Consider the following 56,544-nt stretch of genomic DNA (forward strand, 5'->3'; position numbering starts at 1 on the left):
TCGGGCAGCGCCGCCGCTCTGCCAAGCCTGCTCGCGTTCGCCAAGCCGGGGCACGTCCTGTTCGGCAGCGACTGGCCCTTCGCCCCGCCGCCGGCAGTGCAGTACTTCACCGCGGGTCTCGACGACTACCCAGGCATCACGGACCACGCTGCGATCAACCGCGACAACGCCACCGCGCTGTTCTCCCGCCTGGGCACCCCGTAGTAGGCAACACGAACAGCGAGATCCGACTTTTGCGGAGAAGGTGCGAGGAGAGGTCTACAAAGAGCGGATATCGCGGCCAAGCTGACGCTCACCCCGTCGGCAGCCAACGCCGACGACAAGCCGTGCGCTAGCTGCCGGTCCGCTCGCGGTGCTTGCATCCCGGCCAGCAGCAGGGCCGTCGCATGCCCTCCTCCAGCTCCTCCTGGGTCCGGCGAATGCGCCGCTCCCGGGTCGCCGCCTGCTTGGCGTCCTCAACCCAACAGATGAACTCGTTACGTGCGAGCGGCGTGATGTCGTTCCAGGCAGCCAGTGCCGTGTCATTGCCCCTCAACGCGTCACGCAGATCCGCGGGCAGCTCGTGCACCACCCCGCCGGGCACTTGCGGGTTGCTCATGGAGGCCACGATAACCCCGCGAACGAAGTTCCCTTCACTCCGCGAGTGTCTGTCACCGATCAAGAAGGTCCAGTTGCTGGACACCGGGAGCCTCGCGGTCGCACAGTGGTACGTGAGCGAGGAGGCACCATGTCGATGACAGCCGATCGACGTATCGCGGCCACCCAGCGCATCGCTGTGCGGTGCGTCGACTCCGATGTCCATCCCATGCCACGAAGCGGCGAGCTGGCGCAGTACATCCCGGAGCCGTGGCGAAGCAAGTACTACGGCACTCATGCGTTCGGGGACCTGATCTACTACGACGCGCCCGACTACGCGCACTCCTATGCGATGCGAGTCGATACCTTTCCTGCCGATGGCGAGTTCGCCGGCAGCGATCCTGACCTGGCGTTCCGGCAACTGATCATGGAGGCGGGCTCCGATATCGCGATTCTCGAACCCGGCGCCTATCCCGCCCGGTTGGCCGGGGCGGACCACGCCATGAGTTGTGCGTTGAACGCGTGGCAGGCCAATCACTGGCTGGACAGCCACAACAACTGGCACGAACGGTGGCGTGGTTCGATCTGCGTCTCGATAGAGGCTCCCGATGAGGCCGCCGCCGAGATCGAGAAGTGGGCTGGCCACCCGTACATGGCACAGATCCTGATCAAGGCCGAGCGGCGCCCGTCCTGGGGCGACCCGATCTACGATCCGGTCTGGAGTGCCGCGACGAAACACGACATCACGGTGAGCTGCCATCTGTCCCGCAGCCACTTCGAGGAATTACCCACCCCGCCAGTGGGATTCCCGAGTTACAACCACGACTTCATGACCACCTACTCGCTGCTGGCGGCCAATCAGGTGATGAGCCTGATCTTCGACGGCGTCTTCGACCGCTTCCCGACGCTGCGCATCGTGTTCGTCGAGCACGCGTTCACCTGGATCCTGCCGCTGATGTGGCGGATGGACGCCATCTACGAGAAGCGCAAGTCCTGGATGGACATCAAGCGCAAGCCCAGCGAGTACGTCAAGGACCACATCAAGTTCACCACCCAGCCGCTGGACTATCCGCAGGACAAGACCGAACTCTCACGCACCTTCGAGTGGATGGAGTGCGAGAAGATCCTGCTCTACAGCAGTGACTACCCGCACTGGACGTTCGACGACCCACGCTGGCTGGTCAAACACCTGCCCGAGCACGCGCGCGAGGCCATCATGTTCCGCAACGGCATCCAGACCTACAAGCTGCCCGAGACCGTGCCGGTGCTCGAGGGCCAGACCCGAGTCTTCTAGGTCGCATATGGCAACCACGTCTCTGACCGCCGACGTCATCGCCTTCCTGTCCGAGGGCACCCGCACCGGCAAGCTCGGATACCTCGCCGCGGACGGCCGGCCGCTGGTGGCCCCCATCTGGTTCCTCGTCGAGGACGGCCAGCTGGTCTTCAACACCGGGAGTGCGACTGCGAAGGGGCGTGCGCTTCTTCGCGACCCCCGTGCCGTGCTCGTTGTCGACGACGACAAACCGCCGTTCTCGTTCGTGCAGGTTCAGGGCATCGCCTCGATCAGTGCGAACGACACCGATCTTCTAGAAACCGCCACACGGATCGCCGCGCGGTACATGGGCCAGGACCGTGCTGAGGAGTTCGGCCGGCGCAACGGGGTTCCCGGCGAACTGGTCGTCCGAATCACGCCGACCAAGGTCATCGCGGCGTTCGATGTGGCCGACTGACTGGGCCGTGTGACGCAGACCTTGCACTGCTGGGCCGTGGCGGACACCACCGCGGTCGCCGTGATGGTGCTCAGCGGAACTTCAACAGGAGTGTGCACCGCGCAGCGCCTAGCCATCCGCTGACGACCGCCGTCGAAAGTGAAGTAGATGGCGAGAAGTTCGCGAAACGTCGCCATCTTCTTCACGCTCGGCGGGTGCAACCACCGGACTGGACACTCAAGTGCTCGGACACCCGGATAGCAGAAATGGCAGATCAGTTACCTGACCTGCCATTTGACTGTGGAGCTAGGGAGAATCGAACTCCCGACCTTCTCGATGCGAACGAGACGCGCTACCAACTGCGCTATAGCCCCTTGCGGAGAGCAAGGTTACCAGCCGTGGTCCGTCGGCCGAAATTACTCCCCGGCCGCACGCTGTAGGTGGTATTCGCCAAAGGTCGCGTAGTCGAGGTGCTCGAAGACCGGATCCTCGTCATCGATCTCCAACACCACCGCACCGGGACGCCGCAGCCGTGACGGCACGACATCGAACTCCTGGTCTTTGGTGTTCTCCACGCCCAGCCTGGACCGCGCCATACGCTGCGCGCGACGGCGTCGCAGCTGCTCCTCGATGCGAGTCTGCCGACGCAGATAGCCGAGGTAGAGCACTGTCACCGCGCCGACCGTGCCGCACACCCACCACAGCGCCGAGCCCAGGAAGACGGCCGCAACACCGGAAACGAGCAGCAGCGCCGCCATCGACATCAGCATCCGCTTGCGGAACGCGAACTTGCGCGCGCTCACCGCGGCGGCGGTCTTGGTCTGGTAGCGGTCACGTCGCGGCTGCGACATCGAGTCGTCCAGATCACTCTCCGAGACGGCCTCAAGACCCGACGAGTCGTCGACGGTCTCGTAGTCGTGGTCGGTGCCCTCGGCCCGATACTCGAGTTCCTCGTCGATCTCGTCGGCGGGCTCGTCCTCGACGGTGTCGTCGAACGCCTCGTCCTCCACTACTTCGTCGACGGGCTCCTCCTCGAGAACGTCGTCCTCGATCACCTCGTCGATGGGTTCCGCAACGCGCTCGTCGATCTCGAACTCCGCATCGGCGGGCGTGCGGATGGCAGCAGTCGGCGGGCCGGCCTCGTAGACCGCTTCAGCGGGCTCCTCCGCTTCGTCGGGCTCCTCTGCTTCGGCGGGCGCAGCGCCGATGTCCTCGGCGGTGGTGAAGTCCAGTGGCAGAACGGGATCCTCGAGGCGCTGGCGGGCGGTGGCGCCCAGCGGCAGAGCGCCGGAGTCCTCCTCCACGACGTCGACATCGAGGTACTCCGACTCGGACTCGACCTCCACAGGCTTGGCGGCGGCCAGCACGATGACCTTGCGCGGGGCGGTTTTCGCTTCGTCCCCGTCGAAGTCCTCGTGCTCATCGCGGTCGTCGTGCATCGGGCGCCAGTCGGGATCGCTTCGGTGCCCGGCCGCGGGGCCGCGCCGCTTGATCAAGCGGGCGCTGCGGCCGGTGTTGAGCACCCGCGTCGCCAGAGCGACGTCACTGGTTCGGCGCACGGTGTCGCGCTTGCTGATCAACATCGGAACGAGCACGAAGAGCCAGAGCACGACGAGGGAGATCCACAGAAGGGATTGGGGGATGCTTGGCATGGCGCCGGGCTCCTTTCCCCATAAGACTAGGTCGATTGACCAGCGCGTCCGGGGTTACACGCCGAGGACAATTACACACCTGTAATTCTCCGCTTACAAGCACATTCGTCACAGATGTCACATCTGTAACAAGATTCAGGCCCAGTTCGCTCGACCGGACCGCACGAGCGCCGACGTCGCGGACACCGAGAGCTCCTCGACGGTAATCGCGACCAAGAGGTGGTCCCGCCATGCGCCGTCGACTTCGAGGTAGCGCTCGAGCAGGCCCTCCTGCCGGAACCCGGCCTTGGCCAGCACGCGGCGACTCGCTGTGTTCTCGGGTCGCACCGTCGCCTCGATGCGGTGCAACCGCACCGCGCCGAAGCCGTGGTCGACCCCCATCGCCAGGGCGGCGGTCGCGACTCCGCCACCGGTGACCTCGCTGGCCACCCAGTAGCCGATCCACGCCGATCGCAGGGCGCCGTGCGTGACATTGCCCAGGGTGAGCTGGCCGCAGAACTGGCCGTCGAGCTCGATTACATAGGGCAGCATCCGTCCGCGTCGGGCCTCCCCCCGGAGTCCCGAGCAGATCGCCGGCCACGACGAGACCGCATGGCGCACTTCCCAGCTCACCTCGGCGACCGGCTCCCACGGCTCGAGGTGCGCCTGATCAGCCAGCCGGATCCGGCTCCACACCGCGCCGTCACGCAGGCGCACCGGCCGAAGCCGAACCAGTCCCGCCGGCACCCGGAGCGGCCCAATCGGCCTCGGCCAGCCCGGATGTAACGACGGCGAGCGCCAGAGGTTCACGTGCCCGACCCGTTCGCTCAGCCGCGCTGGGCGAGGAAGGCGACGTCGACGATCTCGCCGGTTCGGACCTCTTCGGCCTCACCGGGAACCATCACCAGGCAGTTCGCCTCGGCCAGGGTGGCAAGCAGGTGCGACGACGCGCCGGGAGCACCGCCCAGCGCCTGCACCAGGTACTCGCCGGTGTCCTGGTCACGCATCAGCTGGCCGCGCAGATAGCCCTTCCGCCCGGCGACCGATGTGATCGGCGACAACGTCCGCGCCTGCACCACCCGGCGCAGCGGTTGCCGCTTGCCCAACGACATCCGGATCAGTGGCCGGACCATCACCTCGAACACCACCAGCGCGCTGACCGGGTTGGCGGGAAGCAGAAACACCGGCACGCCATCGCGTCCCAGTTGCCCGAAACCTTGCACCGAGCCGGGATGCATCGCGATGCGGGCCACCTCGATCTCGCCCAACTCGGCGAGCACCGCACGCACACTCTCGGCGGCCTCACCGCCGACGCCGCCGGCGATCACCACCACCTCGGCACGGTTGATCTGCCCCTCGACCACGTCGCGCAGTTCCTTGGCCTGGGTGTCGACGATGCCCACCCGATTCACCTCGGCGCCCGCGTCGCGGCCGGCCGCGGCGAGCGCATACGAGTTGACGTCGTAAACCTGCCCATTGCCCGGCGTGCGGGAGATGTCGACGAGTTCCCCGCCGACGCACATGACCGACAGTCGCGGCCGCGGATGCACCAGCACGCGTTCGCGACCCACCGCCGCAAGCAACCCGACCTGTGCGGCACCGATGATCGTTCCGGCCCGCACCGCAACGTCTCCGGGCTGGACGTCGTCACCGGTGCGTCGCACATACGCCCCGGACCGCACGCTGCGCAGCACTCGCACACGAGACTCGCCGCCGTCCGTCCAGCGCAACGGTAGGACCGCGTCGGCCAGCGTCGGCATCGGGGCACCCGTCTGGACACGTGCCGCCTGACGGGGCTGCAGCCGGCTCGGCGTGCGGGCGCCGGCCTCGATGACGCCCATCACGGGCAGGCTGATCTCCTCGACGCGGCCCACATTGGAACCGTCATCGACCTCGCCGATGGGTTCTGCACCCAGGACGTCGACGCTGCGCACCGCGTATCCGTCTATAGCGGCCTGGTCGAAACCCGGTAGGGGCCGCTCGGTGACGACCTCCTCAGCGCACATCAACCCCTGCGCCTCGGCAATGGCCACGCGCACCGGGCGAGGTGCCACCGCGGCGGCGGCTACCCGAGCCTGCTGCTCCTCCACCGAACGCAATGTGCGCCTTTCTACAGTCTCGTCACCCGCCGCGCGCCATCCCGCGTCCTTCTCGGCGCCGCGTTCAGCGTTCGACCAGATTCAATCGCTCGACCAACCAGCGCCTCAGCTCCGGTCCGTAGTCATCGCGCTCCAACGCAAAGTCAACCGCAGCCTTGAGGTAGCCGCCGGGATTTCCCAAGTCGTGTCGGCGGCCCCGATGAACGACGACGTGAACCGGGTGCCCCTCGTCAATGAGAAGCGCGATCGCGTCGGTCAGCTGGATCTCACCGCCGACGCCGCGCTTCACCCGCCGCAAGGCGTCGAAGATGGCCCGGTCGAGCACGTAACGGCCTGCTGCCGCGTACAGCGACGGCGCATCCTCGGCCTTCGGCTTCTCGACCATGCCGAGGACCTTCAAGACATTCGGGTTGTCGGCGTCGGGCAGCACCTCGACGTCGAAAACGCCGTAGGCGCTGATCTCCTCGCGCGGCACCTCGATGGCGCACAGCACAGAGCCGCCGCGCTTGGCGCGCACCTTCGACATCGTCTCCAGCACGCCCGTCGGCAACACCAGGTCGTCGGGCAGCAGCACCGCGATGGCGTCCTCGTCGGGCAGCAGCTTCTCCTCGACGCACCCGACGGCGTGGCCCAGTCCCAGCGGTTCGGCCTGTACGACGGACTCGACCTTGATCAGTCCGGGCGCCCGGCGCACCTTCTCCAGCATCACGTGCTTGCCGCGAGCCTCGAGCGTGCCCTCCAGGATGAGGTCCTGCACGAAGTGGGCGACAACACCGTCCTTGCCCTCGGACGTGACGATGATCAGCCGCTCGCCACCAGCCTGCGCCGCCTCGGCGGCGACGAGTTCGATTCCCGGCGTGTCAACGACGGGTAGCAACTCCTTGGGCACGGTCTTTGTGGCCGGGAGGAATCGCGTTCCCAACCCGGCGGCGGGAACCACCGCGGTACGCGGTATCCGCACCTGAGCCTGTGTCGTCATCGTTGACACCATATCGCCATACCCTGCTGGCAGCGCCGTCTAGTCCGCGAGGTCAGCGCCCCGACACGCCGTTGGATGACAAGGTGTAGCCGTGAATGCGGACACGACCAAGGCCGAACTGCGCAGGTCGATCCTGCGCGCGCGTCGCGAGATCTCCGCCGAGCAACGTCGGTCGGAGGCCGAGGCTCTGCTTCGTCATCTGGTCGCGCACGTGCCAGCGAACGCGACGGTCTGCGCGTATGTGCCCGTCGGATCGGAGCCTGGCTCGCGCGAGATGCTGGACGCGTTGGTCGCAGCGGGCGTGCGGGTCCTGCTACCCGTAGCCCGCGAGGTCGACGGGCATCCGCGGCCCCTCGCGTGGGGCGAGTACGACGCCGACGGGCTTGTCGAGGCCCCGTTCGGGCTGCGCGAGCCCGCGCCGCCGTGGCTGCCACCCGAGGCCATCGCGCAGGCCGCGCTGGTATGCGTACCCGCGCTGGCCGTGGACCGGTCGGGCGTGCGACTCGGACGGGGCGCCGGCTTCTATGACCGCTCGCTGCACCTGGCCTCGCCGACGACAACACTGGTCGCCGTCGTCCGCGACGAGGAGTTGGTTGAGCACCTGCCCGGTGAGGCCCACGACGTCCCGATGACGCACGCGCTGACGCCGAACCTGGGTCTCGTCCGACTCGGCATCGCCTCCTGAGGGGAACGGCCTAGCAGTCGCGCAGCACATCGGCCATGGCGTCCTTCTCCTTGCCCGACACCCACAGGCCGTACGCCGACTTCACCTCGACCTGCCTGGCGACGAACTCGCAACGGAAGGCCACGTTGGGCGGCAGCCAGCTGGCTGCATCGCGAAAAGCCTTGTCGAAGTTGGCGTTCCCCGCCACGGCGAGCAGGTTGCGCGGATCGTTGGCGAAGTCACGACGACGTTGATCGTCCCAGTTCCGCGCCCCCTTGTACCAAGCGTCCGACAGCGACACGACGTGATCGATCTGAACTGCGTCGGACGTCGACGGGCCCCGGACGAAGTCGATGACCTGGCCGCTGTAGGGGTCGCGCAGGGTGCCACGCTGGGCGAAGCACGTGCCCGACCGCAGCACCAGATTCACGAGGTCGCGGCGCAGCACGTCGTCGCGGGTATTGCAGCCGTTGTGGCCGAACTCGACGTTGACTTCGTCACTCCAGGCCCTGCCGAACCGGTGTCGCGAGTAGTCGCTGCGGCGGTCCCAGGCCTTGACCGGCAGCCGGCCGAGATCGGCCCTGGCCTGGTCGAATGCGATCGTGCCCGCCGACGGTGACGCCGCCTCGTCCGCGCCGGGCCTGGAGTCGGAACGCACCGCGACCCACACCAGGACGGCGATTCCGAGCACCACGAGCACCAGCAGTACGGGAATGCGCCGACCCATTTAGCGGTTCTAGCACTTGCACCGGTAGAGTGCTAACAAGTTTGACCATTCCCGGAGGGTTAAAGTGCCTACCTATTCCTACGCCTGCACCGAGTGCGACAACCGCTTCGATGCGGTTCAGGCGTTCACCGATGATGCGTTGACCTCGTGCGAGAAGTGCACCGGACGGCTCCGCAAGCTCTACGGGTCGGTCGGCGTGGTGTTCAAGGGCAGCGGCTTCTATCGCAATGACAGCCGCGACTCGTCCAAGACGACGGCCTCAAGCTCGTCGAACGGTTCGAAGAGCGGCGACTCCTCGTCATCGACGTCGTCCTCGTCGGACTCCTCGAGTTCCAGCTCGACTTCGGGTTCGAGTTCTAGCAACTCAGGCAGCTCCGGCTCCGGCTCCGGCAGCTCCAGCTCGTCGAGTTCCAGCAACTCAGCTCCCGCCGCGGCATCCAGCTAGGCGCGTCGAGCTAGTTATCCACAGGCCGGCCCTCGCGGTCTGGCCCGCTCTCCCCCCGCTGCCTACCGTGGCCACGTGGGGAATTCCATCGATGCGTCGCCGCTCAGTCGGCTCCTGGTCGCGCTGCGGCCCGACTGGACGCGAACCATCGCCGCACGCCGCACCCTCGCCGGGCTCCTGGTGTTGCTGGCCGCCGTTGCCGCACTACGCCCCGACCCGGCCGATGGCCGCGCCGACGTGGTGGTGGCCACGCGCGATCTGACCCCGGGCGTCGCCCTGAGCGCCACCGATCTGCGCGTCGAATCCCATTCGGCGACCACGATTCCCGACGGAGCCCAATCCAATCCGGTTGAGCTCGTCGGTATGACGCTCGCCGGTCCGACACGACGCGGCGAGGTACTCACCGACATACGCGTGCTGAGCCCGCGTCTCGCCGAGGCCACTGCCGGACCCGACGCCCGCGTGGTTCCGCTTGCGCTGGCCGATCTCGCGCTGCTGGACCTGCTGCGCCCCGGAGACGTGGTGGACATCCTGGCCGCGAGTTCGGTTGCCCCCGGCGGCAGTACCGACGCGCCACCACGGGTGGTCGCGACCAACGCCGTCGTCGTCCTGGTGTCGGAGCGCTCGTCGTCCCCGGCGAGCGGGGACCACCGCGTGGTGCTGGTGGCTTTGCCATCACATGCGGCCGCCGACGTCGCGGGCGCCTCGCTCACTCAGGCCGTGACGCTGACGCTGCGCTGAGATCAGCTCGGCGGCAGGGGAAGTGGAGCAGTGGACGGGCTGGACGGGCCTCCCTCAAGCGCGTCCATCACCATGTCGGTGAGTTCATCCGTCGATGACGTCGGGGCGGGGGCGATGCTTGGCGGCGGCGCCGGGGTGGTCGGTTCCGCCCCCGCGGCCCCCGCGGACAGAATCGAGAACCCGGCCAGGACTGCCACTGCAACGAACGACTTCAACCGCATCGACACCTGCTGAAGCTAGCACCGTACTGCCGTCGCCGCAGTCGCAGCGGGGCTACCGTTAGCTGTCTGAAAAGCACACCACAGGACGGAGCACGCTCGTGTTGAAGGGCTTCAAGGAATTTCTCTCACGCGGCAACATCGTCGATCTCGCAGTCGCGGTCGTCATCGGTACCGCTTTCACCGCGTTGGTCACCAAGTTCACCGAGAGCATCATCCAGCCACTCATCGATCGCATCGGTGCCGGCGGTGATAGCGAGTACGGCATCTTGAAGATCGGCATCGGCGGCGGCCAGACCATCGACCTGAACATCCTGTTGTCCGCGGCCATCAACTTCGTCCTGGTGGCGGCGGTGGTGTACTTCCTGGTCATGATGCCCTACGAGCGACTCCGCAAGCGGGGTGAAGTCGAGCAGGCCCAGGACACCGAGCTGAGCCTGCTGACCGAGATCCGCGATCTGCTGGCTGGCGAGACCGACGGCAGGCACGTCACCGGTCCCGGCACCGGCCCCAGCCCCGACACCGCGAAGATGACGAGCGCCGACAGGGACTAACCACCTCCCGCCGAACGTGAAGACGATGGCGAGTTGCGGGCGGTTTCTCGCACACTTCTTCACGTTGGACGCCGACGAGAACAGCCCCCGACCAAATGGCCGGGGGCTGTTCTCGTTCTGGCGAGGCTTAGCTCAGTTCATGTTCCAGGGCTCGCCGTAGGTGGTGACGCTGTCGCCGGTGCTCGAGATCAGACGAGCGAACGGACGCAGCAGCACACCGCCGGCAGCACCGGTGACGGTGCCGTGAGCGTTGGAGACCGCGACGGCACCCTCAGGGCCGGCGACGTCCACGGAGAAGGTCGCGACCTCCTGGATGCCCGGGCCGTTGCCCAGGTCAGCACTGATCGACACACCGGGGAACAGGTTCGGGGTGATGACCGAGTTCAGGCCGAAGGGAGGACCGGTGATGTCGCCATCGTCGATCAGGATGTTGGGGGTCGTGTAGGAGAAGTTGATACCGACGCCCAGCGACCAGGGGAAGCCGATCTGGTAGCCCAGCTCCAGGGTGCCCTCGAACTCATCGGCACCGGGGCCGGCCACGATGTACTTGGCCTTGCCGGAGTGGAACCACTCACGAGTCAGGCGGTTGCGGTCGAGCGGGAACACACCGTTGAGGAAGGTGTCCCACTGCTGGACCGTCAACGTGCGGTCCTTGCCATCGACCAGGCTCAGCTCATTATCCAGACCTGCGTGAGAGGTGCCCGTGGTCGCGAACAACGCCGCGATGGACGCGACCAGCGCGACCAACACCCGAGTGATTGCCTTCATGTCATCCTTTGTTGGTTGATTGGTGCAAGACCCCCACCCCCACCAAGCTGCACGTGCCGACCGGACCAGGCCCGGTCGGCACGTGGCGCTTGATTCAGTTAATCGCCGCAGAGGCGTGAAACGTTAGTTCATGTTCCAGGGCTCGCCGTAGGTGGTGACGCTGTCGCCGGTGCTCGAGATCAGACGAGCGAACGGACGCAGCAGCACACCGCCGGCAGCACCGGTGACGGTGCCGTGAGCGTTGGAGACCGCGACGGCACCCTCAGGGCCGGCGACGTCCACGGAGAAGGTCGCGACCTCCTGGATGCCCGGGCCGTTGCCCAGGTCAGCACTGATCGACACACCCGGGAACAGGTTCGGGGTGATGACCGACTCGAGGCCGAAGGGAGGACCGGTGATGTCACCATCGTCGATCAGGATGTTGGGGGTCGTGTAGGAGAAGTTGATACCGACGCCCAGCGACCAGGGGAAGCCGATCTGGTAGCCCAGCTCCAGGGTGCCCTCGAACTCATCGGCACCGGGGCCGGCCACGATGTACTTGGCCTTGCCGGAGTGGAACCACTCACGAGTCAGGCGGTTGCGGTCGAGCGGGAACACACCGTTGAGGAAGGTGTCCCACTGCTGGACCGTCAACGTGCGGTCCTTGCCATCGACCAGGCTCAGCTCATTATCCAGACCTGCGTGAGAGGTGCCCGTGGTCGCGAACAACGCCGCGATGGACGCGACCAGCGCGACCAACACCCGACTGATTGCCTTCATGTTCTCCCTAGCTACGTCGAAGGTGATCCGGCACGGCTCACCGCTGTCTGTCAGATGTGCGGTGTTACTGCTTAACCACACACCGTGCAAGAGCTACGTGTGAATGGAATTAGAAACCTCACATGTTGCTCTTACGAAATGCTCATCGTTGACAGCAGAAACATAACGGGGGGGCATCCACCCGGCAACGCAAGCGCAGAAGTTCGGTTACGGCCGAAATAGAACGTGTTCCGATTTGCTGGGGTACTCCAGCGGGGTTCCACGCACCGCGCGCACGGCACTACGGATTACCTAGCAGTCAGCGCGATCTGAAGGTCACGGCGGCGGCACGAGAGGCCGCGACCAGGAGCGACAACCTTCGCTCAATACGAAACGCCAGGTCAGGAGTGGTGCGGCGGCACGTTGTCACGCAGCCACCGTTCGCGGTCCAAATCGTCGCCGGGGTGGCCGTCGTCACGTTCGTCGCTAGTGGTATCGGGAATCTCGTCCCCGAAAATTTTGTTAACTGAATGATGCGAGTGGCGTCCGGAGTTGCTCATTGCCAGTCCTCAGTGTGATGAAGGTCACATTTGAAAGATCATGCCTGTTCACCCGTCGTTAACACAACGGGGTCCGCACAGCGACAGTTCACATCATTGTGAATATTGACGTCGATATGCATATATGCAAGCGCGGGCATATCGCGGCTGACCCGGGCGTGCGGACCTATATCTCTAGGCTGGAGAGCTGCCCGATCACCTGACTGGCGAGTGGGCCAAGGGTGGCCATGCCGTCGCGTACCGCGCCGCGTGAACCGGAGATGTTCACAACCAGCGTGCTACCCGAGATGCCGGCCAAACCGCGGGACACGCCCGCGTCCACAATCCCGGCGGACAGCCCCGAGGCGCGCAGCGCCTCGGCGATGCCGAGAAGCTCGCGGTCCAGGATGGTCCGGGTGGCCTCCGGTGTGACATCCCTGGGGGTGACACCGGTACCACCCACCGAGATGACCAAATCGACGCCGCCGATGACGGCAGTGTTCAGCGCATTGCGGATCTCCACCTCATCAGCGGACACCACGACGACACCGTCTACGACGAAACCCGCCTCACCGAGCAGCTCGGTGACCACCGGTCCGCTGTGGTCCTCCTCGTCACCGTGCGCGGTGCGATCGTCCACGACGACGACAAGCGCGCGCCCCACCAACTCTGCCGGCTGTTCCATATGCCCAACCGTATATGCCTGAACCGACGGGAGCGTGACCATTTTCAGCCGTGGCCGCTCTGGTGCCGTGGTCACTGTGCCGCCTTTCCGAGGGTGACGTCGACCGAACGTGGCTGGCCGGACTGGTCAAGGTAGGTCAACGTGACCTTGGTACCCGGTGCCTTCGACCTGACGGCCGCCACGAGAGCGTCGGCGCTGCCGATCGGACGGTCGTCGACCTTGGTCACGATGACACCGCTGGGCAGACCCGCTGCCGCCGCGGCACCGTTGTCGGTGACCTCGACGATCTTGGCCCCGTCGACGGTCGCGTCATTGCCCACCTGCACACCCAACGAGGCATGCGAGGCCGTACCGCTCTGAATCAGTTCGTCGGCGATGCGCTTGGCCTGATCGACCGGAATCGCGAAGCCAAGCCCGATCGAACCGCTCTGTGCCTGCGCCGAGTCGCCACCCAGGGTCGCGATGGCCGAGTTCACGCCGACCAGTTCGCCGCTCATATTGACCAGCGCACCACCCGAGTTACCCGGGTTGATGGCCGCATCGGTCTGGATGGCATCGAGCACGGTGTTCTGGTTTCTCGCATCGCCGCCTGCGGCGACCGGACGGTTCAGCGCGCTGACGATACCGGTGGTGACGGTGCCCTCGAGGCCGAGCGGCGATCCGATGGCCACCACGTCCTGGCCCACGCGCAGATTCGCCGACGAGCCGAGCGCTATGGGAGTGAGTCCACTCACTCCTTCGGCGCGGACCACCGCGATGTCGCTACTGGGATCGGTGCCCACCACGGAGAACGACGTCGTGCTGCCGTCAGCGAAGGTGACCTTGGTCTGCACGGAGCCCGCGTTCGGGGCGCCGTCCTTGGCCGCCGACACGACGTGGTTGTTCGTCATGATGAGACCGTCGGAGGAGAGGATGATGCCCGACCCCTCCTCGGACTGCTTACCCATGTCGGTCTCCAGCTTCACCACGCTGGGCACCACCTTGGCCGCGACCTGCTCGACAGACCCGGCGGGCAGGTTCGCGGCAGGCTCACCCGGCGTTGCATCCGAGAACACGGAGGTGATCGACCCGCGGTCCGGCTGGGCCAGCGTGGCCACACCGCCACCGATACCGGCGGACACCACGGCGATCGCCAGTGCTCCGATGGTCAAAGCGCCTGCGCGGGAACGCTTCCGCGGCGGCACCGCCCCGGGTCCGCCGGGCATGTTGCGCGGCTGAGGTGCACCTGGGTAGGGATCGTGCGGTCCGCGGTACGCCTGCTGCTGCGTCACGTAGCGCCAGTCGTAGTTCGGCTGGCCAGGCCCCGGTCGCGGGGGACCCCCGGGATAACCCGGCGCCACGGAGTCATACGGCCCTGGCCGGTTTCCCGGCGGTGGCGGCGGCGTGTACCTCGGGTGGTTGGTCATTTTGCGGTCGGCGCTCTTCCTTCGAGTTGCTGCTCGGTCCTACACGGGTCACCACTACAACGAAAGGCTGAGCCTGACAATGCCCCATCGGGCTGAGAATCCACTTAGAGAACGCTCGGCACGCCCGAAGACTTCCCCGAGAACCAGCTTGTTAACCATTGTCGGCGGTCAGGCTGGCGCCGTCCACCGCTCCGCCCGCGCGTGTCGCGACGGGGCGGCCGGGCAGGACCAGGTGAATCGAGGTGCCGGGCGGGATGCCGCCGGGCACGGTCTCCTCGATCCGAAGCGCCCCACCGTGTTTGAGCACCACCTGCTTGACGATCGCCAAGCCGAGACCCGATCCGGGCATCGCACGCGCCGCGGTGGACCGGTAGAAGCGCTCGAAGACCAGGCCCCGCTCCTCGGCAGGGATGCCCGGGCCGTGGTCGGACACGACGAGTTCGGCATTGAACGGGTCAAGTTGTGTCAGCCGCACGGCGACGCGCCCGTTCGGCGGGCTCCACTTGGCCGCATTGTCGAGAAGGTTCAGGACTGCCCGCGACAAGCCCGCGTCGTCACCGTGCACCTCCCAGCCCACAACACGGACGTCGAACTCGATGTCGTTGCGGCGCCGCCGAACTCGTTCGAGGCTGCGCTCGACGACCTCCGCCAGGTCTACCGCCTCGTACACGGCCACGCCCTCGTCGTCGCGTGTCAGGTCGACCAGATCGCCCACCAATGTGGACAGCTCCTCGATCTGCGCGATGACGTCGGTCCGCAGCCCGGCCATCTCCTCGTCGGGAAGCCGCGGAGCGCCCGGCTCCATCGACGCCATCAGCAACTCGACGTTGGTGCGCAACGACGTCAGCGGGGTGCGCAGTTCGTGGCCGGCGTCGGACACCAGGCGAGCCTGGCGCTCCCGCGACTCGGCCAGCGCGTTGAGCATCATGTTGAACGCCTCGGTCAGCCTGGCCAACTCGTCGTTGCCGTGCACCGGAATCGGCCGCAGGTCATCGGTGCGGGCCACCCGCTCGGCAGCCTGTGTCAGGCGGGCCACGGGTCTGAGCCCCGTTCGGGCCACCGTTCCTCCCGCGATCGCCGCGATGGCCATGCCCAGGCCGCCGACGATCAGCAGGATGGTGCCGAGTCGATTGAGCACCATGCCGGTGGGCTCGATGCTCTTGGAGATCAGCAGCGAGCTGCCGTTGGACAGTCGGTACGCCAGGACCCGCTGGTGGTCCACCGTGCGCAGCGACATGTGCAGCTTGCCGAGGATGACGTCCTTCTCCGGCTGCCCGAGCGGCAACGTCTCACCAGCCTGGTTGGCGGTGTAGATCGACCGGCCGGGGTTCACCAGCATGGCGTTGACGTCGGAGTACGCGGTGCCCTCGATTGCCTTACCGGGGTCGGCCGCCAACGATCCGCTCTCGATCAGGAGTCGGGCGCGGCTCTGCAGTTGGTTGTCGACGTCCTGATAGAGCGCCCTGGAGACGACGACGTAGACGGCGACGGCCATCAGCACCACGACCATCGCCACCATCGACATCGCCAGCAGCATCACCCGCCAGCGCAGGGACACCGAACTGGCGGTGTGCAGGGGGTCCTGGGCCGCGGTCCGGAGTCGCGGGAACCTCGACGTGGCCATCAGGGTGGCGTCTCACGCAGCACGTAACCCACCCCTCGCACGGTGTGGATTAGGCGCGACTCCCCCTCGGCTTCTGTCTTGCGACGCAGATATCCGACGTACACCTCAAGGGCGTTGCCCGACGTGGGGAAGTCGAAGCCCCACACCTCCTCGAGAATCCGGCTGCGTGTCAGCACCCGGCGCGGGTTGGCGATCAGCATCTCCAGCAGGGAGAACTCTGTGCGGGTGAGGCTGATGTGGCGGTCCCCGCGGGTGACGTCACGGGTCACCGGGTCGAGGCTCAGGTCGGAGAACGTCATCGGGACCGACTCGGCCCGGTCGTCGATCGTGGTGCGGCGAAGCAGCGCCCGCATACGGGCGAGCAGCTCCTCGAGCGCGAAGGGCTTTGGCAGGTAGTCGTCGGCGCCGGCGTCGAGACCAGCGACGCGCTCGGAGACCGAGTCACGGGCTGTCAGCACCAGGATCGGCATGTCATCCCCGGTGCTGCGCAACTGGCGGCACACCTCGAGGCCGTCCAGACGCGGCATCATCACGTCCAGCACGAGGGCATCGGGTCGATCGCTGGCAATGCGCTGAAGGGCTTCGAGGCCATCCTGCGCCAGTTCCACTGAGTATCCGTTGAAGGAAAGGGAACGGCGCAGGGATTCGCGCACAGCGCGATCGTCGTCTACGACAAGAATCCGCACAGGCACAGTTTCAACCCACTATCTGAGAGTGGACTGAGAGGCGCGCCACGCGGCGGCGAGGAACGTGAAACTTATCGGCGGTCGAGATTGATGAGGCCGAGTCGCGCGGCCTTGAGCAGGCGACGCGGCACCTTGTGCTGCTGACCAGCAACGGTGACGCCCACGAGTTCGGGCTTTTCGGCCTTCCACTGCGCGCGCCGGCTACGGGTGTTCGAACGCGACATCCTCCGCTTGGGCACAGCCATGACGTACATCTCCTCGCTCAGGGTCGCCGCGCACACGAGGGCAGCGGCAATTGGCTCCAAGGATAGCCCGTGGGCTGCGTTGCCTCCAAAACGGCGCAGAGCCCGGGTGCCGCGGCTAGGCGTTCACGGTGCACAGCACGACGGAGTCGCGGGTGTGGAACACGCGGTTGGTGTCCGGCCCGCACAACGGCTCGTTGGCGACGTGCTGCGTGACCCGGTAGTTGCGGTCCGGGTCCGAGCACGGCACTGGCGCGACGTTGATGAGGTTCAAGTAGTCGATGGTGAGGTCGTCCCCGACGTCGATGCACATCCCGACCGGAAAGTCGGCGGCCATTCCCGACGAGCGGGGGGCGGGGTAGGCGTTCGCGGGGATGCCTGCGGTCAGCAGCGCGGCGACGATGGCCGCGGCCGCGGCGCAAATGCGGAGCATGCAGGGACTATAGGACCGTGGACAGCAGCGAGTGGTCCATTGCGAGGCATTGTCGCGATCTGGCCGTGACCGGCGAGGTCGATCCTTGACTTGGGACCGGTGGTACCGACTAACCTACCGGTTGGTCGAGGCGTCTGGTTGATGGGAGTTTGGGTTGAGCGGTGCTGAGGGCAGGACCCGGGAGCCTGTGCGGATCGGCAACTGTTCGGGCTTCTACGGCGACCGGCACGCCGCAATGCGCGAGATGATCACCGGCGGCGATCTCGACTACGTCACCGGTGACTATCTCGCGGAACTGACGATGCTGATCCTGGCCCGCGACCGCGCCAAGGCCCCCGACCGCGGTTACGCCAAGACATTTCTGACACAGCTCGAGGAGTCCCTCGGCTTGGCGCTCGAACGCGGCGTCAAGATCGTCGCCAACGCGGGCGGGCTCAATCCTGCCGGTCTGGCCGCGGCGGTCCGCGCGCTGGCGCAGCGACTCGGGCTCAGCGTGAACGTCGGGCACGTCGAGGGTGACGACCTGATCGCCCGCGCCGATGAGTTCGGCTTCGACAACCCGCTCTCAGCCAACGCCTATCTCGGCGCGTGGGGCATCGTCGACTGTCTCAACGCGGGCGCCGATGTCGTCGTCACGGGCCGGGTCACCGACGCCTCGGTCATCGTCGGGCCTGCCGCAGCGCACTTCGGCTGGACTCGTACCGACTACGACGCTCTCGCCGGCGCGGTGGCGGCCGGCCACGTCATCGAGTGCGGCACCCAGGCCACCGGCGGCAACTTCGCCTTCTTCGCTGAACTGATGCGCGGCGGTGTCGACCTCCTCCATCCCGGCTTTCCGCTGGCCGAGATCAGCGCGGACGGGTCATCGGTCATCACCAAGCATCGCGGTACGGGTGGACGGGTCAGCACCGACACCGTGACCGCACAACTCCTCTACGAGATCGGTGGCGCGCGCTACGCGAACCCCGACGTGACACTGCGGGTCGACAGCGTGACGCTCACCGCCGACGGACCCGACCGCGTCCGAATCAGCGGGGTGAAGGGCGAGCCTCCCCCGCCGACGCTCAAGGTGTCACTCAACAGCGTGGGCGGCTTCCGCAACGCCATGACATTCGTGCTGACGGGCCTCGACATCGAGGCCAAGGCCGATCTGGTGCGCAGGCAACTGGAGTCGAGCCTGAGGGTCAAACCCGCTGAACTGGAGTGGACGCTGGCCCGCACCGACCATCCCGACGCCGACACCGAGGAGTCGGCCAGCGCGCTGCTGCGGTGCGTCGTCCGCGACCCGGATCCGGCGAACGTGGGCCGTCACTTCTCCTCGGCCGCAGTCGAACTCGCGCTGGCCAGCTATCCGGGCTTCACCACCACCGCCCCGCCAGGCGATGGACAGGTCTACGGCGTGTTCACCCCCGGCTACGTCGACGCGACGCTGGTGCCCCACGTCGCCGTGCACGCCGACGGCACCCGCACCGATATCGCCGTCGCCACCCAGACCCAGGCGCTGGAACCGGTGCCCGCTCCGGCGCCGCCCGAACCGCCGGCGCTCGGCGAGACCCGCCGCGTCCCACTCGGCACCATCGCGGGCGCCCGCAGCGGAGACAAGGGCGGTGACGCCAACGTCGGCGTCTGGGTTCGCGCCGGGGCGAGCGAAGCGACGGAAGGGATGGCAGACGCGCAGTGGCAGTGGCTGGCCAACGCGCTGACGGTCGAGAAGCTGCGCGAACTGCTTCCCGAGACGGCCGGCCTGTCCGTCACCCGACACCTGCTGCCCAACCTGCGCGCGATGAACTTCGTCATCGAGGGCATTCTCGGCAAGGGCGTCGCCCACCAGGCCCGCTTCGACCCTCAAGCCAAGGGACTCGGCGAATGGCTGCGCAGTCGTCACATCGAGATACCGAAAGGCCTCCTACCGTGAATACCTGGACCACGCCGGAACGCGAGGCGCTTCGAAAGACGGTGCGCGACTTCGTTGAACGCGAAATCCTGCCGAACGCCGAGGAGTGGGAACGCACCGGCGATCTGCCACGCGAACTGCACCGCAAGGCCGGCGACGCGGGGCTGCTCGGCGCGGCGTATCCCGAGGCGGTCGGCGGCGGGGGCGGCGATGGCATCGACGCGGTGATCATCTGCGAGGAGATGCACCAGGCGGGCGCCCCCGGCGGCGTGTTCGCCTCGCTGTTCACGTGTGGCATCGCGGTGCCGCACATGATCGCGTCAGGTGACCAGCGACTGATCGACACGTACGTGCGGCCGACGTTGGCGGGCGAGAGGATCGGCGCACTGGCCATCACCGAGCCCGGCGGAGGTTCGGACGTCGGGCACCTGACCACCAGGGCCATCAAGGACGGCGATCACTACATCATCAACGGCGCCAAGACCTACATCACCTCCGGCGTGCGCGCCGACTTCGTGGTGACCGCGGCACGTACCGGAGGGCCGGGCGCCGGCGGTGTCTCGTTGATCGTGGTCGACAAGGCCACACCGGGTTTCGAGGTCACCCGCAAGCTCGAGAAGATGGGCTGGCGCTCCTCGGATACCGCGGAGCTGTCCTACACCGACGTTCGCGTTCCGGTCGCCAACCTGATCGGCCCGGAGAACACCGGCTTCCTGCAGATCGCCGCGGCGTTCGTGTCCGAGCGGGTCGGCCTCGCCGCACAGGCGTATGCCAGCGCGCAGCGCTGCCTCGACCTCACCGTGAAGTGGTGCCGCGACAGGGAAACCTTTGGCCGGCCGCTGATCTCACGCCAGTCCGTGCAGAACACACTGGCCGAGATGGCCCGCCGCGTCGACGTCGCTCGCGTGTACACCCACCATCTGGTGGACCGACAGCTAGCCGGTGACACGAACCTCATCACCGAGGTCTGCTTCGCCAAGAACACCGCGGTCGAGTCCGGCGAGTGGGTGGCTCACCAGGCCGTGCAGCTGTTCGGCGGTATGGGCTACATGGCCGAGTCCGAGGTCGAGCGCCAGTTCCGTGATATGCGCATCATCGGTATCGGTGGCGGCACCACGGAGATCCTGACCGGCCTGGCCGCCAAGACCCTGGGGTATCAGTCGTGACCGCCCTCAAGTCGACGCTCGACGTGCGGTCGAAGGTCTTCGCCGACGCGGCCGAGACCATGACCACCAAGCTCGCCGAACTCGACACCGAGCACGCCAAGGCGCTGGCCGGCGGCGGCGCCAAGTACGTCGACCGGCACCACGCGCGCGGCAAGCTCACCGCCCGCGAGCGCCTCGAACTGCTGCTGGACCCCGACTCCCCGTTCCTGGAGCTGAGCACGCTGGCCGCGTGGGGCACCGACTTCACCGTCGGCGCCAGCGTCGCGACGGGTATCGGCGTGATCGAGGGCGTCGAGTGCGTGATCGTCGCCAACGACCCGACGGTCAAGGGCGGCACCAGCAATCCGTGGACCCTGAAGAAGATCCTGCGCGCCAACCAGATCGCCCTCGAGAACCGGTTGCCAGTGATCTCGCTGGTGGAGTCGGGCGGCGCCGACCTGCCGACGCAGAAGGAGATCTTCATCCCCGGCGGACGGATGTTCCGGGACCTGACCCGGTTGTCGGCGGCCGGTATCCCGACCGTCGCGCTGGTGTTCGGCAACTCGACCGCGGGTGGGGCCTACGTCCCCGGCATGTCCGATCACGTCGTGATGATCAAGGAACGCTCGAAGGTGTTCCTCGCCGGGCCGCCGCTGGTGAAGATGGCCACGGGCGAGGAATCCGACGACGAGTCCCTCGGCGGCGCCGAGATGCACTCGCGGACATCGGGGCTCGGTGACTACCTCGCCATCGACGAACTCGACGCGATCCGGATCGGACGCCGCATCGTGGCGCGGTTGAACTGGCGCAAACAGGGGCCGGCACCGGCGCCTGTCACCGAACCACTGTTCGACCCCGAGCAGCTCATCGGCATCGTGCCCGCCGATCTGCGTATCCCGTTCGACCCGCGCGAGGTCATCGCCCGCGTCGTCGACGGCTCCGACTTCGACGAGTTCAAGCCGCTCTACGGCGGGTCGCTGGTCACCGGGTGGGCGACCCTGCACGGCTACCCGATCGGCATCCTCGCCAACGCCCGCGGCGTGCTGTTCTCCGAGGAGTCTCAGAAGGCCACCCAGTTCATCCAGCTGGCCAACCGCTCCGACACGCCGTTGTTGTTCCTGCACAACACCACCGGCTACATGGTCGGCCGCAAGTACGAGGAGGGCGGGATGATCAAGCACGGCTCGATGATGATCAACGCGGTCTCCAACTCGACCGTGCCGCACATCTCGCTGCTGATCGGCGCCTCCTACGGCGCGGGCCACTACGGCATGTGTGGCCGCGCGTATGACCCCCGGTTCCTGTTCGCCTGGCCGAGCGCGAAGTCGGCGGTCATGGGCGGCACGCAGCTGGCCGGCGTGCTGTCGATCGTCAGCCGCGCGGCCGCCGAGGCTCGCGGCCAGGAGGTCGACGAGGCCGCCGACGCCGCGCTGCGCGCCGCCGTCGAGGCACAGATCGAGGCCGAGTCGCTGCCGATGTTCCTGTCCGGCCGCATCTACGACGATGGCGTCATCGATCCGCGCGACACCCGTACGGTGTTGGGAATGTGTCTGTCCGCCATAGCCAGTGGCCCGATCGAGGGGACGTCGAACTTCGGCGTCTTCCGGATGTGAGCGCGCACATGATCACCACAGTGCTGGTCGCCAATCGCGGTGAGATCGCCCGCCGTGTCTTTGCCACCTGCCGTCGCCTCGGCCTCAACACCGTCGCGGTGTACACCGACCCCGACGCGCACAGCCCGCACGTCGCCGAGGCCGACGCCCGGGTGCGTCTCGAGGGACGGCACGGATACCTCGACGGCGCGCAGTTGATCGCCGCCGCGCGGGCTGCCGGAGCCGACGCGATCCATCCCGGCTACGGATTCCTCTCCGAGAACGCCGAATTCGCCGAGGCCGTGCAGCAGGCGGGGTTGACCTGGATCGGCCCGCCCGTGCCCGCGGTCGCGGCCATGGGGTCCAAGATCGAGGCCAAGAAGATGATGGCCGCGGCCGGGGTCCCTGTGCTGGCCGAACTCGACCCCGAGACCGTAACCGCCGCCGAACTCCCCGTGCTGATCAAGGCGTCGGCCGGTGGTGGCGGGCGCGGTATGCGTGTGGTCCGCAATCTCGATGAGCTGCCCGAGCAGGTGGAAGCCGCCCAGCGCGAGGCGAAGTCGGCGTTCGGCGATCCCACCGTGTTCTGCGAGCGATACCTGGCCACCGGTCACCACATCGAGGTTCAGGTGATGGCCGACGCGCACGGCACCATCTGGGCGGTAGGCGAGCGCGAGTGCTCGATTCAGCGACGCCACCAGAAGATCATCGAGGAGGCCCCCTCACCGCTGGTCGAACGCATCGACGGCATGCGTGACAGGCTGTTCGAGGCGGCCCGCCTGGCGGCTGAGGCGATCGGCTACACCGGGGCGGGCACCGTCGAGTTCATGGCCGACCAGCAGGGCGACTTCTTCTTCCTCGAGATGAACACGCGCCTTCAGGTCGAGCATCCGGTCACTGAGGAGACCACGGGCCTGGACCTGGTCGCGCTACAGTTGCACGTCGCCGACGGTGGCCGCCTAGCCGCGCAACCACCTGTTGCACAGGGACATTCGATCGAGGTTCGGCTCTACGCCGAGGACCCGGCGAAGAACTGGCAGCCACAGGCCGGGCCCGTACATCGGTTCGACGTGCCCACCGCTCGCGCCGCGTTCAGCACGCTCGGCGGCGTCGGCGTGCGCGTCGACACCGGCGTCGTGGACGGTTCGGAGGTGTCGATCTTCTACGACCCGATGCTGGCCAAGGTCATCTCATGGGCGCCCACCCGCAGGCAGGCCGCAGGCGTGCTGGCCGACGCGCTGGCCCGCACCCGGCTGCACGGCATCACCACCAACCGCGAACTGCTGGTGAACGTGTTGCGTCACCCGGCGTTCCTCGACGGCAACACCGACACCGGGTTCTTCGACACACACGGGCTGGCCGAGTTGGCCGCTCCCCTGGCTGACGAGCAGGCCGTGCGGCTCTCGGCACTGGCCGCAGCGCTGGCCGATGCGGCGCATAACCGCAGCACCGCAACGGTTCTGGGCGCGCTGCCCGGCGGGTGGCGCAACGTGGCGTCGGGTTACCAGACCAAGACATATCGCGACGCCGCGGGCGGCGAGCACGAGGTCGCCTACAGGTTCGTGCGCGGCCGCCTCGACCTGCCCGACGGGCAGGACACGACACTGGTGTCGGCCACCACCGACCGGGTGGTGCTGGGCAGCCGCATCGGGGCGAGCGGAGCGACGGGGGAAAACGCTGTGGAGCGCCCGTTCGACGTCGCACGCTACGGCGATCAGGTGTTCGTCGACGGGCCGCTGGGCCCGGTGCGCCTCACCGTCCAACCCCGCTTCGGAGACCCCGACGCCGCGGTCGCGCATGGGTCACTGCTGGCGCCCATGCCCGGATCGGTGATCCGGGTCGACGCGGCGGTGGGCGACAAGGTCAAGGCCGGCCAGGCCCTGATCTGGCTGGAGGCCATGAAGATGGAGCACACGATCACCGCCCCAAGCGCGGGCATCATCACCGAACTCAACGTCGACGCGGGCCAACAGGTCGATGTCGGCGCCGTACTCGCTCGCGTCGAAGACGCCTGAGCCCATCACAGGAGGAGAACACCCATGAGCTTTGTGGAGACCGAGGAACAGCAGGCCCTGCGCAAGGCCGTGGCGGCGATGTCCGCCAACTACGGCCCCGACTACTACCTCGAGAAGGCCCGGGCGGGTGAGCACACCGACGAGTTGTGGAGCGAGGCAGGGAAACTCGGCTTCATCGGCGTGAACCTGCCCGAGGAGTACGGCGGCGGCGGGGCAGGTATGTACGAGCTGAGCCTGGTCATGGAGGAGATGTCAGCAGGCGGTTGCGCACTGCTGATGATGGTGGTGTCACCGGCCATCAACGGGACAATCATCAGCAAGTTCGGCACCGAGGAGCAGAAGCGGCGCTGGGTCCCCGGTATCGCCGACGGCACCATCACGATGGCCTTCGCCATCACCGAACCCGACGCCGGATCGAACTCGCACCGCATCACCACCACCGCGCGTCGCGATGGCAGCGACTGGGTCCTGTCCGGGCAGAAGGTCTTCATCTCGGGTGTCGACCAAGCCCAGGCCGTACTCGTCGTCGGCCGCACCGAGGAGGCCAAGACCGGCAACCTCAAGCCCGCGCTGTTCGTCGTTCCGATCGACACACCCGGCATGTCGTGGACCAAGATCGACATGGAGATCGTCAGCCCCGAGAGCCAGTTCCAGCTGTTCCTCGACGACGTGCGGTTGCCCGCCGACGCGCTGGTCGGATCCGAGGACGCGGCGATCGCCCAGCTGTTCGCGGGGCTCAACCCCGAACGCATCATGGGCGCTGCGAGCGCGGTCGGCATGGGCCGGTTCGCGATCAACAAGGCCACCGACTACGTCAAGACCCGGCAGGTCTGGAAGACGCCGATCGGCGCGCACCAGGGCATCTCACATCCGCTGGCGCAGAACCACATCGAGATCGAACTGGCCAAACTCATGATGCAGAAGGCGGCCACGCTCTACGACCTGGGTGATGACGGCGGCGCGGCCGAGGCCGCCAACATGGCCAAGTACGCAGCCGGCGAGGCATCGGTGCGCGCCGTCGACCAGGCGGTGCAATCCCTCGGCGGCAACGGCCTGACGAAGGAGTACGGCATCGCCTCGGTGCTGACGGCGTCACGCCTTGCCCGTATCGCCCCGGTGAGCCGCGAGATGATCCTCAACTTCATCGCCCAGACGTCACTGGGACTCCCCCGGTCCTACTGATGAGCGCCGTTGTCCGATACGGCGTCTCGGCGGGGATCGCGCGTCTGACGCTGGACTCACCGCAGAACCGCAACGCCCTGTCCACAGCGCTAGTGACGCAGTTGCACGACGGGTTACGCAGCGCCGCTGCCGATCCGACGGTGCGCTGCGTCATCCTCGGGCACGAGGGTGGCACGTTCTGCGCTGGCGCGGACCTCGGTGAGGCCGCCGGGCGCGAGCCAGGTGACGTCGCCGTCGACCGAGCCAGGGAGATGACCCGGTTGTTGCGTGCCATCCTGGAACTGCCTGTGCCGGTCATCGGTGCCATCGACGGCCATGTGCGCGCGGGCGGTCTGGGTCTGGTGGGCGCGTGCGACGTCGTCGTGGCAGGACCGTCGAGCACGTTCGCCCTCACGGAGGCCCGCATCGGTGTCGCACCGTCGATCATCTCGCTGACGCTGCTGCCCAAGATGTCGGCGCGTGCCGCGGGCCGCTACTTCGTCACCGGGGAGAGGTTCGGCGCTGCCGAGGCTGCCGATATCGGGCTGATCACCATCGCCGCCGACGATGTCGAGGCGCGGGTGGCGGCACTGGCGGCTGAGGTGGCCAAGGGATCGCCGCAGGGTTTGGCGGCGTCCAAGGCGTTGACCACGGCGGCCATCCTCGATGGCTTCGACCGGCACGCGGACTCGTTGACCGAGCAGTCGGCGCGGCTCTTCGTGTCCGACGAGGCGCGCGAGGGCATCCTGGCGTTCCTGGAGAAGCGGTCGCCGAACTGGACGCCGTCCTGAGCCCGGCCCGATTGCGAAACCGAGTTACCGGGCAGTAGGAGGATTCCCCAGAATCGTGGTCTCAGCAGCCGAAACGGTGTCAGTTTGCGCAACACTATTGCGTGTCAGTGCGTTCGCCGTAGGCTCGTCGTGATGACTACTCCAGCGCCGCGCAACGGATCAACGCGCGCTGCCGACACGGACCGCATGCAGGTCGCTCAACTGCTCACGGAGGCCGCCGCTCAAGGGCGCCTGAAGATGTCCGAGTACGAGGACAGGCTGAACCGGGCCTACGCCGCCCAGACCTTCGGTGAGCTGGAGCGGCTCAGCGCCGACCTGCCCGACGTCGCCACGTCATCGTCACGTGACTGCGGTCCGTGCCGTCCCGCTCCCTCAACGCTGCTGTTGGCGATCATGAGCGGATTCGAGCGAAGGGGCCGCTGGAACGTCCCCAGGAGGCTGACCTCCTTCGCACTGTTCGGCGGCGGCGTCATCGATCTGCGCTACGCCGACTTCACCTCGCCGGAGGTGGAGATCCACTCCTACTCAATCTTTGGCGGGCAGACGATTCTGCTGCCGCCGGAGATCAACGTCGACGTCCACGGCGTGGGCGTGATGGGCGCCTTCGACCACATCGGCGAGGTGGGGTCGCCGGGTGCGCCCCAAGTGACCATCCGCGGCTTCTCGCTGTGGGGCAGCGTCGGCATCAAGCGCAAGAAGCGCAAGAACTCCTGACGCGACAGCTGGCCCGCGCCGGCTCCTCATCGTTGATCTCGACCCACGAAAAGCATTGACCCACGAAAAGCGTCGGCCCCCTCCGAAATCCGGAAGGGGCCGACGTCTCGTGTCAGTGTGACGAGGTGCGGTGACTACTCGCCGCCGCCATCACCGCCGCCATCGCTGGCGCCACCGGCGTTGCCACCTGCCTTGCCTGGGTCAGAGGCAGCGGGCGCACCACCGGTCGCGCCCTTGACGCCCTTCACGAAGCCGTTCACCCTGTCGGCCAGACCATTCCAGCCCCAGGCGCCGCCGCCGCGCTTGCCGTTTGCATTGGCGCCACCCGGGAGGATGATCACGGGTTCGACCTTGTTGCCGGTCTTGACGTTCGTGGCGGTGTCCTCTTCCGAGGACGCCTCCTTCTCCTTGACCACGGAGGTGGACTCGGGAGCGGGTGCCGGGGCAGCCTCCGGTGCCGCTTCGACGGGCGCCGCCACGGGCGTCGCTTCGAGCGCGGCCTTCGGCTTGGGAGCGAACTTCTCTGCCAGCTTGGCCAGATCTGAGCCGGGGGTGGCGCCAGCGTCGGTGGTGTCGCTCTCAAGCGTCTTCGCGTCGGGGGTCTCCTCGACGTCCGCCACGGTGACGACGGCAGTCTTCGCAGCCGGCGCAGGCGGGGTCACCGGACCGACGAGCAGGTAGCGGATCACGCCCGTGATGCCGTTGTCGAAGAACTCGTTGGTGAGATTCCGCGCGTTCGTATCACCGAACGCGAGCAGTCCCGCCCTGATGACCTCGTCGATACCGCCGTCGAAGTACGTCTCGATCAAGGCCTTCTGCACATCGTCGCCGGCCGCGTTGACGAGCCGGTTCCGCACGACCTGGGTCGCGCCGCCATCCCAGTAGTCGTCGAGGACGGCTTCCTGGTCCGAGTTCAACCCGGTGCCCTTGATCGTGTTGTAGACCACGCCGAAGCTGCCACGACGGGCCGCGTTGCCATTGCCCACGAAGTTGAGTTCGTCGCTGAAGATCTGGTTGCCGTTTGCGTCGTAGGTCAGATTGCCGTCAGCGTCCAAGACCGGCACCCGCTGCGAGTTGACGTACTGAAGCTTCGGGGTGCCGTCCGGGTTCAGTACCGGATTCCCATTCTCGTCGAGGACCGGCTCCGTGACCCGCACGTAGGTCACTTGACCCGCCGAGTTCACGACCTTCTTGTAGACCTTCGTGTACACCGGAACTGCCTGCGAGTTGTATTCCGTCGGCGCGTTCCAGAAGGTGTCGAGGATGCGACGCTGATCGGCACTCAGACCCCGGTCGGCGAGGAACTTGAAGGCCAGGCCCTGCGCGCCGACCTGGGCGATGTTCTCCGAGTAGTCGTCGTTGCGGGCACCACCGAAGTACGTGTTGATGTACTCACGCTGCAGCGGGTCATTGGTGGCCGCGAGCAGACGCTCCCGCGCCAGCTCGCTGACCCCACCTCCGAAGAAGGTGTTGATCTCGTCTGCGAACGCTGGGTTGAACGCGGTCAGGAACACCTGGGCCAGGCTGGTGGCACCGCCAAGGAAGTAGGTGTTGATCAGGGCCTGACCGATGAGGTCGTTCTCGGTGGCGGCCAGCAGAAGCTGCTGGGCCACGCCTACCGCACCCGTGCGGATCCCGTCAGGGGACTCACCGAAGTAGGTGTTGATGAAGGGCACCACGTTCGGATCCGTGATCAACGCGTTGAGCGCGACATCGGTGTCCTTGGCCACCTTGATATCGCCCGGCGACATCGGCGGTGCGATGGCCACGGTGGCGGCAACGGCACCGGTGGCAGCAAACGCCACGCTTGCAGTGACGAACGGGCGGAGTGCCATATGCGTTCCCTCAGATCTGATGACGGCTCGAAGTCCTGGCTCCGCAGTGGCGAGCCACTGAGAGAAACCTGAGAAGACAATAAACGGTTTTGAAAGTTTTTGCCACGACAAATACCCGAAGTTTGCACCTGGCTCACCGACGGCGGGCTTTCACGCCGCCGGCCACGCCTTTCGGCCGACCCCCTCGGCTAATTCGAACCCACCCTCACGAACGCCTGGACAGCACCTGTTTTCGATGGCAACCAGCCGGCGAAATTCACCGCGACCGGCCACGATCAAGATCTGCCACGGTCGGCCGCCCGGACCTGCTCTCCAAATGCTCTACCGACAGCTAAATGAAGTTAACCAACGGCACATCACGAGTTGGCTTCAGCGACGTTTGCGGGACCGCAGCTAGTAACTGACCACCGCAGTGCCCCAACCCCCGAGTTGAGTCCCCACCACGCGACCCTCGAGGCGACGCGCCACCTGATCGATGACCCGCGCCAGACCCGGGTCGCCGCCCGCCCGAAGATGGTCACCTGCGCGCGCAGACGGGCAATCTCGTCGAACCCGCAAACAAGTGTTCTCGCCCCAGCGTGACGCCGATTGGCTACTTGCCGCCTTCAGTGCCGCCGCCGGCACCGGGGTCAGCGGCGGCCGGGGCACCGCCACCGGTCGCACCCTGGACGCCCTTCACGAAGCCGTTGACCCTGTCGGCCAGACCATTCCAGCCCCAGGCGCCGCCGCCGCGCTTTCCGTTCTGAGCGGCAGCTCCCCCCGGGAGAATGATGACGGGCTCGACCTTGTTGCCGGTCTTGACGTTCGTGGTGGCCTCCTCCTCCGACTTCTCCTCCACTACCGCGGGGGTGGCCTCAGGCGCGGGTGCCGGCGCTGTGACGGGTGCAGGCGCGGGCACCACGACGGGAGGGGTGGCCGGCTCCGGGTCCACCACGGGAGTGGCGGCCGGCTCCGGGTCCACCACGGGAGCGGTGGCCGGCTCGGGGTCCACCACGGGAGCGGCGGATACCTCTGCGATGACCGGTTTCCTCCCGAAGGCGGTCGCCACCTTCTTGGTCAGCGTGGTCACATCGCCGACGGTGGCCCCTTCCTCAGAGACCTCCTCGGTGTTCGCGACGCGAAGCATCGTGGTCTCCGGCGGCACGGGCGGGCCCTCCTCTTCCGGCAAGGGGCCGGTGAGCAGGTACCGGACGACGCCGGTGATGCCGTTGTCGAAGAACTCATTCCATAGATCCTTCGACCGCTGGTCAGGCGAGAGCCCCACCAATATGGTCTGCGCGACCTTGTCGATGCCGCCGTCGAAGTAGTCCCCGATGAGCTGGTCCGCCACGGGGTCGGGCGAGAGCGCTATCAGCACCACCTTGACGACCTCGCTGATGCCGCCATCCCAGTAGGCGTCCAGGACGGTCTTCGCGTCGCCGCTGATTCCGGTGCTCGCGATCACGTTGTAGATGACGCCAAAGGTGCCGCGCCTGGCCGGGTTCGAGTTGCCAGTCCAACCGATGACTTCGGTGCTGAAGATCTGATTGCCGGCCGCGTCGAAGGTCGGATTGCCGTCCGCATCCAGGACCGGCTCAAACGTCGAGGTGGCCTGTTCGCCGGTGGCGGGGTCGATGACCGGCACGATCGTGCCGCTGCCTGGTGGCGACTCCTGAAAGACCGGCGTCGTGATCGGAACGGCCTGCGGGTTCTCTCCCGTCTGCGCATTGAAGAAGGTGTCGAGGTTCGCGCGCAGCTCGCCGCCGAGACCGAGTCCGGAGAGGACCTTCCAGGCGATACCCGACGCGCCGTTCTGCGAGACGTTCGTTGAGCCGTCGTCATTGACGTGGTCCGGGTCGCCGAAGTAGGTGTCGATCCACTCTTGTTGCTCTGGAGTGGCGAACTGGTCGAGGTACACCCGCGTCGCGTCGGCGAGACCGTCGTTGAAGTAGGCGTCGATCAGCTCGACCGACTGCGGACTGGGGTTGTCCCGCGTCAGGAGCAGCCGGATGACGTCGGACAGGCCCTCCTCGAAGTAGGAGTCGATGACCTCGGTGGCACGGGGGTCGTTGACGGTGGCGTTCTGCAGCAGCTGCTGGAGCACACCGAAGGCGTGGATGGTGCCGGGATTGCCGGGGTCACCCGGGAACTGGCCGAAGTAGGTGTTGATCAGATCTCGGAGGTCGGCGTTGAGCGCGACCTCGGTGTTCTTGGCGACTTGCACGTCGCCGGGAGACATCGGCGGTGCGATGGCCACTGTCGCAGCCACGACACCGGCGGTGGCAAAGGCCACCCCTGCTGTGAGAAAAGGGCGAAGTGCCATGTAAATCCCCCCAAGGATCCTGGACCTGAGAAGAACATAAGCGCTTTCGAACGTTTTTGCCACGCGAAAGCCGAAGAAACTCAGATCACTCGCCGAGAGCCGACGTTTGCACCCTCCTAGCGAACCCTGCCAACGTTCGCCAGCGATCCTCCAACTGCAGCACAAGGACGGTTTCCAGTTCCTACGGCGAGGTGGAGCTAGTTGCAATCGACAGGAATTTGAGTCGCCAACCAGCAGGGCATCGAACAGGTGTCGAAATCATTTGCTAAAGCAAAGAAAAACAACTACCGGTTTCAAATACTTCCAGCTTTAGCGGCGCTTGCGGGACCGCAGATAGTCGCTGACGACAGCGGCGCCAAGGCCGTCGAGTTCGGGCACCACGACACGGCCCTCGACGCGACGCGCCACCTGGTCGATGAACCGCGCAAGACCCGGGTCGCTGCCCAGCCGGAAGATGGTCACCTGCGCGCCCAGCCTGGCCACCTCATCGAATCCGCGCACGGTGTGCGCGATGGTCCGGGGGTGCGGCGGGTAGTCGAAGTACACCGATGCTCCCTCGCCGTCACCGAAGTCCTCGAGGTGCGCGGTGGGCTCACCGTCGGTGACCACCAGGATGGTCGGCTGTGCGTTCGGGTGCCGACGAAGATGCCGGGCCGCCAGGGCCAGCGCGTGATGCAGATTGGTGCCCTGCTCGTAGACGCCCTCCAGCCCCGTGAGTTCGGCGGCGGTGACCGTGCGGGCGTAGCGGCCAAACGCGATGATCTGCAGCTCGTCCGACCGGAACCGGGTGCTGATGAGGTGGTTGAGCGCCAGCGCCGTTCGCTTCATGGGCAACCAGCGATTCTCCATCACCATGGAGAACGAGGTGTCCACCAGCAGCGCCACCGCGGCTTGCGTGCGGGTCTCGGTCTCGGAGACCTCGACGTCCTCGACCGTGATCTTCAGCGGGCGTTCCGCGACCCCCGTGCCTGCCTGCCTGAGCACGGCATTGGTCAGCGTGCGGGTGACGTTCCACGGCTCGGTGTCGCCGAACTGCCAGGGCCTCGTCGAGCCGGTCAACTCGCCAGCCGCACCCGCACGTCGGGTGTCGCGCTCACCGTGTCTTCCCGAAAGACGTTGCGCCACATCACGCAGCGCGGCCTGTCCGAGCTGACGCATGGCCTTGGGCGACAGCCGCCACTGACCGTCGGAGCCGCGGTCCATGAGCCCCTGGTTCATCAGGGCGCGTTCGAGTTCGGCCAATGCACGCGCGTCGACGGCCGCGTCGTCGCCGAGTTGGCGGGCCAGCATGTCGAGGTCGATGTCGTCCATCTGGGCGCCTGCGTAGCTCTGCGACAGCTGCTCGGACAGCTGCTCCAGTTCGGCGATGTCGGCCATCGCCTGCGCACCCTCACCCATGCCCATCGGATCGTCCCCGGAGAAGCGCTGCGAGCCGTCCCAGTCCTCCCCTGGCCTGGCGGCCTGCAGGTGCGAGTCCAGGCGGTTGAGCGCGTTCATCAATGATGGCGAGCCGAATGCCTGCTGCGCCAACGCATCCAACTCGGCGCGTTGCTGCGCCGACAGGCTGTTGCGGAACCGCTGCGCGGCGGCCGATCGACTGGCCAACGTGTCGAGGAGCTCGTCGATGTCCTTCGGGTTCTCCGGAAAGAACTCGCCGTGCTTGTTCATGAAGTCCTGGAAGTCCTCGGGTGAATCCTCACCTCGAGAATGCTTGTCCAGCAGATCATTCAGGTCATCGAGCATATCGTTGACGCGCTGCCGGTCCTCGTCGGTGGCATTCTCCAAGGCGTCCTTCATGCCGGCGAAGCGCTGGTCGAGCATCTCGCGGCCCATCAGGTCCTTGATCTGCTCGTACTTCGCGCGCGCCTCCTCGCTGCGCCAGTCGTACTCCGAGAGTTCCTGAACCGCCTTGGCCGGCGACGGCGACAGCGACTCCATCTGCAGTTCGCCGAAACGGGCGTCGTCGTCCAGGGCGCGCGCCAGCTCCTTGCGCTCGGCCAGCACGGCCTCATCCAGAAGCTTCTTGATCTCTTGCAGGGTTCCGTCGAGGTTGTTCTCCCGCAACAACTCCCGGCGCTTGCGATTGGCCTCGGCGGCCAGCCGGTCCGCACCCCGCATGTTCTGAGTGCCGCGGCGCATCAGTTCCTGCAGTGCCCGCCGCGGCGAGCTGCCCTCCATGACGTCCTGGCCGATCTGTTCCAGTGCCTCGCGAAGATCGACCGGAGGCGCAAGCGGATCCGGTCCGCCGGTGTACCGCGTGTACCGCGAGGTGTGTTTAGCCATAGACGGTTTCGCCCTCACCGGACACCTTGTCGATTCGCTTGGCCAGGTACAGCGCCTCGAGCGCGAGTTCCAGCGCAGAGGCCCGTTCACCGTCGTTCTGGGCGCCCAGTCGGGTGGCGATCTCGTCGACCACCGGCAGGTCCGGCACCGCGGCGAGGACGTCCTTGGCCGACACACGCTCGCCGGTGGTGACGGGTGCGCCGTCCTCCACCGCTGCCACCAGCGGTCCGACGTCCAGCCCACCGAGCAGACGCTGCGCGGTGTCGGCGGTTGCGCGGCGCAGCAGGTGCTCCAGCACCGCCTGCTCGCGCCCCTCCTCACCGGACTCGAACTCCAGCTTGCCGCGCAGCACGTCGATCACGGTGCCCAGATCCACTACGCGCGCAACCGGATCCTGCTCACCGAGGATCGTCGAGCGGTGCCGGGCCGCGGCGGCCACGGTCTCCGCGGCCGCGATCGCGAAGCGCGCCGACACACCCGAGCGCTGGTCGATCGACTGCGACTCGCGCAACCCGCGGGCGAACCGCGCCAGCACCGCCAGCAGGTAGGCCGGCACCGCGGCGGCGAGCTTGGCCTCCTGGTTGATGACGCCGACCTCGGCATCGAGCTCGAGTGGGTAGTGCGTGCGGATCTCCGCACCAAACCGATCCTTGAGCGGGGTGATGATGCGCCCACGGTTGGTGTAGTCCTCGGGGTTGGCGCTGGCGACGACGAGCACGTCAAGCGGGAGCCGCAGCGTGTAGCCGCGGACCTGGATATCGCGTTCCTCCATCACGTTGAGCATCGACACCTGGATACGCTCGGCGAGGTCGGGCAGTTCATTGATGGCGACGATGCCGCGGTGCGCCCTTGGAATCAGGCCGAACGCAATGGTCTCCGGATCGCCGAGGCTGCGGCCCTCGGCGACTTTGATGGGGTCGATATCGCCCACCAGATCGGCAACGCTGGTGTCGGGGGTCGCGAGCTTCTCGGTGTACCGCTCGCTGCGGTGGCGCCACGTGATGGGCAGATCGTCACCGGAGGTGGCCGCGCGCCGGATCGACTCCGGGGTGATCGGCGTGAAGGGGTGCTCGCCGAGTTCGGAACCCTCGATCACGGGCGTCCACTCGTCGAGCAGTCCGGTGAGTGCCCGCAGCAGGCGAGTCTTTCCCTGCCCGCGCTCGCCCAGCAGAACGATGTCGTGCTCGGCGATCAGTGCCCGCTCCAGCTGCGGCAGAACGGTGTCCTCGAAGCCCAGGATGCCGGGCCACACGTCGCGACCCTCGGCCAGCGCGGCGAGCAGATTCTCCCGGATCTCCTCCTTGACTCCCCGTTCGACGTGGCCCGAGGCACGCAGTTCACCGACAGTACGGGGCAGATCGTTAGGTGATGTCACCACTCCACGCTACGACTGCTCGGCGACAGCGGCACCGCTTCCCCCTGAGAGCGAACACCGCCGCCGTGTCGCGGCACAGCCTCGGAGGCACTCCGCAAATCTCGAAGCGATCCAGGTCGCCGATTGTCGATAGTTTGCTGAAACTTCACACCTTCGCGCATCAGCGCACTCGTATCGTCAACTCTGACGAAGCTTGCAATCGCGAATACCTTCTACACAACGCATTATTGAGTACGCAAGTAGCCAGCTGTCAGTTCAAGCCACCGCCCGTCAACGATCTTCGCTATAGGTGTGCGGGCGGCGTATTTTGGGTATCAGGAAGGGCCAGGGGGGCAATTCCATAGACCATCCAGCCAAGGCGCTGGGGCACGCACGAAGGGGACGAGATGACTGGCAAGTTCAGGAGGACCTCGCGGCGGCTGCTAGTGGCACTCGGTGGTCTAGCGGCAACCGGCGCGCTGGTGTTCGGCGCACCAGCGGGAATGGCGAGCGCGGCGCCAGGCGACAACGAGCCAAACCCGAGCTGCTTCGGCATTCCGGAGTGCACCATCCCCGGGTTCGGATTCATCGAGCCGAACGGCAGGGGCGGCGGCGGCTACGCGAACGGCACCGCGGGCGGCGCCTTCTCGCGAGGCGAGGCAGGCGGCGGATACGCGACAGGAAAGGCCGGCGGCGCGTTCTCGCGGGGTGAGGGCGGCGGCGCCTTCTTGCGGGGCATGGCCGGCGGTGCCTGGAGTCACATGGGCTAGCGGCAGCGCAGCCACGCTCGCCTAGTCGCGAGCTGTGAGGAGATCAGTGCGCGAAGTGCCGCGCGCCGGTCAGATACAGCGATATGCCCGCCTTGGCCGCGGCCTCGGTGACGACGTCGTCGCGCATTGACCCACCCGGGTGCACGATCGCCTTCACGCCCGCGGCGGTGAGGGTCTCCAGACCATCGGGGAACGGGAAGAAGGCGTCTGAGGCCGCGACGCCACCCGCCACCCGATCGCCGCCCCGCTCGACGGCCAGTCGGGCCGCGTCGACCCGGTTGACCTGACCCATGCCGACACCGACCGTCGCACCGTTCGATGCGACGACGATCGCGTTGGACTTCACCGCGCGGCAGGCACGCCAGGCGAAGACCAGGTCCGCCAGCGTCGCCGGGTCGGCGGGCTCGCCGGTGGCCAACGTCCAGTTGGCCGGGTCGTCGCCCGCCGCGTCGAGCGCATCCCGCTGCTGCACCAGCAGGCCACCGCTGACCTGACGGAACTCGGTCCCGGCCGCCTGCGGCTCAGAGGCGACAAGAACGCGAATGTTCTTCTTGCGGGCCAGAATCTCGACCGCTCCGTCCTCGTAGGCCGGCGCGATGATCACCTCGGTGAAGATATCGGCCACCGTCTCGGCCATCTCGACGCTGACCGCGGTGTTAGAGGCGATCACGCCGCCGAAGGCGCTGAGCGGATCGCATTCGTGGGCCTTGCGGTGCGCATCGGCGACCGACACCGAGGACACCGCGATGCCACACGGATTGGCGTGCTTGATGATCGCCACGCAGATGTCCTCGTGGTCGAACGCGGCCCGCCACGCTGCGTCAGCGTCGGTGTAGTTGTTGTAGGACATCTCCTTGCCGTGCAACTGCTCGGCCTGCGCCAGTCCCGGCCAGCCGGCGTCGTCGACGTACAGCGCGGCCTGCTGGTGGGGATTCTCGCCGTAGCGCAGCACCGCGGTGCGGCGCCAGGTGCCGGCGTACCACTGCGGCAACGTGCCAGGCACCTCGACGTTCTCCGGCGCCAGCGTCGACCCCATCCAGCTCGCGACCGCCACGTCGTACTCTGCGGTGTGCCGGAAAGCCAACGACGCCAGGCGCTTCCGCTCACCGAGTGTGAATCCACCGGAGCGCACCGCCGCGAGAACACCGTCGTAGCCGATGGGTTCCACAACCACGGCGACGCTCGGGTGATTCTTGGCCGCGGCGCGCACCATCGACGGCCCACCGATGTCGATCTGCTCGACGCACTCGTCCTCGGCGGCACCGGAGGCGACGGTCTCGCTGAATGGGTACAGGTTCACCACGACGAGTTCGAAGGCCTCAACCCCGAGCTCGGCCAGCGCCGCGAGATGCTCGGGCTTGCGGGTGTCGGCGAGCAATCCGGCGTGCACGCGGGGATGCAGCGTCTTGACTCGGCCGTCGAGCACCTCGGGGAAACCGGTGACCTCCTCGACCGGCGTCACCGGGACACCGCTGGCCGCAATCGTTTTCGCGGTCGATCCGGTCGACACGATCGCCACACCAGCGTCGTGCAGACCGCGTGCCAGCTCGGGCAGACCCGTCTTGTCGTAGACACTGATCAGTGCCCGCCGGATCGGGCGCCGGCCCTCGTTCGCGTCAGTCATCCCAAGGCCGCCTTTCGTCCCGTCCAGATCACGCCGCGTGTTGCCATCGCCGCGAGTACTTCCACCAACAACCGTCGTTCGACGACCTTGATCCGCTCATGCAGACTGGCCTCGTCGTCACCGTCAAGAACCGGCACCGCCTCCTGCGCCAGGATCGGGCCGGTGTCCACACCCGCGTCGACCAGGTGCACGCTGCAGCCAGTCACCCTGACACCGTAGGCCAGGGCGTCGGGCACCGCGTGCGCGCCGGGAAAGGCTGGCAGCAGCGCGGGATGCGTGTTGACGACGCGGCCGCTGAACCGCGAAAGAAACTCCGGCCCAAGAATCTTCATGAACCCCGCTGACACCACCAGGTCCGGCTGGTGCTCCGCGGTGGCCGCTGTGATCGCCGCGTCCCAGCTGGCACGGTCTGGGTGATCGCCGAGCCGGACGGTGTAGCCGGGTATCGACGCTGCGGCGGCGATCTCCAACGCGCGACAGTCCCGGTCGGTACCCACCGCGACCACGCGCCCCGGGTAGTCGTCCACGGTGGCGGCCAGCAGCGACTCGAGCAGCGATCCGGTTCCCGATGCCAGCACGACCAGGCGCGCGGGCGCGCTGGGGGGCACATGAAGCGGTGGCTGCACGCGATGCAGCCTAATCGGCCCCTCGCCGGTTCTCGTCGCTGGAGGTCCCCGGCCAGTCGATGGCCGCATCGTCGTCGGTGAAGAAGTGCGCCTCAGGGTCGTCGTCGAAGTCATCGGGCCGCGGCGCCCGGACTGCACGGGGCTCGGCGCGCGGATAGTCGGGCAGCGGGATCGGCGGGTGGCGGCGGGGTTCTGAGATCGGCTCCGCCTCGACCTGCGCGAACACCTCGAACTCCGGCTCGGCCTCGACCTGCGGGAACACCTCGGAGTCCGGCTCGAGGTCGACGTCGAAGACGGGTTCCAGCTCCGGCTCCAGCTCGGGGTCGAACTCAGAGTCGAACTCGGGCTCGGGCTCCAGATCACCATCTGCAGCGGGTGCCGCCGGCACAGGCGGGGCCGTCGCAGTGGCGACGGGCCTCGGCCGGCGCAGCTGCGAGATGCCGCCGGTCATCGCGACGGTCAGGCCGCCGATGGCGACAAACCACAACACGATCGCGGGCCCGAACGTCGCCTGGTCCACACCGACGTCGCCGAAGTTGCCCAGCCGGCCGCTGCCTGCGTATGCCAGAACCACCATCACCGCGGCCGCCATCAGCGATGCCACCACAAGCTTCGCGGCCGCCGTGGGCAGCGGCATCGGGCGTCGCGCGCACTGCTGACCGACCGCGACGGCCGATACCGCCGCGACGATCAGCAAAGCGACCCAGATCGGCCCAAGCGGGGGCGTCGGCGCGGCAGCCAGCACGGGCACCGCGGGGATGTCGCCGCCGAGCACCGTGAACGAACTGAACGTGGCCAGCCCGATGTGCGCGCTGGATCCGACGGCGACGGCAGCGGTGCCGATGATGACGTTCGGGATGTAGAGCACCGACAGGAGCATGAGGCTCAGCTGTCCGAACATCGAGTCGGTGATGGCGAACAGCTCGTGCATGGTGCCCCAGTGCACGACCAGCGACCCGGCCGCGATGACGCCGGACAGGCCGCACAACGCCAGCACCCCGGCGGCGGCTGCGCGGCTGGCATCAGGCAGCCAGTCGGGCACCCACGGCAGAACCGTGATGCGCCGCCCGACCCGCAACCCGACGCCGATCAGGGCGCCCGCGAGGTGGACGGCCAGCACACCGCCGAAGGCGCGCAACGCGCTCGGGGTCTGGAGTTCGACGAGAACCGACGACGCATCGTGAATGACCGCCAGCGCGATAGCGGTCATGAGCAGCGGGCCACCGATCGCCGAGGCGACCACCCACCGGATGACGAACCAGGACGAGCCCCGAGACACCGCGGCAGCCGTCGTACGCGCGGTCCCCCACACCATCGCGAGCAGCGGAAGCAGCGGCATGACGCCGAGTACCCGGCCACCGATCGAGACCGGCACCTGGTGCACGCCCAGCCACATGCTTGCGATGGCACCGAATGCGCCGGTCATATCGCTGTTCGCGATCAACAGCTGCAGCAACACCACAGCCGCGATGATCACCAGCGCGGTGACCGACGGCCCGAACGCGACCCTGAGAAGGTCGCGGGCCTGACGGGTGCCGACTGGCCGGTTGTCCACTAGACGGGTCTCTCCTCGCGCAGGCAGGTGCGCGCGCGGATCGGGTGCGCGCCGCTAGAGACTACGACGGCGGAGGACTGGCTTGCTGCGAAGCCGGCTGCTGCGCCTGTTGTGTCGACTGCTGTGCCTGGTGTTGCGGAGCCTGCACCGTGCCCTGCGGTCCGGTGTCGGCCGAGCTGCCAGGAGGCTGCGGCTGGCCGTACGCCGGGAAACCGGTCGGAGGCGTCGGAGGTCCCGACTGATGCTGGCCGGGTTGGCCGGGCTGCTGCCCACTCTGCTGGCCGGGAGCCGGGAAACCACCGGTCGACGAGCCACCGGCGTAGCCGCCGTACTGCTGCGGGTAGCCGGGGCGCTGCTGGGGCAGGGCCTGATGCTGGCCACCGTGCTGCGGGGCACCGTGCTGGCCACCCTGCTGCTGGCCACCCTGCTGGCCGTAGTACTGCGGCTGGTACTGGCCGTAGCCCTGATGCTGTTCATACCGCGGCTTGGGCTCCGGTGCGGCGATCACGCCCGCGTTCAGGAGAAGGTTCGCGATGGCGGCACCGGCCTGCAGGAACGAGAAGACGGCGACCACGTAGAGACCCCATCCGATGGTGACCTCGGCCGGCGCACTCAGAAGTTCAGCCACGATCACCAGGAAGGCCAGCACCGAGATGATGGCCACCCAGGCGTCCAGGGCCTTCTGTTTGGGGAGCAGTGCCACACCGGCGACCAGTCCGGCCAGCAGAGAGGCCACGACGGCCAGACCCAGCTCGGTGGTGCTGCCGCTCGCGGTGCCGAGCTGCGGGAAGTCGGAGTTGCTGATCGTGAACAAGGGGCCGAAGTTCGCCAGGTAGACGGCGATGCCGAAGACGGCTACGGCGATATTCAGGTACATGGGCAGCGAGCTGGGCTCCGAGGCTGCGGGTTCCGGGGCCCTGCCGAGCTGCTGGGTTGGCGCCGCGAACTGTGTCGTCGGCTGTGCGGACTGATATCCGGGGCTATTGGGCGGGTAGGTCATGACCTCTCCTGTACTTGCGATTCTTTGTCCACGCTAGCGCACGCCCCTGTCGTTGACCCGACGTCCAGCGCGTCACCTACCTCGAACGCGACGCCGAGCAAACACCGCCGATCAGGCGGTCACCAGCACCGGCTCGTCTCGCGAATTCGCCTCGGATGTCTCGATTTCACGGACCAACGGCAACACATTGGCGCCGAAGTACTCGATCTCCTCCTGAAAGTGCAGGAAGCCGCCGAGGATCAGATCGACGCCCCGCTTGCGGTAGGCCGCAATGCGCTCGGCCACCTGTTCTGGCGTGCCGATCAGCTGGGTACGGAACCCGTCGTTGTACTGAACGAGGTCCTCGAACGTGGAGTCGGCCCACATGCCCTTCTTATCGCCGGTCGAGTTGCCTGCCTGCTGCACGGCGCCGCGGAACCCCTCCACTGCGGGCCGGTTTGCCTTGTCGATGATCTCGCGCAGGACGTCCTTGGCTTCTCGTTCTGTGTCACGGGCGATGATGAAGCCGTTGAGCCCGAACTTGACCTCACGGCCGGCGTCACGGGCGTGGTCACGGACCTCGACGACCTGCTCGGTGATACCCGCAAAGTCCTTGCCGTTGGAGAAGTACCAGTCGGAGTAGCGGCCACCATTGCGGCGGGCCGCCGTTGAATTGCCGCCCTGAAAGATCTCCGGGTTGGGCCGTTGCGGTGTGTTGAGCGGCTTGGGCTTCAGCGTGAAGTCATGGATTCGGTAGAAGTCGCCACGGAAGTCCACGTCGTCCTCGGTCCAGATCTTGCGCAGCACCTGGAGGAATTCCGCGCTGCGCCGGTAGCGCTCGTCATGCTCGAGCCACGGCTCGCCGAGGTGTGTGAACTCGTCCTTGAACCAGCCGGACACGACGTTCACGGCGAACCGCCCATTGCTCAGGTGGTCGGCGGTGGCACCCAGCTTGGCCAGCACGGCGGGCTGCCAAAGGCCGGGGTGCACTGCTGCGATGACCTTGAGCCGTTGCGTGGCCAGCAGAAGCGCCAGGGAGAAGCTGGTCGACTCGTGCTGGTACTCGGCGCCGTAGCTGGCCTCGTAGCGGACCTGGCTCAGCGCGTACTCGAAGCCGTTGTCCTCCGCGGTCTGCGCCAGTTTCTTGTTGTAGTCGTAATTCCAGTCGGTGCGCTGTTCGATATCGCTGGTCACCAGTCCGCCGCTGACGTTGGGCACCCAGTAGGCGAACTTGACGTGGTCGGCGATGCGTTCGGTCGTCATACCTCGTCATCCCAGCGAGGGTGCGTAGTCCGGTCACGGGTATCGATCGACGTGAACCGAACGCCTCGATCCCCGGCACGCGAGCCACATTGTGTCCAGGTTCGGAGGCCACCGTGCGGCCTCACCTGGGCCCGGCCTTGCGCTCAGCGACTGAAACACGTTCTAATTCTGGTCATGGACTACGGGCTCGTTCTCTTCACCAGCGATCGCGGCATCACTCCGGCGGCTGCCGCCAAGCTCGCCGACGATCACAACTTCACGACGTTCTACGTGCCCGAGCACACCCACATCCCGATCAAGCGCCAGGCCGCGCACCCGACGACGGGTGACGAGACGCTGCCCGACGACCGCTACATGCGCACCCTGGATCCGTGGGTCAGCCTCGGCGGGGCCGCGGCGGTCACCTCGAAGGTGCGGTTGTCGACGGCGGTGGCGCTGCCGGTGGAGCACGACCCGATCACGCTGGCCAAGTCGATCGCCACACTCGACCACCTGTCCGGCGGCCGGGTCAGCCTCGGCGTCGGATTCGGTTGGAACACTGACGAACTCGCCGATCACAACGTGCCCCCGGGCCGGCGTCGCACCATGCTTCGCGAGTACATCGAGGCGATGCGGGCACTGTGGACTCAGGAAGAGGCCGAGTTCGACGGCGAGTTCGTGAAGTTCGGCCCGAGCTGGGCGTGGCCCAAGCCCGTGCAGTCGCACATCCCCGTCCTCGTCGGCGCAGCGGGTACCGAGAAGAACTTCAAGTGGATCGCCCGCTCGGCGGACGGCTGGATCACGACGCCCCGCGACTTCGACATCGACGCGCCGGTCAAGCTGCTGCAGGACACCTGGGCCGCCGCCGGCCGCGACGGCGCCCCGCAGATCGTGGCACTGGACTTCAAGCCCGACCCCGACAAGCTGGCGCGCTGGGCCGATCTCGGCGTCACCGAGGTGTTGTTCGGCCTGCCCGACAAACCCGATGCCGAGGTTGCCGCATATGTCGAGAGGCTCGCAGGCAAGCTCGCCGCGTTGGTCTGACCGCCTATCCCGCTAGGCCAGTGTCGCGCGGTTGCCGTGCTCGGTGTGCCACACGCTGATCGCCGCACCGAGCGGCTCGCCGTCTGACATCAGCGCGACCAGGTCCTCATCGTCGGTGGTGGCCATGAACCGCGTGCCGTCGGCGTCCAGCCGGCCGACGATGATGCCGGTCCGGATCGGCCAGTCATAGCGCACCGAGTAGGTCTCGATCGTCGCGGACCCGTCGGGCTCCTTGGTCACCTCGACCTTGGGCAGCGCAGCGATCTGCTCCTTGAGTTCCTCGCTGCGGTCGGTGCGCCATTCGACGGGATCGGTGGAGTAGATGCCGACCGAGTACTTGCTCATGATCCCGCCGTTGGCGCCGACGAGGCCGAATGCGCCTGGGCTGTCTCGCATCTGGTTGACCGTCTCGGCGATACCGTGCAGCGAGTAGCTGTTGCCCGGGCCGCCGAAGTAGGGCAGGCCCCCGGTGAGCGTCAACCCCCGCGGATCATCGGCGTCGAGCCCGAGCGCCTCACAGATGACGAAGACCGGGAACGGGAAGCAGCTGTACAGGTCGAACGTCGCGATGTCGTCGACGCCAATCCCGGCCACCCGCAACGCCTCCTGCGCCGCCAGCACCGTGGCGGGACCCGCGCCGAGATCGACGCGATCCAGCAGCGGCTGCTCAATCAGGTCGGCGTGCCCGTGCAGGTACACCCACTTGCCCTCGGGCACACCGAGTCTGCGGGCCGCTTCGACAGACATCATGACTGCCGCCGCACCCTGGTTCACCGTGTCACGCGCCACCAGCAGTCGCGGGTACGGATCGCAGATCATCCGGTTGTCGTCGGTGACGGTGACGATCTCATCCACCGAGCGTTCCACCGGCGATGACGAGAATGGGTTCTTGGCAGCAACTTTCGACATCGGGGCGAACAGCTCGGCCATCTGCTTGCGGTAGGCGTCCACGCCGAGCCCGAGGCGGGCGCGGCGGGCGTTGTCGAGCAGGCCGTACTGCACCGCCGCCCCTGTCAGACCGTGCTGCACCGTGTAATCGTCGATGTAGCTGTAGATCTGGTGGCCACGGTCTTCGAGTTGACCCTCGACGTGCTCGGTGAAGTCCGGCTTGTCGTCCCGATTGGCGAAGTAGCGCGCCGTCGACCCCGGCTCGGACCCGATGATCATCGTGACGTCGGCGGCGCCGGAGAAGATCGCGTTACCGGCCTCGGTGACGAGTTTCTGCGGGCTCTGCCCGCCGACCGGCTCGAGCACCACACGGGCCGGGTTGGCACCGAGGCGGTTCATCACCGACCGCGGGTAGTTGTTCGACTTGCCCAGGGTCGCCGGCATCGGGCCGGAGATCTCGAACTGGCGCAGCGCGAAGACGAGTTCGACGGCGTTGGCCACCTTGGCCGCCTCGACGCCGGTGTCCTCGATGGCAGCGCTTGCCGCGGCCGTCGCCAGCTCCACCGCCGACATTCCCCGGTAGCCCGGGTCGTCGATGCGCTCAGTGAACTGCCCGACGCCTACGAGGACGGGGGTACGTGGGTCGACCGGCATTACAGACCTCCTGGCAACTGTTAGTTCGTCACGCTAATCGACGGCACCTGCCGCTCCAAATGGAGGTCAGGCTGTTTCAACACCGCCGCCGGCGACCACCGTCGAGACGGTCCCCTTGACGGGAATGTCACTTAGTGACATCTTGGACTTGTCACTAAGTGACACGATGTGGAGGTGGTGTCCATCGACGAAGCGCACAACGAGAAGCAGGCCGAGGCACGGCTCGCCGTGTCGAGGCACGCAGCCGATCTGTTCTGGGAGCACGGCGTGTCAGCGACCAGCGGGGACGACATCGCCGCGGCCGCGGGGCTGTCGACACGAACGATCTGGCGCTACTTCAGGACCAAGGAGAGCTGTGTGGAGCCGGTGCTCGCGCAGTCGGCCGATCGGTTCATCGCGACATTGAATCGGTGGCCGCACGACCTGTCGCTCGCGGATCACCTCGCCGCGGACAGCATTTCCCACCCGCTCTCACCGGGCGACATCAAGGACGAGGTCCGGGGGTTGCGACTCGCCACCATGACGGCAGAGGAGCCCGCGCTGCGCACCGCCTACCTGATGGTCCATGACCGAATGGAGCGCGGCTTCATCCCCGTGATCGCCGAACGACTGCACCTGCCCGAGGACCACCTGACGGTCCGTCTCTGCGCTGCCGCGGTCACCGGAGCGTTCCGCGTCATCGACGAGGACGTCAGCCGAGCGGTCATCGTCGACGGGACGGTCGTGAGCCAGGCCGAGGCGTTGGCGCTCATCGACCGCGCCATTCGCGAGGCGACCAACGGCCGCCTCGGCGGGCCGGTGAATCCCTGACCAGACACACACCCACCACCGCCAACTGAATACAACTCACGAGCCCGCAACAGTCGGCCCGTCGAACGTGTTCGCCTTCAACCCGAGAGGACTTTCATGCCGCTACCCGAAATCATCAGTGTCGAGGAGCTCTTCAGCCCACCTGTGCAGACGGGCGCGACGATCTCACCGGATGGCACCAGGATCGCCTACCTGGCGCCATGGCGGAACCGCCTCAACATCTGGATACAGAACCTCGACACCGATGAGGCCCCACGGTGCGTGACCGCTGATGAGACCCGCAGCGTCTACATCTATCACTGGACCGACGACCCGCGATGGATGCTCTACATGCAGGACAACGGCGGTGACGAGAACTGGCACGTGTACCGCGTCGATCTGGACGATCCGGATGCCGCTGCGGTGGACCTGACTCCGTTTCCGGGTGCAAGGGCGAGTTTCGACCTGCCCAAGGGTCTGCCCGGAAAGGCGATAGTGCAGATCAACAACCGCAACCCCGAACTGCTCGACGCCTACGAACTCGACATCGCCACAGGCGAACTCACGCTGATCGCACAGAACCCCGGCACCGTCGTGGGCTGGCTCACCGCCCCCAATGGTGATCTGTTCACCAATACGCTGACCGCCGAAGGCGATGTCGAGATATCCCAGTGGGACTCCGCCACAGCGACATTGCGCCCGGTCAAGGTCTATCAGGGCGCCGACTACCCGCTGGGCATCTTCCCGGTCGTCATAACCCCGGACGGCACCGGCATCTGGCTCGGATCGAATGAGGGCACCGATCGGACCCGGCTGGTCCGGGTGGATGTGGCCACCGGCGCAGAGACCGAGGTGGACAGCCACCCGACGTTCGATCTCGCGGCGCAGATGGTCCTCCCGAACCCGTTCATCCTCAGCGAGAGGACCGGCGAACTGATCGGCGCCCGCTACTACGGGGAACGTCAGGTGATCCATGCACTTGACCCGAATTTCGCTGCCGTACTGGACAAGCTGACGGGGCTTTCGGACGGCGACCTCGCCGCGCTGTCCTCCGACGAATCCGAGCGGCGCTGGGTGGTCAACTTCACCCACGACCGCGATCCGTATGCCACCTATCTCTACGACCACTCGACAGGCGAGAGCCGACTGCTGTTCCGGCCGTATCCTCACCTGGATCCAGAGGCGCTGGCCCCAATGGCGCCCGCCACCATCACCTCACGCGACGGGCTTGACCTTCACGCGTACCTGACGCTGCCGATCGGGGTCGAACCGGTCAATCTGCCGCTGGTTCTTCTGGTGCACGGCGGTCCATGGGCGCGTGACTGCTGGGGCTTCCAACCCGATGTGCAGATGCTCGCCAATCGCGGTTACGCGGTGCTACAGGTCAACTTCCGCGGATCGACCGGCTACGGCAAGGCCTTCGTCAAGGCGGCCATCGGTGAGTTCGCTGGCAAGATGCACGACGACCTGATCGACGCCGTCGACTGGGCCGTCAAGCAGGGCTACGCCGACCGCGACAAGGTGGCGATCTTCGGCGGCTCCTACGGCGGTTACGCGTCGCTGGTCGGCGTGACCTTCACACCCGATGTGTTCGCCGCCGCCATCGACTACGTCGGCATCTCCAGTCTGGCCAACTTCATGCGCACGCTGCCGAATGTGGCCCGCCCGTTCCTGGCCAACAACTGGCACCTCTACGTGGGCAATCCCAACGACCCCGCGCAGGAGGCCGACATGCTGGCCCGCTCACCGATCACCCGCGTGGATCAGATCCGCACGCCACTCCTGGTGGTCCAGGGAGCCAACGACTCCCGCGTCGTGCAGGCCGAATCGGACAACCTCGTGGCGGCACTGCGCGCCCGCGGGGTCGAGGTCGAGTACATGGTCAAGGAGGACGAGGGGCACGGATTCCTCAACCCGGACAACCAGATTGACCTGTACCACGCCGTCGAGCGATTCCTCGCTCAGCACCTGGGCGGACGCATCTAACTGCCGAGCAGACACAAAACTGCCCCTTTCCGAGCGGAAAGGGGCAGTTTTGTGTCTGCTCGCGGGAGAACTCGCGGGTGCTGCTTACAGGCTCTCGAGGATCTCGCGCGCCTTGGCGGCGGTCTCGGACGGCGTCTTGCCGACCTTGACGCCCGCGGCCTCCAGGGCTTCCTGCTTGCCCGCGGCGGTGCCCGCACCGTCGGAGACGATGGCGCCGGCGTGGCCCATGGTCTTGCCCTCCGGAGCGGTGAAGCCCGCGACGTAGCCGACGACCGGCTTGGTGACGTTGGCCTTGATGTAGTCGGCGGCCTTCTCCTCGGCGTCGCCGCCGATCTCGCCGATCATCACGATGACCTTGGTCTCGGGATCCTTCTCGAACGCCGCGATGGCGTCGATGTGGGTGGTGCCGATGACCGGGTCGCCGCCGATGCCGATGGCGGTGGAGAAGCCGAGATCGCGCAGCTCGTACATCATCTGGTAGGTCAGCGTGCCCGACTTCGACACCAGACCGATCGGGCCCTTGCCGGTGATGTTGTTGGGCGTGATGCCGACCAGCGACTCACCGGGCGTGATGATGCCGGGGCAGTTGGGCCCGATGATGCGGGTCTTCTCGCCCTTGTCGACGTTGTAGGCCCACGCATAGGCGCTGTCCTGCACCGGGATTCCCTCGGTGATGACGACCAGCAGCGGGATCTCGGCGTCGATGGCCTCGATGATCGCGTCCTTGGAGAACGCCGGCGGCACGAAGGCGATCGACACGTCGGCGCCGGTCTCCTTCATCGCCTCGGCGACGCTGCCGAACACCGGCAGCTCAATGTCGTTGCCGTCCTTGTCCTTGTGGGACACCTTGGTGCCGGCCTTGCGGGCGTTCACGCCGCCGACGACCTGGGTGCCTGCCTTGAGCATCAGCGCGGTGTGCTTGGTGCCCTCGCCGCCGGTGATGCCCTGGACGATGACCTTGCTGTCCTTGTTCAGGAAGATAGACATGTGTTGTTGGCTCCCTTTACTTGTTGGCCAGCTCGGCGGCCTTGTCGGCGCCGGCGTCCATGGTCTCGGCCTGGATGACCAGGGGGTGGTTGGCCTCGGCCAGGATGCGGCGGCCCTCTTCGACGTTGTTGCCGTCGAGACGCACGACCAGCGGCTTGTTCGCCTCGTCGCCCAGCGTCTTCAGCGCGCCGACGATGCCGTTGGCCACCGCGTCACACGCGGTGATGCCGCCGAACACGTTGACGAACACGCTCTTGACCTGGCTGTCATTCAGGATGACGTCGAGACCCGCGGCCATCACCTCGGCCGAGGCGCCGCCACCGATGTCGAGGAAGTTGGCGGGCTTGACCCCACCGTGGCGCTCACCGGCGTAGGCGACGACGTCGAGGGTCGACATGACCAGACCCGCACCGTTGCCGATGATGCCGACCTCACCGTCGAGCTTGACGTAGTTGAGGTCGTTCTCCTTGGCCTTGAGCTCGAGGGGATCCGTGGCGTCCCTGTCCTCGAACTCCTCGTGGCCGGGCTGACGGAAGTCGGCGTTGGCGTCGAGGGTGACCTTGCCGTCCAGGGCCAGGATCTGATCGTCGGGCGTGCGCACCAGCGGGTTGACCTCAACCAGGGTGGCGTCCTCACCGACGAAGACCTCCCACAGCTTCTGGATGGTCACCGCTGCGGCGTCGAGCACCTCGGCGGGCAGGTGGCCCTGCTCGGCGATCGAACGTGCGGTGGCCAGGTCGACACCCTTGACGGCGTCAACGGGGACCTTGGCGAGCCGCTCAGGCTTGGTGGCTGCGACCTCTTCGATCTCCATGCCGCCCTCGACCGAGCACATGGCCAGGTAGGTGCGGTTGGAGCGGTCGAGCAGGAAGGAGATGTAGTACTCCTCGGCGATGTCACTGGCCTCGGCGACAAGAAGCTTCTTGACGACGTGGCCCTTGATGTCGAGGCCGAGAATGTTCTGCGCGTGTGTGAACGCATCGTCTGGGGTGGCCGCGTACTTCACACCGCCGGCCTTGCCGCGTCCACCAACCTTGACCTGTGCCTTGACCATGACAGGCTTGCCGATTTCGGTGGCGATCGCCTTGGCGTCCTCGGCGGTGGTCGTCACCCGGCCGGGCGTGGTCGGTACGTTGTGCTTGGCGAACAGTTCCTTCGCCTGATATTCGAAGAGATCCATTGGCTCACTGCCTTGTCTGCGTTGACGATTGTGTTGAATAGGAAGGTCTGGCCCGATTTGGCTCGGAGGGAACTTTATCCACACGCACCGGCGGCTCCGGCATCCCGCACCATTCATGTGGCCGATCTCACCGAGGCCCTGAAGTGATACAACTCACAATCCGAGCCGGAATCAATGCATGGGTTGCCACCAACATTGGATTTTGGTTAACGTGCCTGGGGTCTAGATAACGGTATGGTTACGGCACAAAGGACTTTTAGGTTGGCTGAGCACAGTTCGTCCAGATCTCCGCAAGGGGGCAAGACGAGCGCCTTCGACGCCGCCATCACCGACATCATTCCGTTCAACGAGTTCGGCGACCTCGCCGATCTGGGCGATGACCTCACCTTCTCCAACAGCTCAGCGTTCGATCGCGAGTCCCGCGTCATCCACGCACCCGAGCTCGACGACATGCACGACACCGACGATCTCGTCCCACTGCGGCTCGTCGTGCCGAACGAGTTCCGCCCCGCACCCGGTAGCGAGCGCCGCGCATCACGCGCCTACCGCGAGAGCAACACCGACACCAGCGATGGCAGCGCACCGACCGACATCATCGACATGTCGTCGCGCCGCGGCCAGCACCGCAAGCTCGACGGCGGCGCCGTCAAGGGCCGTCTTGTAGCCGCTGCGATGGCCGCAGGCGCCACCGCGGCAGCCGCGTACTCGATGGTCAACGCCACGGACCCCGATCCGTCGGAGAACATGCTCGCCGCCGGCCAGGCCGCGTTTGTCGACGGCGGCACCATCACCGGTTCCGTCGACGGCATGCAGATCGTCACGGTCGCCCCGGCCGCCAGCGCCGCCCTGCACAGCGAGGAACTCGCCAACGGCGCCGCGTTCGCACAGGAGCGCGCCGAACGTGAGGCGCGTCTGGTCCGGCCGATGTTCGTCATGCCGACCAAGGGCGTGTGGACGTCGGGCTTCGGATATCGCTGGGGTGTGCTGCACGGCGGCATCGACATCGCCAACTCGATCGGCACCCCGATCCTGGCCGCCTCCGACGGCATCGTCATCGACTCCGGCCCCACGGCCGGCTACGGCGCCTGGGTGAAGCTGCGCCACTCCGACGGCACGGTCACGCTGTACGGCCACCTGAACACCTGGCTCGTCAGCAAGGGCGAACGGGTCATGGCAGGCGACCAGATCGCCACCATGGGCAACCGCGGCAACTCCACGGGTCCACACCTGCACTTCGAGGTTCTCGCGGGCGGCACCAACCGCATCGACCCGGTGCCGTGGCTCGCGCAACGTGGCCTGAGCACCGGTGGTTACGTAGGCTGATCGGGTGTCCTCAGACGGACCCTCATCTGACCGAACCCGCATCATCCGGCGGCAACCGGGCGTCCTCCGAGAGCCGACGCCTCACACGCCGGAACCTCAAACCAGCATCATTCGCCGCCACCCCACCGGCGGGTTCCCCGCTCTCGCCGACGCGACCATCATCGCCCCGGCTCCCGAGGAAACCCAGACCAGCTACATCCCCCGCCCCACCCCCGCCGCCGTCGGACGAGTGCACCGTCCGCGCCCGAGCCCGGTGGCGGCGTCCGCGACGGCGACGGTCTCGATCATCAGCGGCTGGGCCACGGCCGTCATCGCCACATCGCTCATCACCAACTGGTGGCGAAGCGACGAGTTGTTCTGCGTCGCAATCGGTTTCCTCACCGCGGTGTCGGCAGCAGCCACCATCGGCGGCCTGATCTCTCTACTGCTACGCCGACGCATCGGCAGGCTGCTGATCGGTGTCGGGGCGGTTGTCGCGCTGATGATCTTCGCGGGCCTGTTCGTGGCGGGCGCCAGCCTGCCCCCGGTGGTGTACGCCATCCCGGTCCTGCCGCTGGCCAGCATCGTGATGGCCGCGCTACCCGCGACCGGGCGTTGGTGCCGGTAGCACCCGAGCCAGTGCCGTTCCGGTCAACGTGAGAATAACGATCGACCTCACACTGCGAATCGCCTGTACTGAGCCTCATGCTCAGCCGTCTACTTCGCGTCGCCCTGGTATCGGTAGTCGCCGCATCGGCCGTCGCCTGCAGCAGTGCTGACAACAGTTCGGGCGGCTACACCCTGCGGGTGGGTGCGACGTCGGTGACCGGGACGCCGGCCGGCTCGCTGGGCTGGGGTGACCGACAGGGCATCCTCGCCGATCAGCTGAAGGCCGCGGGTGTCGACAAGATCGAGTACTCCTTCTTCCAGTCGGGCGGCGATGCCGTCTCGGCCTTGTTCGCCGGTGCCGTCGACGTCGCCGCGGTCGGTGACAATCCCGCATTGCGGGCACGCAGCCGCAACCCAGACGTCGTTCTCCTGGCGCTTGATTCGGTGAACAGCGACCTCCAGTTGATCGGCGCGAGGGGTGGCCCCACCGATATCAAGGAACTGGTCGGCAAGAGCGTCACCGCCCCGCAGGGAACGATCCGCGATCGCACCGCGCGCCAGCTCATCGAAGCGGCGGGACTCACCGGCCAGATCGAGGTCAGGGATGTGCCGACACCGGAGTCCATCGCCGGACTGAGTTCGGGACAGATCGACGCGACGATCGTGAGCGGCGCGAGTTCGGTGGAACTGCAGGAGAAGGGCTACCCGGTCATCGACAGTCTCTCGCGGCACGGCATGGGGAGTACCGGGACCAACATCACCCTGACGTCATTCACCGAGGCGCACCCCGACTTCCGCGATGCCTGGCAGCGAGCGGTCACCGCGGTCAACCGTGATATCAACGAGAACTTCGACGCCTATCTGCGGTGGGTCGCCGAAACCGACGGCACCAAGTTCGAATACGTGCAGAGGTCAACCCAGGCAGCGGAATTCAATACCGAACCGTTCCCCCAGGTCGGCGTTGACCAGCTCCAGGACGCCTACGACTTCCTCAACGCCGATGGCTCATTCGACAACGAGTACTCGATTACCGAGTGGATCGGTGCCAAGCCGTGACCGCTGCGGCCATCGTCACGGCGGACACGGCACCACCTGGCCCCGACCTGATTGAGGTCGTCGCCGGGCAGCGCGCCCAGAAGGGAGTGTGGGAACGCATTCCGCGTCCGGTGCGCCGAACGGTGGGTCCGGCTCTGATCCTGACGGCGTGGGCCGTCGGCTCGGCCACCGATTTGCTCAACCCCGACCTGTTCCCGCCACCCACGCAGGTCGCCGCCACCGCGTGGCGGCTGCTCGGCGACGGCCAGCTCGCCACCCACGTCGGGGCATCGGCCACTCGCGTGGTGACCGGTACCGTGCTGGGCATTCTGATCGGCGTACTGCTCGCGGTCGCCGCCGGGCTGACCCGCACGGGCGAGGACCTCCTCGACTGGACGATGCAAATCCTCAAGGCGGTACCGAATTTCGCGCTCACACCGCTGCTCATCATCTGGATGGGTATCGGCGAGGGGCCCAAGATCGTGCTCATCACCACCGGGGTCGCGATCGCGATCTACATCAACACCTACTCCGGGATCCGTGGCGTCGACCGCCAACTGGTCGAGATGGCGCAGACACTGAAGGCGGGTCACTGGACCCTGATCACCCACGTGATCCTGCCCGGCGCGATGCCGAACTTCCTCGTCGGCCTGCGCCTGGGCCTGTCCAGCGCGTGGCTCAGCCTGATATTCGCGGAGATGATCAACACCACCCAGGGCATCGGCTACCTGATGTCCCGCGCACAGACCAACCTGCAGTTCGACATCTCCCTGCTGGTCATCGTCATCTACGCAGTCGCGGGCCTGCTGTCCTACGCGCTGGTGCGTGTCCTTGAGCGGCTGCTTCTCTCCTGGCGCAACGGCTTCGACGGCGTGGCATGAGTTCTGTCGTCGCGGTCCGCGGGCTCCGGCGCGCGTTCGGGTCCCAACAGGTTCTCGACGACCTCGAACTCGACATCGCCGACGGTGAGTTCGTGGCGATGCTGGGCCGCTCGGGATCCGGCAAGAGCACGCTGCTGCGTGCGCTGGCCGGGCTCGACGATCAGGTGAGCGGATCGGTGGTGGTCCCCCGCTCGCGGGCCGTCGTCTTCCAGAACCCACGGCTGCTGCCGTGGCGTCGCGCGCTGGCCAACGTCACGTTCGCGCTGCCCGACGCCGGGCCCGATGCGCCCAGCCGCGCGGCCCGCGGGCGCGCGGCGCTGGCCGAGGTGGGCCTGGCCGACAAGGAGCAGTCCTGGCCGCTGTCCCTCTCTGGCGGTGAGGCACAACGCGTCTCCCTGGCCAGGGCCCTGGTGCGCGAGCCCGATCTGCTGTTGCTCGACGAACCGTTCGGTGCCCTTGACGCACTGACCCGGCTCAAGATGTATCGCCTACTTCACGAGCTGTGGTCGCGGCGGCACATGGCGGTCCTGCACGTCACCCACGACGTCGACGAGGCGATCCTGCTCGCGGACCGGGTGGTGGTGCTCTCCGGTGGGCGCGTGTCCCTCGATCGGCGGGTGAATCTGCCATTTCCACGCAGCCGAGGTGACAGCGGATTCGACCCGCTGCGCCGCACCCTGCTTGCCGAACTGGGGGTAGCGGAGGAGGTCGGCCATGACCGATCTCAATGACCTCGATGAGCAGTCAACCGATGTGCTGGTCATCGGGGGCGGCCCGGCCGCGGCGTGGGCGGCCATTTCCGCGGCGGAGAGCGGGAGCCGGGTCACCCTGGTGGACAAGGGCTATTGCGGTACCAGCGGAGCGACCGCAGCTGGCGGCAACAACCTGTGGTTGATCGCTCCGGGGCCGCGCCGCGAGGAGTCGATACGCGAGCGCGAGGTGGCCGCGGGTGGACTCACCGACTCCGACTGGATGTTTCGGGTGCTGACCGCCTCCTGGGACCGGATCGAGCAGCTGGCACAGTGGGGTTATCCGTTCCCCGTCGACGCCAACGGGGAACCCATGCGCAGCAGCCTGCAGGGCCCCGAGTACATGCGGCGCATGCGACGCAAGGCGCACCGCAGCGGAGTTCGCATCCTCGACCACCACCCGGCACTCGAGCTCACCACCGACACCGACGGCGTCGTCAACGGCGCCAGGGGTATTGCCCGCCAGAACGGCGGGCGGCCGTGGCGGATCGCCGCGGGGGCCGTAGTGCTGGCCACCGGCGGCACCGCCTTCCTGTCCGGCACCTTCGGCACCAACGTGGACACCGGCGACGGGCTTCTCATGGCCGCCGAGCTGGGCGCCGACCTGTCCGGTATGGAGTTCTCCGGCGCATACGCGCTGGCCCCGGAGTGGGGTGTGCACACCAAGGGGCGGATGCTGCAATGGGGCAGCTTCTATGACGAGCACGGGCAGCCGTTCCCCACCGAGCGCGGGCTGGGCGGACGCCTCGACGCCCAGCGCGCGCTGGCCCACGGCGAGCGGGTGTTCGCCCGACTGGACCGCGCGCCCGCCCATATCCGGCAGACCATGCGTGACGCCCAGCCCAACTACTTCCTGCCACTCGACAAGGCAGGCATCGACCCGTTCGTCACTGCCTACCCGATTCGAATGGTCCACGAGGGATCCGTTCGCGGGACCGGCGGCCTGCGCCTGACCGGACCAGACTGTGCGACAACGGTTCCCGGCCTGTTCGCTGCTGGCGATGCGGCGACCCGCGAACTGATCACCGGCTCCCTCAGCGGCGGCGGCAGCCGCAACGGTTCGTGGGCCATCGCCTCCGGCACGTTCGCCGGCCGGGGGGCAGCACAGTTCAGCCGCGGCCGGGCCCACACCACCGGAGCCGCCACTATGGCGCCGCGATTGGGCGCCCGCCCCGGGCTCGACGGCGCACCGACCGTCGAGGAGGTCGTCAGCGCGGCACAGGCGCACGTGCTGCCACCGTTGCGCAGCTATCTGAAATCGGAGACACGGCTGGTCGAGTCCGCTGTCGCACTGGAAGCGTTGTGGCGCGACGTCGCCGATGGGCTTGCGCCGGTGGCGGATCGGGATTCCTACAAACCGCGCCAGGCCATCGCGTTGGTCGCCGCGGCCAGGTGGATCACGGCGTCGTCACTGGCCCGGGCCGAGAGCCGCGGCCTGCACCGCCGCGAGGACCTGCCCGAACGCGACCACCGCTACGACCACCGAATCCTGGTCGGCGGCCTGGACGAGGTCTGGACGCGGCCGGATCCCGTAGCGCCACAACTCATCTCGTCGGGATCCGCGGCATGATCGAGATCGTCAGCGCAACCGCATGCATCGCGTGCGACATCTGCGTGAAGGTGTGCCCCACCGACGTGTTCGATCGGGGAGAGGACGGGGTTCCCGTCATCGCTCGCCAGTCGGACTGTCAGACGTGTTTCATGTGTGAGGCCTACTGCCCCGCCGACGCGTTGTACGTCTCCCCAATCTCTGTGCCGGTGGGGGCGGACAGCCCGCACGCCGACGAGCGGGCCGTCACGCAGACCCGACTGCTGGGCGGCTACCGCGAGATGATCGGCTGGGGCCAGGGCCGCACCGCGGGTGCCCGCCGCGACCAGAACCCGGTCCTGACCGCGGTGCCGCCGCTAGCGGAGTCGCAACTCCCGGTTCCCGCTGTGCTGGCCGATCGGCCCTGGAACCACCCGGATTAGAGCTTCTGAATGGGCGCGTGGTTGTGCATGAGTTTGACGCGGCCCGCGCTGCCGAAGTCGATGAGCGACATCGCGGACTCGCCGACACCGGCAACCTCCTCGACCCGGCCCAGCCCGTACTTGTCGTGGGTTACCCGGTCGCCGGGCTCCAGCGATATCAGTGGCTTGTTGCGAGCACCACCGGGACGTCCCGGCGCCGGGCGGGCAGAGCCGTAGCGGGAAGCACCGCCGACCGGAGCGCTGAACGATTGCGGGGCCTCGACACGGCGCCAGTCGATGAGCTCCTGCGGGATCTCGCGCAGGAACCGTGATTCCGGGTTGAGCATCGGCTGCCCCCACGACGAGCGCACCTTGGCCCGGCTCAGATGCAGCCGCTGGCGCGCGCGGGTGATTCCGACATAGGCCAGCCGCCGCTCCTCGGACAGCTCGGTCGGATCCCCCAGCGCCCGCATGTGCGGGAACATGCCGTCCTCCCAGCCGATCACGAACACGACGGGGAACTCCAGGCCCTTGGCAGTGTGCAGGGTCATCATCGTCACCACACCCGAGCCGTGTTCGGGAATCCCGTCGGCGTCGGCCACCAACGACACCCGCTCGAGGAATTGCGCCAGCATGCCGGTGTCGGGGACGTCCTCGTCGACCGGTTCGCCCTCCTCCTCGCGCAGCGCGGCGGCGTTGGTCATGTCGATGCTGAACTCGTGCGCGACGCTGACCAGCTCGTTGAGGTTGTCCAGTCGCGCCAGATCCTGTGGGTCATTGGATGTTTCGAGTTCACGTCGATACCCGGTGCGGTCCAGCACGGCCTCGACCAGGTCCCCCAGCTCGCCGTCGAGTAGCCCGCGCAGCTCGTCCAGCATCTTCACGAAGCTGGCAATGGCCTTCTCCGAGCGGCTGTTCAGCAACGGGACCCGGCCCGCGGCGGCCTCCTGCAGGGCGTCGTTGAAGTTGGCGCCGGTGTTCTCGGCGTGCACCGCGACGCACGCCTCGGCACGGTCACCGATACCGCGGCGCGGGGTGTTGAGGATGCGGCGCATGCTCACCGCGTCACCGGGGTTGTCGAGCACGCGCAGATACGCCACGACGTCGCGGATCTCCTTGCGCTCGTAGAAGCGAACGCCGCCAA

Annotated in this window: 54 protein-coding genes, 1 tRNA gene and 2 pseudogenes (2 of these 57 only partly in view); 25 read left to right on the forward strand and 32 right to left on the reverse strand. The window is 67.1% G+C overall.

Annotation, left to right across the window (positions count from 1 at the left end; genetic code table 11):
* Nucleotides 1–204 carry the final stretch of an amidohydrolase family protein gene (locus ABIA65_RS10265; RefSeq protein WP_241403428.1) on the forward strand. 738 nt of this gene lie to the left of the window's left edge, so 204 of the gene's 942 nt are visible here — the last part of the coding sequence; its start codon lies off the left edge, out of view; the stop codon is at nt 202–204.
* Nucleotides 205–331: 127 nt separating this feature from the next.
* Here the strand turns inward: ABIA65_RS10265 and ABIA65_RS10270 are convergent, their stop codons facing one another.
* On the reverse strand, nt 332–598 hold the full coding sequence (locus ABIA65_RS10270) for a YdeI/OmpD-associated family protein (protein ID WP_241403427.1): 267 nt from the start codon (nt 596–598) through the stop codon (nt 332–334).
* Nucleotides 599–727: 129 nt separating this feature from the next.
* Here ABIA65_RS10270 and ABIA65_RS10275 point away from each other — a divergent pair, with 129 nt between their 5' ends.
* Complete coding sequence (locus tag ABIA65_RS10275; protein WP_354523447.1) at nt 728–1,870, forward strand: amidohydrolase family protein; 1,143 nt, start codon at nt 728–730, stop codon at nt 1,868–1,870.
* A gap of 7 nt (nt 1,871–1,877) precedes the next feature.
* The gene (locus ABIA65_RS10280; protein ID WP_354523448.1) at nt 1,878–2,306 is read left to right on the forward strand and encodes a PPOX class F420-dependent oxidoreductase; all 429 of its coding nucleotides are present in this window, start codon (nt 1,878–1,880) and stop codon (nt 2,304–2,306) included.
* Between the two features lie 280 nt (nt 2,307–2,586).
* Here ABIA65_RS10280 and ABIA65_RS10285 read toward each other — a convergent pair.
* The 5 genes from ABIA65_RS10285 to ABIA65_RS10305 all read right to left on the reverse strand — a co-directional run bounded on the left by ABIA65_RS10285 (nt 2,587) and on the right by ABIA65_RS10305 (nt 6,994).
* Nucleotides 2,587–2,659, reverse strand: a tRNA-Ala gene (locus tag ABIA65_RS10285).
* Nucleotides 2,660–2,701: 42 nt separating this feature from the next.
* A complete protein-coding gene (gene sepX, locus ABIA65_RS10290) occupies nt 2,702–3,937 on the reverse strand; it encodes a divisome protein SepX/GlpR (protein WP_354523449.1) in 1,236 nt (411 codons plus the stop codon).
* A gap of 135 nt (nt 3,938–4,072) precedes the next feature.
* Nucleotides 4,073–4,726, reverse strand: coding sequence for a GNAT family N-acetyltransferase (locus ABIA65_RS10295; RefSeq protein WP_241403423.1), 654 nt, complete (start codon nt 4,724–4,726; stop codon nt 4,073–4,075).
* A gap of 17 nt (nt 4,727–4,743) precedes the next feature.
* The gene (gene glp / locus ABIA65_RS10300) at nt 4,744–6,015 is read right to left on the reverse strand and encodes a molybdotransferase-like divisome protein Glp (protein ID WP_241403422.1); all 1,272 of its coding nucleotides are present in this window, start codon (nt 6,013–6,015) and stop codon (nt 4,744–4,746) included.
* A 64-nt stretch (nt 6,016–6,079) separates the two neighbouring features.
* Nucleotides 6,080–6,994, reverse strand: a complete 915-nt coding sequence (locus ABIA65_RS10305; protein ID WP_241403421.1) for a UTP--glucose-1-phosphate uridylyltransferase — start codon at nt 6,992–6,994, stop codon at nt 6,080–6,082.
* A gap of 91 nt (nt 6,995–7,085) precedes the next feature.
* On the opposite strand from ABIA65_RS10305, the gene ABIA65_RS10310 reads away from it, so the two are divergent.
* Nucleotides 7,086–7,679 carry a 5-formyltetrahydrofolate cyclo-ligase gene (locus ABIA65_RS10310; protein ID WP_241403420.1) on the forward strand — a complete coding sequence of 198 codons (594 nt, stop codon included), beginning with the start codon at nt 7,086–7,088 and terminating at the stop codon, nt 7,677–7,679.
* Nucleotides 7,680–7,689: 10 nt separating this feature from the next.
* Here the strand turns inward: ABIA65_RS10310 and ABIA65_RS10315 are convergent, their stop codons facing one another.
* Complete coding sequence (locus tag ABIA65_RS10315) at nt 7,690–8,385, reverse strand: HNH endonuclease family protein (protein ID WP_354523450.1); 696 nt, start codon at nt 8,383–8,385, stop codon at nt 7,690–7,692.
* A 64-nt stretch (nt 8,386–8,449) separates the two neighbouring features.
* Here ABIA65_RS10315 and ABIA65_RS33485 point away from each other — a divergent pair.
* Nucleotides 8,450–8,590, forward strand: a pseudogene (locus tag ABIA65_RS33485) (FmdB family zinc ribbon protein); the annotation flags it as partial.
* A 14-nt stretch (nt 8,591–8,604) separates the two neighbouring features.
* On the opposite strand, the gene ABIA65_RS33490 reads toward ABIA65_RS33485, so the two are convergent.
* Nucleotides 8,605–8,802, reverse strand: a complete 198-nt coding sequence (locus ABIA65_RS33490; protein ID WP_502919556.1) for a hypothetical protein — start codon at nt 8,800–8,802, stop codon at nt 8,605–8,607.
* Nucleotides 8,803–8,905: 103 nt separating this feature from the next.
* Here ABIA65_RS33490 and ABIA65_RS10325 point away from each other — a divergent pair, with 103 nt between their 5' ends.
* Nucleotides 8,906–9,571 (forward strand): SAF domain-containing protein, encoded by a 666-nt coding sequence (locus tag ABIA65_RS10325; protein ID WP_354523452.1) that lies wholly within the window; start codon nt 8,906–8,908, stop codon nt 9,569–9,571.
* 2 nt (nt 9,572–9,573) lie between these two features.
* Here the strand turns inward: ABIA65_RS10325 and ABIA65_RS10330 are convergent, their stop codons facing one another.
* On the reverse strand, nt 9,574–9,792 hold the full coding sequence (locus ABIA65_RS10330) for a hypothetical protein (RefSeq protein ID WP_241405492.1): 219 nt from the start codon (nt 9,790–9,792) through the stop codon (nt 9,574–9,576).
* Between the two features lie 98 nt (nt 9,793–9,890).
* Here ABIA65_RS10330 and mscL point away from each other — a divergent pair, with 98 nt between their 5' ends.
* Nucleotides 9,891–10,343 carry a large-conductance mechanosensitive channel protein MscL gene (gene mscL, locus ABIA65_RS10335; RefSeq protein ID WP_241403416.1) on the forward strand — a complete coding sequence of 151 codons (453 nt, stop codon included), beginning with the start codon at nt 9,891–9,893 and terminating at the stop codon, nt 10,341–10,343.
* Nucleotides 10,344–10,475: 132 nt separating this feature from the next.
* Here mscL and mspA (ABIA65_RS10340) read toward each other — a convergent pair whose 3' ends face one another.
* The 9 genes from mspA (ABIA65_RS10340) to ABIA65_RS10380 form a co-directional block, all read right to left on the reverse strand.
* Complete coding sequence (gene mspA / locus ABIA65_RS10340; RefSeq protein ID WP_241403415.1) at nt 10,476–11,111, reverse strand: porin MspA; 636 nt, start codon at nt 11,109–11,111, stop codon at nt 10,476–10,478.
* A gap of 123 nt (nt 11,112–11,234) precedes the next feature.
* Nucleotides 11,235–11,870, reverse strand: a complete 636-nt coding sequence (gene mspA / locus ABIA65_RS10345) for a porin MspA (protein WP_241403414.1) — start codon at nt 11,868–11,870, stop codon at nt 11,235–11,237.
* 380 nt (nt 11,871–12,250) lie between these two features.
* Complete coding sequence (locus ABIA65_RS10350) at nt 12,251–12,409, reverse strand: hypothetical protein (protein ID WP_241403413.1); 159 nt, start codon at nt 12,407–12,409, stop codon at nt 12,251–12,253.
* 166 nt (nt 12,410–12,575) lie between these two features.
* The gene (locus tag ABIA65_RS10355; RefSeq protein ID WP_241405491.1) at nt 12,576–13,115 is read right to left on the reverse strand and encodes a MogA/MoaB family molybdenum cofactor biosynthesis protein; all 540 of its coding nucleotides are present in this window, start codon (nt 13,113–13,115) and stop codon (nt 12,576–12,578) included.
* A gap of 29 nt (nt 13,116–13,144) precedes the next feature.
* On the reverse strand, nt 13,145–14,479 hold the full coding sequence (locus ABIA65_RS10360) for a S1C family serine protease (protein WP_354523453.1): 1,335 nt from the start codon (nt 14,477–14,479) through the stop codon (nt 13,145–13,147).
* Between the two features lie 151 nt (nt 14,480–14,630).
* Entirely contained in the window at nt 14,631–16,103 is a 1,473-nt protein-coding gene (locus tag ABIA65_RS10365) for a HAMP domain-containing sensor histidine kinase (protein ID WP_241403411.1), read from the reverse strand.
* Complete coding sequence (locus ABIA65_RS10370) at nt 16,103–16,789, reverse strand: response regulator transcription factor (protein WP_241403410.1); 687 nt, start codon at nt 16,787–16,789, stop codon at nt 16,103–16,105. The genes ABIA65_RS10365 and ABIA65_RS10370 overlap by 1 nt, the downstream gene beginning before the upstream one ends.
* Before the next feature lie 71 nt (nt 16,790–16,860).
* Nucleotides 16,861–17,034 carry a 50S ribosomal protein L32 gene (gene rpmF, locus ABIA65_RS10375; RefSeq protein ID WP_241403409.1) on the reverse strand — a complete coding sequence of 58 codons (174 nt, stop codon included), beginning with the start codon at nt 17,032–17,034 and terminating at the stop codon, nt 16,861–16,863.
* A 115-nt stretch (nt 17,035–17,149) separates the two neighbouring features.
* Nucleotides 17,150–17,464 carry a hypothetical protein gene (locus ABIA65_RS10380; protein WP_354523454.1) on the reverse strand — a complete coding sequence of 105 codons (315 nt, stop codon included), beginning with the start codon at nt 17,462–17,464 and terminating at the stop codon, nt 17,150–17,152.
* 154 nt (nt 17,465–17,618) lie between these two features.
* Here ABIA65_RS10380 and ABIA65_RS10385 point away from each other — a divergent pair, with 154 nt between their 5' ends.
* The 7 genes from ABIA65_RS10385 to ABIA65_RS10415 all read left to right on the forward strand — a co-directional run bounded on the left by ABIA65_RS10385 (nt 17,619) and on the right by ABIA65_RS10415 (nt 26,776).
* Complete coding sequence (locus ABIA65_RS10385) at nt 17,619–19,379, forward strand: acyclic terpene utilization AtuA family protein (protein WP_354523455.1); 1,761 nt, start codon at nt 17,619–17,621, stop codon at nt 19,377–19,379.
* The gene (locus ABIA65_RS10390) at nt 19,376–20,524 is read left to right on the forward strand and encodes an acyl-CoA dehydrogenase family protein (protein ID WP_241403407.1); all 1,149 of its coding nucleotides are present in this window, start codon (nt 19,376–19,378) and stop codon (nt 20,522–20,524) included. The genes ABIA65_RS10385 and ABIA65_RS10390 overlap by 4 nt, the downstream gene beginning before the upstream one ends.
* Nucleotides 20,521–22,116: an acyl-CoA carboxylase subunit beta gene (locus tag ABIA65_RS10395; protein ID WP_241403406.1), complete on the forward strand. Its 1,596-nt coding sequence runs from the start codon at nt 20,521–20,523 to the stop codon at nt 22,114–22,116. Before ABIA65_RS10390 ends, ABIA65_RS10395 begins: the two co-directional genes overlap by 4 nt.
* A gap of 8 nt (nt 22,117–22,124) precedes the next feature.
* Nucleotides 22,125–24,110, forward strand: a complete 1,986-nt coding sequence (locus ABIA65_RS10400; protein ID WP_354523456.1) for an acetyl/propionyl/methylcrotonyl-CoA carboxylase subunit alpha — start codon at nt 22,125–22,127, stop codon at nt 24,108–24,110.
* A gap of 24 nt (nt 24,111–24,134) precedes the next feature.
* Nucleotides 24,135–25,292 (forward strand): acyl-CoA dehydrogenase family protein, encoded by a 1,158-nt coding sequence (locus ABIA65_RS10405; RefSeq protein WP_241403404.1) that lies wholly within the window; start codon nt 24,135–24,137, stop codon nt 25,290–25,292.
* Nucleotides 25,292–26,062, forward strand: coding sequence for an enoyl-CoA hydratase family protein (locus ABIA65_RS10410; RefSeq protein WP_354523457.1), 771 nt, complete (start codon nt 25,292–25,294; stop codon nt 26,060–26,062). Before ABIA65_RS10405 ends, ABIA65_RS10410 begins: the two co-directional genes overlap by 1 nt.
* A 132-nt stretch (nt 26,063–26,194) precedes the next feature.
* On the forward strand, nt 26,195–26,776 hold the full coding sequence (locus tag ABIA65_RS10415; protein ID WP_241403402.1) for a DUF1707 SHOCT-like domain-containing protein: 582 nt from the start codon (nt 26,195–26,197) through the stop codon (nt 26,774–26,776).
* A gap of 134 nt (nt 26,777–26,910) precedes the next feature.
* Here ABIA65_RS10415 and ABIA65_RS10420 read toward each other — a convergent pair whose 3' ends face one another.
* The 5 genes and pseudogenes from ABIA65_RS10420 to ABIA65_RS10440 form a co-directional block, all read right to left on the reverse strand.
* Complete coding sequence (locus ABIA65_RS10420; RefSeq protein WP_354523458.1) at nt 26,911–28,611, reverse strand: hypothetical protein; 1,701 nt, start codon at nt 28,609–28,611, stop codon at nt 26,911–26,913.
* Nucleotides 28,612–29,004: 393 nt separating this feature from the next.
* Nucleotides 29,005–29,171: pseudogene (locus tag ABIA65_RS10425) on the reverse strand (hypothetical protein); the annotation flags it as partial.
* Between the two features lie 32 nt (nt 29,172–29,203).
* Complete coding sequence (locus ABIA65_RS10430) at nt 29,204–30,913, reverse strand: hypothetical protein (protein WP_241403400.1); 1,710 nt, start codon at nt 30,911–30,913, stop codon at nt 29,204–29,206.
* Nucleotides 30,914–31,222: 309 nt separating this feature from the next.
* Nucleotides 31,223–33,196: a vWA domain-containing protein gene (locus tag ABIA65_RS10435; protein ID WP_241403399.1), complete on the reverse strand. Its 1,974-nt coding sequence runs from the start codon at nt 33,194–33,196 to the stop codon at nt 31,223–31,225.
* On the reverse strand, nt 33,189–34,571 hold the full coding sequence (locus ABIA65_RS10440) for a sigma 54-interacting transcriptional regulator (protein ID WP_241403398.1): 1,383 nt from the start codon (nt 34,569–34,571) through the stop codon (nt 33,189–33,191). Before ABIA65_RS10440 ends, ABIA65_RS10435 begins: the two co-directional genes overlap by 8 nt.
* 386 nt (nt 34,572–34,957) lie before the next feature.
* Here ABIA65_RS10440 and ABIA65_RS10445 point away from each other — a divergent pair, with 386 nt between their 5' ends.
* The gene (locus ABIA65_RS10445; protein ID WP_241403397.1) at nt 34,958–35,320 is read left to right on the forward strand and encodes a hypothetical protein; all 363 of its coding nucleotides are present in this window, start codon (nt 34,958–34,960) and stop codon (nt 35,318–35,320) included.
* Nucleotides 35,321–35,363: 43 nt separating this feature from the next.
* On the opposite strand, the gene purH is transcribed toward ABIA65_RS10445, so the two are convergent.
* From purH to sfnG, 5 genes are all read right to left on the reverse strand, one after another.
* Complete coding sequence (gene purH / locus ABIA65_RS10450; RefSeq protein WP_241403395.1) at nt 35,364–36,944, reverse strand: bifunctional phosphoribosylaminoimidazolecarboxamide formyltransferase/IMP cyclohydrolase; 1,581 nt, start codon at nt 36,942–36,944, stop codon at nt 35,364–35,366.
* Nucleotides 36,941–37,570 carry a phosphoribosylglycinamide formyltransferase gene (purN, locus tag ABIA65_RS10455; RefSeq protein ID WP_241403393.1) on the reverse strand — a complete coding sequence of 210 codons (630 nt, stop codon included), beginning with the start codon at nt 37,568–37,570 and terminating at the stop codon, nt 36,941–36,943. Before purN ends, purH begins: the two co-directional genes overlap by 4 nt.
* 10 nt (nt 37,571–37,580) lie before the next feature.
* Nucleotides 37,581–39,125: a cell division protein PerM gene (locus ABIA65_RS10460; RefSeq protein ID WP_354523459.1), complete on the reverse strand. Its 1,545-nt coding sequence runs from the start codon at nt 39,123–39,125 to the stop codon at nt 37,581–37,583.
* A 61-nt stretch (nt 39,126–39,186) separates the two neighbouring features.
* Entirely contained in the window at nt 39,187–40,125 is a 939-nt protein-coding gene (locus ABIA65_RS10465; RefSeq protein WP_241403390.1) for a DUF5336 domain-containing protein, read from the reverse strand.
* A gap of 111 nt (nt 40,126–40,236) precedes the next feature.
* Entirely contained in the window at nt 40,237–41,367 is a 1,131-nt protein-coding gene (sfnG, locus tag ABIA65_RS10470) for a dimethylsulfone monooxygenase SfnG (protein WP_241403389.1), read from the reverse strand.
* 174 nt (nt 41,368–41,541) lie between these two features.
* Here sfnG and ABIA65_RS10475 point away from each other — a divergent pair, with 174 nt between their 5' ends.
* Nucleotides 41,542–42,390 (forward strand): LLM class F420-dependent oxidoreductase, encoded by an 849-nt coding sequence (locus ABIA65_RS10475; RefSeq protein ID WP_241403386.1) that lies wholly within the window; start codon nt 41,542–41,544, stop codon nt 42,388–42,390.
* A 12-nt stretch (nt 42,391–42,402) separates the two neighbouring features.
* Here the strand turns inward: ABIA65_RS10475 and ABIA65_RS10480 are convergent, their stop codons facing one another.
* On the reverse strand, nt 42,403–43,932 hold the full coding sequence (locus ABIA65_RS10480) for an acetyl-CoA acetyltransferase (protein ID WP_354523460.1): 1,530 nt from the start codon (nt 43,930–43,932) through the stop codon (nt 42,403–42,405).
* 177 nt (nt 43,933–44,109) lie between these two features.
* Between ABIA65_RS10480 and ABIA65_RS10485 the strand changes: the two genes are divergently transcribed.
* Nucleotides 44,110–44,742 (forward strand): TetR/AcrR family transcriptional regulator, encoded by a 633-nt coding sequence (locus tag ABIA65_RS10485; protein WP_354523461.1) that lies wholly within the window; start codon nt 44,110–44,112, stop codon nt 44,740–44,742.
* Nucleotides 44,743–44,838: 96 nt separating this feature from the next.
* A complete protein-coding gene (locus tag ABIA65_RS10490; protein WP_241403380.1) occupies nt 44,839–46,707 on the forward strand; it encodes a S9 family peptidase in 1,869 nt (622 codons plus the stop codon).
* Between the two features lie 84 nt (nt 46,708–46,791).
* On the opposite strand, the gene sucD is transcribed toward ABIA65_RS10490, so the two are convergent.
* Together sucD and sucC are read right to left on the reverse strand one after the other, a co-directional pair.
* A complete protein-coding gene (gene sucD / locus ABIA65_RS10495; protein ID WP_241403379.1) occupies nt 46,792–47,694 on the reverse strand; it encodes a succinate--CoA ligase subunit alpha in 903 nt (300 codons plus the stop codon).
* 16 nt (nt 47,695–47,710) lie between these two features.
* On the reverse strand, nt 47,711–48,874 hold the full coding sequence (sucC, locus tag ABIA65_RS10500) for an ADP-forming succinate--CoA ligase subunit beta (RefSeq protein ID WP_241403377.1): 1,164 nt from the start codon (nt 48,872–48,874) through the stop codon (nt 47,711–47,713).
* A 261-nt stretch (nt 48,875–49,135) separates the two neighbouring features.
* On the opposite strand from sucC, the gene ABIA65_RS10505 reads away from it, so the two are divergent.
* The 7 genes from ABIA65_RS10505 (at nt 49,136) to ABIA65_RS10535 (ending at nt 55,421) form a co-directional block, all read left to right on the forward strand.
* Nucleotides 49,136–50,197, forward strand: a complete 1,062-nt coding sequence (locus ABIA65_RS10505; protein ID WP_241403376.1) for a M23 family metallopeptidase — start codon at nt 49,136–49,138, stop codon at nt 50,195–50,197.
* A 4-nt stretch (nt 50,198–50,201) separates the two neighbouring features.
* Nucleotides 50,202–50,804 carry a hypothetical protein gene (locus ABIA65_RS10510; protein WP_371746968.1) on the forward strand — a complete coding sequence of 201 codons (603 nt, stop codon included), beginning with the start codon at nt 50,202–50,204 and terminating at the stop codon, nt 50,802–50,804.
* Between the two features lie 77 nt (nt 50,805–50,881).
* Nucleotides 50,882–51,841: an ABC transporter substrate-binding protein gene (locus ABIA65_RS10515; RefSeq protein WP_241403375.1), complete on the forward strand. Its 960-nt coding sequence runs from the start codon at nt 50,882–50,884 to the stop codon at nt 51,839–51,841.
* Nucleotides 51,838–52,701: an ABC transporter permease gene (locus ABIA65_RS10520; protein WP_354523462.1), complete on the forward strand. Its 864-nt coding sequence runs from the start codon at nt 51,838–51,840 to the stop codon at nt 52,699–52,701. The genes ABIA65_RS10515 and ABIA65_RS10520 overlap by 4 nt, the downstream gene beginning before the upstream one ends.
* A complete protein-coding gene (locus tag ABIA65_RS10525) occupies nt 52,698–53,432 on the forward strand; it encodes an ABC transporter ATP-binding protein (protein ID WP_241403373.1) in 735 nt (244 codons plus the stop codon). The genes ABIA65_RS10520 and ABIA65_RS10525 overlap by 4 nt, the downstream gene beginning before the upstream one ends.
* Nucleotides 53,416–55,020, forward strand: a complete 1,605-nt coding sequence (locus ABIA65_RS10530; protein ID WP_354523463.1) for an FAD-dependent oxidoreductase — start codon at nt 53,416–53,418, stop codon at nt 55,018–55,020. Before ABIA65_RS10525 ends, ABIA65_RS10530 begins: the two co-directional genes overlap by 17 nt.
* Nucleotides 55,017–55,421 carry a 4Fe-4S dicluster domain-containing protein gene (locus ABIA65_RS10535; protein WP_354523464.1) on the forward strand — a complete coding sequence of 135 codons (405 nt, stop codon included), beginning with the start codon at nt 55,017–55,019 and terminating at the stop codon, nt 55,419–55,421. Before ABIA65_RS10530 ends, ABIA65_RS10535 begins: the two co-directional genes overlap by 4 nt.
* Here ABIA65_RS10535 and pcrA read toward each other — a convergent pair.
* Nucleotides 55,418–56,544, reverse strand: the 3' end of a protein-coding gene (gene pcrA, locus ABIA65_RS10540; protein WP_354523465.1) for a DNA helicase PcrA. It continues 1,195 nt past the right edge of the window; the window shows 1,127 of its 2,322 coding nt (coding positions 1,196–2,322); its start codon lies beyond the right edge, outside the window; the stop codon is at nt 55,418–55,420. The two genes, ABIA65_RS10535 and pcrA, sit on opposite strands and share 4 nt — an antisense overlap.

The organism is Mycolicibacterium sp. 624 (genome assembly GCF_040548615.1).
In the GTDB taxonomy this organism is placed as follows: domain Bacteria; phylum Actinomycetota; class Actinomycetes; order Mycobacteriales; family Mycobacteriaceae; genus Mycobacterium.

Excerpts from the sequence above, each read along its gene's own strand:
- ABIA65_RS10270 (WP_241403427.1), bottom strand. The coding sequence starts at position 598 with ATGAGCAACCCGCAAGTGCCCGGCGGGGTGGTGCACGAGCTGCCCGCG.
- ABIA65_RS10275 (WP_354523447.1), top strand. The coding sequence starts at position 728 with ATGTCGATGACAGCCGATCGACGTATCGCGGCCACCCAGCGCATCGCT.
- ABIA65_RS10280 (WP_354523448.1), top strand. The coding sequence starts at position 1,878 with ATGGCAACCACGTCTCTGACCGCCGACGTCATCGCCTTCCTGTCCGAG.
- sepX (WP_354523449.1), bottom strand. The coding sequence starts at position 3,937 with ATGCCAAGCATCCCCCAATCCCTTCTGTGGATCTCCCTCGTCGTGCTC.
- ABIA65_RS10305 (WP_241403421.1), bottom strand. The coding sequence starts at position 6,994 with ATGACGACACAGGCTCAGGTGCGGATACCGCGTACCGCGGTGGTTCCC.
- ABIA65_RS10315 (WP_354523450.1), bottom strand. The coding sequence starts at position 8,385 with ATGGGTCGGCGCATTCCCGTACTGCTGGTGCTCGTGGTGCTCGGAATC.
- ABIA65_RS10330 (WP_241405492.1), bottom strand. The coding sequence starts at position 9,792 with ATGCGGTTGAAGTCGTTCGTTGCAGTGGCAGTCCTGGCCGGGTTCTCG.
- mspA (WP_241403415.1), bottom strand. The coding sequence starts at position 11,111 with ATGAAGGCAATCACTCGGGTGTTGGTCGCGCTGGTCGCGTCCATCGCG.
- mspA (WP_241403414.1), bottom strand. The coding sequence starts at position 11,870 with ATGAAGGCAATCAGTCGGGTGTTGGTCGCGCTGGTCGCGTCCATCGCG.
- ABIA65_RS10350 (WP_241403413.1), bottom strand. The coding sequence starts at position 12,409 with ATGAGCAACTCCGGACGCCACTCGCATCATTCAGTTAACAAAATTTTC.
- ABIA65_RS10355 (WP_241405491.1), bottom strand. The coding sequence starts at position 13,115 with ATGGTCACGCTCCCGTCGGTTCAGGCATATACGGTTGGGCATATGGAA.
- ABIA65_RS10360 (WP_354523453.1), bottom strand. The coding sequence starts at position 14,479 with ATGACCAACCACCCGAGGTACACGCCGCCGCCACCGCCGGGAAACCGG.
- ABIA65_RS10365 (WP_241403411.1), bottom strand. The coding sequence starts at position 16,103 with ATGGCCACGTCGAGGTTCCCGCGACTCCGGACCGCGGCCCAGGACCCC.
- rpmF (WP_241403409.1), bottom strand. The coding sequence starts at position 17,034 with ATGGCTGTGCCCAAGCGGAGGATGTCGCGTTCGAACACCCGTAGCCGG.
- ABIA65_RS10380 (WP_354523454.1), bottom strand. The coding sequence starts at position 17,464 with ATGCTCCGCATTTGCGCCGCGGCCGCGGCCATCGTCGCCGCGCTGCTG.
- ABIA65_RS10400 (WP_354523456.1), top strand. The coding sequence starts at position 22,125 with ATGATCACCACAGTGCTGGTCGCCAATCGCGGTGAGATCGCCCGCCGT.
- ABIA65_RS10405 (WP_241403404.1), top strand. The coding sequence starts at position 24,135 with ATGAGCTTTGTGGAGACCGAGGAACAGCAGGCCCTGCGCAAGGCCGTG.
- ABIA65_RS10410 (WP_354523457.1), top strand. The coding sequence starts at position 25,292 with ATGAGCGCCGTTGTCCGATACGGCGTCTCGGCGGGGATCGCGCGTCTG.
- ABIA65_RS10415 (WP_241403402.1), top strand. The coding sequence starts at position 26,195 with ATGACTACTCCAGCGCCGCGCAACGGATCAACGCGCGCTGCCGACACG.
- ABIA65_RS10420 (WP_354523458.1), bottom strand. The coding sequence starts at position 28,611 with ATGGCACTCCGCCCGTTCGTCACTGCAAGCGTGGCGTTTGCTGCCACC.
- ABIA65_RS10430 (WP_241403400.1), bottom strand. The coding sequence starts at position 30,913 with ATGGCACTTCGCCCTTTTCTCACAGCAGGGGTGGCCTTTGCCACCGCC.
- ABIA65_RS10435 (WP_241403399.1), bottom strand. The coding sequence starts at position 33,196 with ATGGCTAAACACACCTCGCGGTACACGCGGTACACCGGCGGACCGGAT.
- ABIA65_RS10445 (WP_241403397.1), top strand. The coding sequence starts at position 34,958 with ATGACTGGCAAGTTCAGGAGGACCTCGCGGCGGCTGCTAGTGGCACTC.
- purH (WP_241403395.1), bottom strand. The coding sequence starts at position 36,944 with ATGACTGACGCGAACGAGGGCCGGCGCCCGATCCGGCGGGCACTGATC.
- ABIA65_RS10465 (WP_241403390.1), bottom strand. The coding sequence starts at position 40,125 with ATGACCTACCCGCCCAATAGCCCCGGATATCAGTCCGCACAGCCGACG.
- sfnG (WP_241403389.1), bottom strand. The coding sequence starts at position 41,367 with ATGACGACCGAACGCATCGCCGACCACGTCAAGTTCGCCTACTGGGTG.
- ABIA65_RS10475 (WP_241403386.1), top strand. The coding sequence starts at position 41,542 with ATGGACTACGGGCTCGTTCTCTTCACCAGCGATCGCGGCATCACTCCG.
- ABIA65_RS10480 (WP_354523460.1), bottom strand. The coding sequence starts at position 43,932 with ATGCCGGTCGACCCACGTACCCCCGTCCTCGTAGGCGTCGGGCAGTTC.
- ABIA65_RS10490 (WP_241403380.1), top strand. The coding sequence starts at position 44,839 with ATGCCGCTACCCGAAATCATCAGTGTCGAGGAGCTCTTCAGCCCACCT.
- sucD (WP_241403379.1), bottom strand. The coding sequence starts at position 47,694 with ATGTCTATCTTCCTGAACAAGGACAGCAAGGTCATCGTCCAGGGCATC.
- sucC (WP_241403377.1), bottom strand. The coding sequence starts at position 48,874 with ATGGATCTCTTCGAATATCAGGCGAAGGAACTGTTCGCCAAGCACAAC.
- ABIA65_RS10515 (WP_241403375.1), top strand. The coding sequence starts at position 50,882 with ATGCTCAGCCGTCTACTTCGCGTCGCCCTGGTATCGGTAGTCGCCGCA.
- ABIA65_RS10525 (WP_241403373.1), top strand. The coding sequence starts at position 52,698 with ATGAGTTCTGTCGTCGCGGTCCGCGGGCTCCGGCGCGCGTTCGGGTCC.
- ABIA65_RS10530 (WP_354523463.1), top strand. The coding sequence starts at position 53,416 with ATGACCGATCTCAATGACCTCGATGAGCAGTCAACCGATGTGCTGGTC.
- ABIA65_RS10535 (WP_354523464.1), top strand. The coding sequence starts at position 55,017 with ATGATCGAGATCGTCAGCGCAACCGCATGCATCGCGTGCGACATCTGC.